Below are 48,725 nucleotides of genomic sequence, written 5' to 3' on the forward strand. Positions count from 1 at the left end.
GGCCGGCCCGGCCGAGCGCGACGCGGCGGTCACCGAGTTGGAGCTCGCCGCGCTGGACGAGGAGCGGGTCCGGATCGCCGACGGCCGGCGGATCTCCGCGCTGGCCGGCACGCCGACCGAGGGCGCGCTGGCCAGCGGCATGGCGATGCGGGTGGACGACGTCGCGGAGATCGCCGGGGTGGCCACCCTGCCGGCCGCCCGCCGTCGCGGCCTGGGCGCCGCCCTGACCGCCACCCTCGCCCGCGAACTGCTCGCCGCCGGCACCGGCCTCGTCTTCCTCTCCGCGGGCAGCGAGGAGATCGCACGGGTCTACCTGCGGGTCGGCTTCCGCCGCATCGGCACCGCCTGCATCGCCGAACCCGCCGCCCTGATCCCCTGAACCGCGCGGACTCCCGCAGCGACGCGGACGGTCAGGCCGGCGGACGCCACTGCGCCGCCGAGGCGGCGGCGCTGGAGAGCAGCCGCGAGTTGATGGTGCCGAGCGCCGCGTCGCGGGCGCGCAGCGCCAACCGGCCCCGGGTCTGGAGCACCGCCGACATGCGCCGGGTCTGACGGACCACCGTCGCCGCCCGGGGACGGCGCACCCGGTCGTACGTCTGCACGGCGTCGGGCAGGCGGGCCTCGCGCAGCAGCGAGGCGAGCGTCGCGGCGTCCTCGAAGGCGAGGCAGGCGCCCTGGCCGAGGTGCGGCGGCATGGCGTGCGCCGCGTCACCGAGCAGCACCACCCCGCCCGGCCCGACTCCGAAGCCGTAGGCGCGGGGCAGCGGGCGCAGCTCGCGGACCTCCTGCTGCACCAGGTCGCTCGGGTCGGTGGCGTCGAGCAGCGCGGCGATCGGCGCCGGCCAGCCGGCGTACCAGCGGCGCAGGAGGGCGAGCTGGGTCTCCGGCGGCTCGGGGCGAGGAGCGCCGGCGGCGGTGGCCACCCAGTAGATGCCACCCCGGCTGGAACCACCCGATGAGCCACGCTCGCCCAACGAGGCGGCCACGAACCGGTAGCCCGCGCCGAGAACCTCGCCGGCGATCGGCTGGTCGGCGGGCAGCCGAGGCGCCCGGTACCAGGGGATGACAGCCCGCCAGGCCGCACAGCCGGAGCTGACCACGCCGGACTCGGGGGCCAGTTGGCGACGGATGACGCTGTCCGTGCCGTCCGCGGCGACCACCAGGTCAGCCTCGATGGTGTGCCGTCCGTCGCTCACACCCGGGCGTTCGCCCGGCTCGACACGAACGTGGCGAACGGTCACCCCGGTACGCAGCTCGACCCGGTCACCGAGGCCGGCGATCAACGCGTCGTGCAGATCCTCCCGGTGCACCACCACCGGCATCCGGTCGGCCGGGGTCGGCCGGGGTTGCACCAGCCAGTGCCCGTCCGGGCGGCGGACCCCACCGTCGGGCAGCGGGGTCGCGATGGCGGCCAGGCCGGCGCCGAGACCGAGGGCCTGCAACGCGCGGACGCCGTTGGGCCAGAGCACCACGGCGGTCGGCTCGGGGCGGACCCGCTCGGCGCGGTCCAGCAGGGTGACCTGCCAACCGGACCGGGCCAGCGCCCCGGCGACCGCGAGGCCTCCGACCCCGGCGCCGACCACCACCGCGCTTCGCATCGGTGCCGCCCCCGCTCAGCTGTCCCGGTCGGCGGGGCGAACGCCGGAGGCGTCGGCCCGGTCCTCGTCGCGCGCCTCGGGCGTGTCATCCACCGGCTCGTCGGCGCGGGCGCGGGCCGCCTCGTCGTCGGTCGCCTCGGCGTCGAGCGGCTCGGTGCCCTCGGGGCGTGCCTCGTCGTCCGCCTCCGGCGGCGCCACGCCGGTGTCCCGCCAGGTGTCGTACTGCTCCTCGCTGACCACCCGGTAACCCTCCGGGGCGGCGGCACGCGCGCTGGTCTGGCCCTCGGAGAGGTCGACCTGGGACACGTCGGAGGTGGTGGGCGGCGTGGGGGTGCCCGCCGGGCCGATCGGGATCAGGTACTCCCGGGGGCCGCGGACCCGCACGAAGTAGATCAACGCGCCGAGGAAGACCAGGGCGGCCGTCCAGACGTTGAGTCGTACGCCGAAGATCTGGTTCGCTTCGTCGGTGCGCATCAGCTCGATCCAGAACCGGCCGGCGGTGTAGCCCATCACGTACAGGGCGAACGCCCGGCCCCGCCCGAGCCGCAACCGCCGGTCCAGGATGAGGACCAGCGCGACCACGCCGAGGTTCCACAGCGCCTCGTAGAGGAACGTCGGGTGGTAGAGGCCGGGTTCGAGGATCGGCTGCCCGGCGTCGTCCCGCAGCGAGTGCCCCGGGTTGTCCGGATCCATCCGGTGGATCTCCAGGCCCCACGGCAGCGTCGTACGACCACCGAACAGCTCGTTGTTGAACCAGTTGCCGACCCGCCCGACGGCCTGGGCCAGCGGCAGCCCGGGCGCGAGCGCGTCGGCCACCACGGTGAACGGGATGCCCAGCTGGCGGGCGGCGATCCACGCGCCGACCGCCCCACCGGCGACGGCGCCCCAGATGCCGAGACCACCCTCCCAGATGGCGAACGCCTTCAACGGTTCGCCACCGGCGCCGAAGTACTTCTCCGGAGAGGTGATCACGTGGTAGATCCGCGCGCCGATGATGCCCGCCGGCACCGCCCAGACGGCGATGTCGAGCACCGCGCCGGGCGCGACGCCGCGCTGACGCAGGCGACGTTCGGTCACCCAGCAGGCCAGCACGATGCCGGCGATGATGCACAGCGCGTACGCCCGGATCGGAACCGGCCCGAGCTGCCACACCGCGGTGCTGGGACTGGGCAGGGCCGCCTGGGGGGACAGCGAGGCGTTGGTCACGGGTGCACACGCTACCGCTGCGCACCCCCGCAGCGGCACCCCGGGCCGCCGCGCGCGGATCCCGATGACTTCTGGTTTGCGCCGCCGTACGCTCTTTGTCCATGGGCGTGCTCACCTGGGCGGTCGCCGCTGTCGTCACCGACGACGCCGGCCGGGTGCTGCTCTGCCGCCAGGGCCGGGGCCAGCGTCGGTACGCGTTGCCCGGCGGCCGGCTGCGCCCGGCGGAGAGCCCGGTGCAGGCGGCGCTGCGCGACATCCGCGCCGAGACGGGCTGGGAGATCGACCTGGTCGACCTGGTGGGCGTCTACCACCTCGACGGCCCGACGACGCACGCACGGGCCGGTCGGGCCGGGCCGCTGCCGGACATCCTGGTGCACGTGTTCCGCGCGCGTGTCACCGAGGGCCGGCCCAGCGCCGACCCGCCGCCGGGCTGCCGGCTGTCCTGGCACGCCCCCGACGCGCTGCCCGAGGCCGTCACCCCACTGACCCGGGCTGCCGTCACCGACGGGCTCGCCAGCCGCTCCGGCGTCCTGCGCCGCGTCTCCCGCGATGAGCGGTCTGGGGCAGGTCAGCCGCCGGAGCAACGCGGCGAGCCGACAGCCGACCCGTCCCTTCTGTCCTGACTCGGCTCTCCCGCCGCACTCAGCCCGGTCCGGACCAGCGGGGGTCGCGAGGCGTTGCTGCCAGCGCCTGGGAGCACATCCGCGAGAAGGCCGTATACCTGTGAGTCATAAAAATGACTCACAGGTATACGGCTCTTCGGCGACAGGTAGGCCCGGCGCTCATGTCGTCCGTTGCACCGGCCGGACGACGTCCACGTCCATGGCCCGAGCGACCGACGCAGGCGAGGCCGTGGCGATGGCAACCCGACGGTCCAGGACCCGGCGGTTCAGGACCCGACGGTTCAGGGACCCGGCGGTTCAGCGGGCGGGGTTGCGGACGCCCTCGGCGAGTTCGGCGCTGAGGGTGCGCAGCGCGGCCAGCCCCTCGGCCTCGGAGGAGGCGTCCAGCACACAACGAACGAGGGCGCTGCCGACGATCACCCCGTCGGCGTACCCGGCGACGGTGCTGGCCTGCGCGCCGGTGCCGACGCCCAGGCCGACACCGACCGGCAGGTCGGTGACCGCGCGGACCCGCGAGACCAACGTCGGGGCGGCGTCGGACGTCTGCGCCCGAGCGCCCGTCACCCCCATCACGGCGGTGGCGTAGACGAAGCCCCGGCAGTTGTCCACGGTCATCGCCACCCGGGCGTCGGTGGACGACGGCGACACCAGGAAGGTGCGGTCCAGGCCGTGCGCGTCCGAGGCGGCCAGCCACTCGGCAGCCTCGTCGGGGATGAGGTCAGGTGTGATCAGGCCGGTGCCGCCGGCGGCGGCGAGGTCGCGGGCGAACACGTCCACGCCGTACCGCTCGATGGGGTTCCAGTAGGTCATCGTGACGACCGGCGCACCTGTCGCCGCGACCGCCTCGATGATGCGCAGCGCGTCGGCCGTACGGACGCCGCCGGCCAGCGCGATGTCGCTGGCCTTCTGGATGACCGGGCCGTCCATCACCGGGTCCGAGTACGGAATCTCGACCTCGATGACGTCGACGCCGGCCTCGACCATTGCCGTCATGGCCGCGATGCTGCCCTCGACGGTCGGGAACCCGGCCGGCATGCAGCCGACCAGCACGGCCCGCCCGTCGGCCCGGGCCTTGTCGAAGGCCACCCCGATGCGGCTCATCTCAGTGCTCCTTGTCGAGGATGCCGAAGTAGTCCCCGGCGGTGTGCACGTCCTTGTCGCCCCGGCCGGAGAGGTTGACCACGATGGTGGGCTCCCGGCCCAGCTCGGCGGCCAGCTTCGGAGCCAGCGTGACGGTGCCGGCGAGGGCGTGCGCGCTCTCGATCGCCGGGATGATCCCCTCGGTGCGGCAGAGCAGCTCGAACGCGGCCATCGCCTCGGCGTCGGTGACGGGCAGGTAGCTGGCCCGGCCGGTGTCGTGCAGCCAGGCGTGCTCGGGCCCGATACCCGGGTAGTCCAGGCCCGCGGAGATCGAGTGCGACTCCAGCGTCTGCCCGTCGGCGTCCTGCAGCACGTACGTGCGGGCGCCGTGCAGCACACCCGCCGACCCGCCGGTGATGCTCGCGGCGTGCCGAGTGGTGGCCACCCCTTCGCCGCCGGCCTCGAAGCCGTAGAGCCGCACGTCCTCGTCGGGAACGAAGGCGTGGAAGATGCCCAGCGCGTTGGAGCCGCCGCCGACGCAGGCGGTGACGGCGTCCGGCAGCGCGCCGGTCAGGTCGAGGCACTGCTGACGGGCCTCGTCGCCGATGCCCCGCACGAAGTCCCGGACCATCGCCGGGAACGGGTGCGGCCCGGCGGCCGTGCCGATCAGGTAGTGGGTCTCGTCGACGTTCGCCACCCAGTCGCGCATGGCCTCGTTCATCGCGTCCTTGAGGGTGCGCGAGCCGGTGGTCACCGGAACGACAGTGGCGCCGAGCATGCGCATCCGGGCCACGTTGAGCGCCTGCCGCTCGGTGTCGACCTCGCCCATGTAGACGACGCACTCCAGGTCGAACAGGGCGGCGGCGGTCGCGGTGGCGACGCCGTGCTGGCCCGCCCCGGTCTCGGCGATCACCCGGGTCTTGCCCATCCGCTTGGTGAGCAGCGCCTGGCCGAGCACGTTGCGGACCTTGTGGGCGCCGGTGTGGTTGAGGTCCTCACGCTTGAGCAGCACCCGCGCGCCGACCTTCGCGGAGAACCGCCGGGCCTCGTAGAGCAGCGACGGCGTGCCCGCGTAATCGCGCAGCAGCGCCCCGAACTCGGCCCGGAAGGACTCGTCCGCGATCGCCGTCCGCCACGCCCCGTCGAGCTCGTCCAGCGCGGCCACCAGGGCCTCGGGCACGAACCGGCCGCCGAAGCGGCCGAAGTGGCCGGCGGAGTCGGGCTGCGAGCCGGCCACCGGGGCCAGCGCATCGGCGCTCATCGGAAATCCTCTCGGTGGGGCGTCACACCGGCGCGGGTCAGCGCACCGGCCGGGGCGTCGCCGGGTGGTTGCCGGCGTTGACCAGTTCGGCCACCGCCTCGCGTGGGCTCTTCTGGGTGACCAGGCCCTCGCCGACGAGGACCGCGTCCGCGCCCGCGGAGGCGTACCGGATCAGGTCGTGCGGGCCGCGGACGCCGGACTCGGCGATCTTGACAACGCTGCTCGGCAGGCCCGGCGCGATCCGCTCGAACACCGACCGATCCACCTGAAGGGTACGCAGGTCACGGGCGTTGACCCCGATCACCTGGGCACCGGCCTCCAGGGCCCGGTCGGCCTCCTCCTCGTCGTGGACCTCGACGAGCGCGGTCATGCCCAGCGACTCGATCCGCTCCAGCAGGCCCATCAGCACGTTCTGCTCAAGGGCGGCCACGATCAGCAGGACCAGGTCGGCGCCGTGCGCGCGCGCCTCGTGCACCTGGTAGCTGGAGACCACGAAGTCCTTGCGCAGCACGGGCACGGTGACCGCGGCCCGCACGGCCGCCAGGTCATCGAGCGACCCGCCGAACCAGCGCCCCTCGGTCAGCACGCTGATCGCCCGCGCCCCGCCCGCCGCGTAGTCGACGGCGAGATCGGCCGGATCGGCGATCTCGGCCAGCCGGCCCTTCGACGGCGAGGAGCGCTTGACCTCGGCGATGACGGCCACGCCGGGCTTACGCAACGCCGCGTACGCGTCCAGCGGTGGCGGCGCCGCAGCGGCCAGCTCACGGATCCGTTCCAACGGAACCTGTTCCTGGCGTCGGGCGACGTCCTCGCGCACGCCAGCCAGGATCTCGTCGAGCACGCTTACGGACGCTGCCTGACCGGCGTCGTCCCCCTCCGCGTGCGCATGCTCAGCAGTCACCAACGGACTCCCCTCTCCGGGTGTCATGGGCCGATGCTAGGGGCAGCCGACCGACGCCGGGAGCCGGGGGTATGGCGCTGCTCACGAAAAGGGCTGCGGCATAATGGCCGACTTGCCGTGAACGGGATGTCACGCAGCGCCACCTCCGGTATCGACCGCCGTCACGCGACGGGAGCCCGGCGGCCCCGGTCGAACCGGGCCGACCCATCGATCATGCCACCGCTTCCGGTCCGCCGCGCGACGACAACGACACCGATCGATGCTGTGAGCAAGCTCAAGGCCGAACGGCCGGTCCCAGGTCGCGAGCATGGCGGGACAGTTGACCGGGCGGTCACCCCGGCGAAACGTCAGCCGGCCAGCATCGTCCTCGGGCAGACTCGATGACGCGCCTGCCCGACCGTCGCCAACTCCTCGTGCGGGGTGACCATGAGCATTGTCGAGTCGAACCCGAGCATCGGACTGACCACCATCTCCCGGACCGTGGCGTCCCTCGCCGTCGGCGTGGTGCACACCCTGGAGCGGGCCGTCGTCGGCGAGGGCCGGATGCGCACCGCGCGCGGCAACGCCTGGGAGGCGGTCTGCGCCGACCGGGCCCGCGCCGACCGACGCGCCGAACTGGACCGCCTGGTGGCCGAACTGACCGCCGCCCGCGCCGCCTCGGCCCGCCCGCAGCGCGAGCGCCAGCCGGTCGGCTGATCAGCCGGCCGTCGGGTCCTCACCCCGGTCCAAGGCGTCCCACGCCTCGGTGGTCCGCCGCCCGGCCATCCGGCCCGGTTCGGCGACCGTCGTGGGCGCACTCTCCGTGACGGTCCGCGTCGGCCGCTCGTACCGGGCGCCCATCGCCGGCCAGACGCCGCCCCGCAGCCCCGTCCACCCGCCGCCCACGGCGGCGAGCAGACCGCCGAGCAGGCACAGCGCCGGCCACTGCCGGCTCACCACGCCGTCGAGATCGGCCACCAGGCCGTAAGCGCCACCGGCGGCCACCGCCAGGCCCAGAACGCCCAGCAGCACCCCCAGCAGGCGCCGCACCCAGCCCCGGGTGGCCAGCACCGCGCCACCGCCGGCCAGCGTGACCAGCGCCAGCGCCGGCAACCACGGCAGCAGGGCAGCACCAGTGCGGGCCTCGCGCACCGGCGGCAGCGGCGCCGGCCGCGCGGTCAGCTCGACCGACCAGCCCCGGGTCGCCGCCCACAGCGCCAGGGCCGCGCCCGCCAGGCAGAGCAGCACGGCGTACGTCAGCTGACGCCGACCCCCCACGCCCCCGCCGCCGGTCTCCCGCCGGCCATCGACGCTCACCGGGCTCGCCTTTCGTTCGCGACTGCGGGGCTCCGCTGCGCTGCACTCCTCGCGCTCACCGGGCTGCCCTCAGCGTCTCCGCCGCGGCGATCGCGGCCAGCACGGCGGCCGCCTTGTCGCGGGTCTCCTGCTCCTCGGCGGCCGGATCCGAATCGGCGACCACCCCCGCGCCGGCCTGCACGTAGGCACGGCCGGAACGGATCAGCGCGGTCCGGATGGCGATCGCCATGTCCAGGTCGCCGCCGAACCCGAAGTAGCCGACCGTGCCGCCGTAGAGACCACGGCGCACCGGCTCCAACTCCTCGATGATCTCCATGGCCCGCACCTTCGGAGCGCCGGAGAGCGTCCCGGCCGGGAAGGTCGCGGCGAGCGCGTCGAACGCGGAACGGTCGTCACGCAGAGTGCCGGTCACTGTGGAGACGATGTGCATCACGTGGCTGTACCGCTCGATGGTCGCGAACTCGGGCACCTGGACGCTGCCCGGCTCACAGACCCGGCCCAGGTCGTTGCGGCCCAGGTCGACGAGCATCACGTGCTCGGAGCGCTCCTTGGGGTCGGCGAGCAGCTCGGCGGCGAGCCCGGCGTCCGCCGTCGCGGTGGCGCCACGCGGCCGGGTGCCGGCGATCGGATGCAGCAGCGCCCGGCGCCGCCCGTCCGCACCGGCGGTGACCTTCAGGTGCGCCTCCGGCGACGAGCCGACGATGTCGAACCCGTCGAAGCGCAGCAGGTACATGTACGGGCTGGGGTTGCTGGTGCGCAGCACCCGGTAGACGTCCAGCGGATCGGCGTGCGTCGCCCGCTCGAAGCGCTGCGACAGCACGATCTGGAAGCACTCGCCGGCCCGGATCGCCTCCTTGGCGGCCTCCACCGCCTTGACGTAGCCACCCTCGGGCGTACGGCAGAGGACCTCGTCGGCAGGTGGACGCTCGACCGTGGAGATCATCGGTGGGATGGGCCGGGACAGCGCCGTGGTCATCGCGTCGAGGCGGCCCACCGCGTGGTGGTACGCGGCGGTGACCTGCGCGTCGCGGCCCGGGGTGTCCAGCGGCGGCAGCACCGCGTTGGCGACCAGGATCGCCGAGCCGTCGTAGTGGTCGAGCACCACCAGGTCGGTGGCGAGCATCATGCCCAGCTCCGGCACGCCCAGATCGTTCTCGGTCAGCTCGGGCAGCCGCTCGAAGCGGCGGACGAGGTCGTAGCCGAGGTAGCCGACCATGCCACCGGTCAGCGGGGGCAGACCGTCGGACGGGTCCCCGAGCGGGCCGGCGAGTGCCGCGACGGTGTCCCGCAGCACCCGCACCGGATCGCCGTCGGTGGGCAGCCCGGCGGGCGGCTGGCCGAGCCAGGTCGCCACCCCGTCCCGCTCGACGAGGGTGGCGCTGCTGCGCACGCCGATGAACGAGTACCGCGACCAGGCCATGCCCGCTGAGCCGACGCCCTGTTCGGCCGACTCGAGCAGGAACGTGCCGGGCCCGCCGGCGAGCTTGCGGTAGACACCCACCGGGGTCTCGGCGTCGGCCAGCAGGCGTCGGGTGACCGGCACGACGCGCCAGCGGGCGGCCACGTCGGTGAAGGTGGCCAGGTCGGGGCTCACCGCGCCGTCGGTCATGTGCCCGCCCCCGTCACCGGCAGCTCGGTGAAGAAGCAGGTCCGGTGCCCGGTGTGGCAGGCCGCGCCGACCTGGTCGACGCTCACCAGCAGCGCGTCGCCGTCGCAGTCCAGCGCTACCGAGCGCACGTACTGGTGGTGGCCGGAGGTGGCGCCCTTGACCCAGTACTCGCGACGGCTGCGCGACCAGTAGGTGGCCCGGCCGGTGGTGAGGGTGCGGTGCAGCGCCTCGTCGTCCATCCAGGCGACCATCAGCACCTCGCCGGAGTCGTGGGCGCGCACCACGGCGGCGACCAGACCGTCGGCGGTGCGGCGCAGCCGGGCCGCGATGGCCGGATCGAGCTGGGACGGACGGACCGGCGCCGACGCCGACGGGCCGCTCGGATCGCTGGGGACGCCGGTCACCGGCGCGTCAGGTACGGGCACAGTTGCCCATTGTCCTGCACGCGGCGCGGGCACCGGCGACGACTCCCGCCGAGGGTTCGGCGGGTGACCCACGGGCCGGGCGAGCTGGGCCACGTAGCGGTCCAACCGGCCGTCGACGAGGGCGTCGGCCAGGTCGGCGCCGGCCGCGTCGGCGATCTCCCCGGCGTACGGGCGGATCAACGGCAGGATCCCGGCGACCAGCCGGACGGCGGCGGCCCAGAGCTGCCCGGTGCCGCCCGGACGCAGCCCGAGGCAGAGCAGCATGTCGTCCCGGTAGCTGGCGGGGGCGACCGGCAGCTCCAGGGCCGCCGCGAACGCCGCCCGCCGGGAGGACACCCGTACCGACGGGTTCGCCGGGCGCAGCACCGACGGGCAGAGCCGGGCGAGGTCCGCCACGGCGAGCCGGACCCCGGGGCGGTCGGCGGCCGCCCGGGCGGCGGCGGCCTTGCCGAGCATGGCGATCAGCTCCTCCAGCCGGGGCGGCTCGGCGGGCTGGCAGAGCACCGGCAGGTCGATCCGGGGCCGCCAGTGCGGGTCGGCCCAGAGCAGCCGGGCCGGCGCGGTGACCGGCAGCCCGAACGCCCAGTCGGCCGGCTCGCCGAGGCGGTGCACCCAGGAGCGGACGTCGCGGGCGGCCACCGAGACGTGGGTGACCCGGCCGGCGGTCTCGGCGAGGTACGCGCGGCGGGCGGCGTACGGGGAGCCGCCGACCAGCACGTCGAGGTCGACGTCGCTGTGCGCGGTGGCGGCCCGTCGGGCGTGACTGCCGCGCAGCAGGATGCCGACGACCGGCCGCTCAGCGGCGTCCCGCAACCGCGCGGCCCAGTCCTCGAGAAATCCGCTGTGCGGTAACGGAGCGTGACCCACGGCGCCATCGTGCCGTACGCCCGATCAGTACGCAATGCCCGTTGCCGGACCTGCTGTCCGGTCCGAAGCCTACTGCCCGTTGTGATGCTGGGCGCGACGGCGGGCGTCGTCTCGAACGCGGGCCGTTGCGCGGACGGAGTTATCTCATCTAGCGTTGAGTTCAACAGACGATGAGTTTTTCGGAGGTGCGTGATGGACGACGCGATAACCGTCCGCGACCTGGTGGTCGACCGGGGCGGGCGGCGGGTGCTGGACGGCATCAGCTGCGCCGTTCCGCGCGGCGCCGTCACCGGGCTGCTGGGCCCCAGCGGCAGCGGCAAGACCACGTTCATGCGCGCGGTGGTCGGCGTGCAGCTGGTCAGCGCGGGCACGGTCACCGTGCTGGGCCAGCCGGCGGGCACCCCGGCACTGCGCAACCGGGTGGGCTACCTCACGCAGGCGCCGAGCGTCTACGCCGACCTGACCGTCCGGGAGAACGCCCGCTACTTCGCGGCCCTCTACGGCCGTGGTCGTGCCGAGGCCGACGAGGCGGTCAGCGCCGTCGGGCTGGCTGAGGCGGCCGGTCAGCTGGTCGCCACCCTCTCCGGTGGTCAGCGCAGCCGCGCCTCGCTGGCCTGCGCCCTGGTCGGCGACCCGGAGCTGGTCATCCTCGACGAACCCACAGTCGGTCAGGACCCGGTGCTGCGGGCCGACCTGTGGGCGCGGTTCCACGCGATGGCCGCCGCCGCCACCACCCTGCTGGTGTCCAGCCACGTGATGGACGAGGCGGCCCGCTGCGACCGGCTGCTGCTGATCCGCCAGGGTCGGCTGATCGCCGACGACAGCCCGGCCGCGATCCGCGCCGCCGCCGGTGTGGACGACCTCGACGAGGCGTTCCTGCGACTGATCAGGGCCGGCGCGGGGGACGCCCCGGCCGGACGGGAGGCATCGTGAACCCGCGGATCCTGGCGGCCACCACCGGCCGCATCCTGCGTCAGCTCCGGCACGACCGGCGCACGATCGCGCTGCTCGTGCTGGTGCCGACCGTCCTGCTCACCCTGGTCTACTTCATGTACGTCGACCAGCCGACCCCGCCGGGGCAGCCCTCGACGTTCGACCGGATCGCGCTGGTGATGCTGGGCATCTTCCCCTTCGTGATCATGTTCCTGGTCACCAGCATCGCGATGCTGCGCGAACGCACCTCCGGCACCCTGGAACGGCTGCTCACCACCCCGCTGGGCAAGCTCGACCTGCTCTTCGGGTACGGCATCGCGTTCGGGCTGGCCGCCGCCGTGCAGGCCGCGGTCGCCGCCGGTGTCGCGTACTGGATCTTCGACCTGCGGACCGTCGGCAGCAGCTCTCTGGTGATCGGGATCGCGGTGCTCGACGCGGTGCTCGGCGTCGCCCTCGGCCTGCTGTGCAGCGCCTTCGCCCGCACCGAGTTCCAGGCAGTACAGTTTCTGCCGGTCGTGGTGATCCCCCAGCTGCTGCTCTGTGGGCTGTTCGTGGCCCGCGACCAGATGGCCGGCTGGCTCCAGGCGCTCAGTGACGCCTTCCCCCTGTCGTACGCCATCGAGGCCTTGCAGGAGGTCGGCGCCAACGCCGAGCCGACCGGCACGATGTGGCGGGACGTGGGCGTGGTGTTCGGCGCGGTGGTGCTGGCGCTGGTGCTCGCGGCGGCGACCCTGCGGCGGCGCACCGGCTGACCGGCCGGCGGCGACCCGCGCCCCGCGGGTTGCCGCCAGCCGTCGGGGCAACCGACGGCGTCAGCTGACGAACGAAGGGCGGCGATGACGCGGCGGACCGGCCGGCGACCCGGCAACCCGGACACCCGGGAGGCGATCCTCGACGCGGCGCGCGCGGCGTTCGCCGAGCGCGGCTTCGACGCCGCCTCGATTCGCGGCATCGCCGCCACCGCCGGGGTGGACCCGGCGCTGGTGCACCACTACTTCGGCAGCAAGGACCAGCTCTTCCTGGCCGCGATGAACTTCCCCGTGGACCCCGGCCAGATGGTGCCGAGGGTGCTCGCGGGCGACCGGGAGGGCGTCGGCGAGCGCCTGGTGCGGACGTTCCTGAGCATCTGGGACTCCCCGGCCGGCAGCGCCGGGGTGGCGCTGCTGCGCTCAGCGGTGAGCAACGAGTGGACCGCGCGGCTGCTGCGGGAGTTCATCACCACGCAGGTGCTGCGCCGGGTGCTCGACCAGCTCGACGTCGACCCGGCCGAACTGCCGCTGCGCGGCTCGCTGGTCGCCACCCAGCTGATCGGGTTGGCGATGATCCGGCACGTGGTACGCATGGAGCCGGTGGCGTCCGCCGACCCGGAAACCCTGGTCGCCGCCATCGGCCCCACCATCCAGCGGTACGTCACCGGAGAGCTGCCGACCTAGGACCGCCCGGCCGGAAGCTCCGGGCGGGCTGGACCGGGTCAGCCCGGTGGGCGGGCGTCGGCCGGGCGACGCAGCGGCGGCAGGAGGCGGCTCAGCTCGTCGGGATCGGCCAACGGGCACGGGAACGCCAGCCGGACGCGCCGCCGTGCGCCGGGGCGCCCGAGGGCCACCACCAAGCCGTACCTGTCGACGCGTACCACGCGCGGCGGCCCGTCCGGGGTCTGCCCGGTCAACCCGAGTTGCCGGCGCAGGTAGTCGGTCACCTGCTCGGCGTCGCGCTCGGCGAGATCGGCCAGCAGCAGCGCCTCGAACGGGTGCACCGGGTCCGGCTCGGCCTCGGCGTACTCCCCCGGGTCGATCCGGTGCACGACGCCGGCCCGCTCCCACCGCACCTCGGCCACCTCGAAGCGGAACAGCCGGAACCGGACGCCCACGTCGAGCAGGTCGCCGGTCGGCTCGACCGCGGCGAAGTCGAGCGCGGCGCGGCGTGCCTCCTCGTCGTGCAGTTCGGCGGCCCAGCCGGAGACCCAGGCCCGCCCGAGCCCGGGGGCGCCGGCGGCGGGTGGCAGGTCGAGGACGTCCAGGACCACTGCGACGTCGACGCCTCCGGCCACCGGCTGCAACGCGGCGCCCAGGTGGCTGGCCACCGGCACCAGCAGCAGCACCCGGCCGTCGGGATCGGTCACGTGCCGGGCGTGGTGCGGGCCCGGCCGGCGGGCCAGGTGGACGAGACCGGGCAGCCGACCGGCGACGAGGGTACGAACGATCTCGGCGGGGCTGGGCCGCATGGCGCGACCTCCTTAAGAGGTTAGGCTTACCTAACCCGGAGCGTAGAGCACCCGTTCCACGGCGTCCAGCAGCCCGGCGCTTCGTTACCGGGTCTGCTCCAACCAGGAGGCGTACAGCAGGCCGTAGACCGAGTCGGAGTCGTGCACCAGCTCGTCGTGCGGGCCCCGCTGCACGATGCGACCCCGGTCCACCACGATCACCTCGTCGGCAGCCTGGGCGGTGGAGAGCCGGTGCGCGATGGCGAGCGTCGTACGACCCCGCGTGACGGCGTCCAGGGTGCGTTGCAGCCGCACCTCGGTCGCCGGGTCCACCGCGCTTGTCGCCTCGTCCAGCACCAGCAGATCCGGATCGGCCACGTACGCCCGGGCCAGCGCGACGAGCTGTCGCTCCCCGACGCTCAACGCCTCGCCACGTTCCCCGACGGGGGTGTCCAGGCCGGCGGGCAGACCGTCCAACCAGTCCGCCAGGCCCAACTCCGTGAACGCGGCGCCGAGCTGCTCGTCGGTCAGCTCCGGCCGGGCGAACCGGACATTGTCCCCCACCGTCGCGTCGAACAGGAACCCGTCCTGCGGCACCATCACCACCCGGGAACGCAGCGAGTCGAACCGCACCTGCGCCAGCGGCACCCCGGACAGCAGCACCGCTCCCGCCGACGGGTCCATCAGGCGGGTGAGCAGCTTCGCGAAGGTCGTCTTGCCGCTGCCCGTCTCACCGACCACCGCCACCCGGCTCTTCGCCGGGATCTCCAGGTCGATGTCGTGCAGCACCGGCGGGCCACCCGGATAGGCGAACCGCACCCCGGCGAACCGGATGTCCAGCGGGCCGGCCGGCAGGTCCCGTCCCTGCTCCCCCGGGTCCGCCACGTCCGGGGCCACGTCGAGCACGTCCAGCACCCGCCGCCAGCCCGCGATCGCGTTCTGCGCCTCGTTGAGCACCTCGGTGGCGATCTGCACCGGCTGGATGAACAGCGTCACCAGGAACAGGAAGGCGGTCAGCTGGCCGATCGACAACGTGCCGTCCACCCCCAACGTCACCCCGAGCACCACCACGCCCGCCAGGGCCAGACCGGCCGCGAGCTCACCTACCGAACTGCCCACGATGCTGATCCGGATCGCCCGCTGCTGCGCCAGGCGCTGATTGTCGATGGCCTCGTCCAAGCGGCGCGCGGTGCGCCCCGCGATGCCGTACGCCCGGATCACCGGCGCCCCCACGACGCTCTCACCGATTGCGCCCAGCAGCGTGCCGGTGCGCTGACGCACCGTCGCGTACGCCGCGCCGAGGCGACGCTGCAACTGGCGGATGACGAGCACCGCCGGCAGGAACGCCACCAGCACCACAAGGGTCAGCTGCCAGGAGTACGCCAGCATGACGGCCGTCGTCACCACCAGCTGACCCAGGTTGACCAGCAGGATCACCCCACCCCACTGGAGGAACTGGGTGATCTGGTCGACGTCGCTCGTCACCCGCGAGACCAGCGACCCACGCCGCTCCGACTGCTGGTGCAGCATCGACAGGTCGTGCACGTGCCGGAACGCCCGCGTCCGCACGTTCGCCAACGCCGTCTCGCTGACCGTGAACAGCCGGCGCATCATCAGGTAGCCGCAGGCCGTGGTCACCACGAGGATCGCCGCGGTGACCGCCACCACCGACCAGACCACGTCGAGGTTCAGACCACCGACGATGCCGCGGTCGATGCCCTGCTGCACCGCGACCGGAACGGCCACCCGGCCCACCATGTAGACCAGGGCCAGGCCCAGGGTGGCGGCCAGGCCGGTGCGCAGCTCCGGGGAGAGCGCCAGCCCCCGCCGCAGGGTCTGCCAGGTCGTCTCCGTCCGCGCGTCCCGCTCGTCGTTAGTCACCGTCGTACTCACCGGGCTGGCCTTTCGTTCGCGACTGCGGGGCTCCGCTGCGCTGCACTCCTCGCGCTCACCGGGCTGGCCTTTCGTTCGCGACTGCGGGGCTCCGCTGCGCTGCACTCCTCGCGCTCACCGGTCCACCTCGATCTCCAGGCCCGACGGCAGCTGCGCCACCTCGTCGTCGTACGCGCGCTCCTGCGCGCGGTCGACCTCCGCCTGCTCGTACGCAGTGACCAGGTCCACGTACCCGGGAACGGTGGCCAGCAGCTCGGTGTGTGTGCCCCGGGCGATCACCCGGCCCTGCTCGGTGTAGACGACCTCGTCGGCGAGGGCGATGGTCGCCCGGCGGTACGCCACCACCAGGATCGACGCGGCCGGCACTCCCGGCTCACCCGCCGACGCCCGCAGACCGGCGAGGATGGCCGCCTCCACGCGGGGGTCGACGGCGCTCGTCGCGTCGTCGAGCACCAGCAGGCGTGGCCGCCCGGCCAGCGCGCGGGCCAGCGTGAGCCGCTGCCGCTGGCCGCCGGAGAGCGAGGTGCCCCGCTCGCCGACCATCGTGTCCAGTCCCTCCGGCAACGCGGCGACGAACCCGTCCGCCTCGGCCAGGCGCAGCGCCGCCCAGACGGCCTCGTCGTCGATGCCCGCCCGGTCCAGGGCGACGTTGGCCCGCACGGTGTCGTCGAAGACGAACGGCACCTGCGCGACCAGCGCGACGGTGCCGGCCAGCGACGCGGCGGTCAGGTCGCGCACGTCCACGCCGTCCAGCTCGACGACGCCGGAGTCCGGGTCGACCAGGCGTACGGCAAGCGACGCGATGGTGGACTTCCCGGCACCGGTCGGCCCGACCAGCGCGACAGTGCGGCCGGCCGGAACGGTGAAGCCGACCTCGCCGAGCACCTGCGCGCCGGGCTCGTGCGCCTCGGCCGGCGGGTAGGAGAAGTGCACGTCGGTGAACGTGAGCGTGGCCGGCCCCGGGGTGGCCGGGTCGAGCACCTTCTGCCCGTACGGCATCTCGCCGGTGGCGTCGAGGACCCGGCGCACCCGGTCCCAGCCGGCGACGCTGCGCGGCAGCTCGGCCAGCACCCAGCCGATGGCCCGCACCGGGAAGGCCAGCACGGTGAAGAGGAACGCGACGCTGACCAGCTCGGTGACGCTTATCGCGCCCTGGCGCAGGCGGAACGCCCCGACCACCAGCACTGCGAGGGTGCCGAGGCTGGGCAGCGTCTCCAGCAGCGGGTCGAAGACACCCCGCAGCCGGCCGACCGAGATCAACGCGTCGCGCAGCTCGCCGGCGCGACCGGCGAACCGGGCCGTCTCCTGCGCCTCGCGGCCCATCGTCTTGACCACCAACGCGCCGTCGAAGCTCTCGTGCGCGATGCCACTGACCTCGGCGCGCAACCGCTGCGCCCGGGCCTGCCGGGGCGCCATCCGACGCGAGTAGACGACGTTGAGCGCGAACAGCGCGGGAAAGACCGCGAGGCCGACCAGGGCGAGGGCCCAGTCGGTGGCGAACAGCGAGACGATCGCGCCGACCAGCATCACCAGCGTGCCCACCGCGAAGGGCAGCGGCGCGATGGGATACCAGGCCGCCTCCACGTCGGAGTTGGCGTTGGACAGCAGCGTGCCGGTGGCGTTGCGGTGGTGCCACGACAGCGGCAGGTCCAGGTAGCGGCGGGTGACCCGGCGGCGGTAGGCGGCCTGGAGCCGGTACTGCATGTAACCGGCGCCGAGCCGGCGACCGAAGATGCCCACCACCCGCAGCACGCTGATCCCGAACAGGGCGACCGCGGCCAGCGCCAGGGTGCCGACGCCCACCTCGCCCCGCGCGATGGCCGGCACCACCACGTCACCGACCACCGCGCCCACCACGTACGCGCTGACGATGACCATCGAGCCGAACAGCACACTGCCGATCACGGCAACCGCGAAGATCCGCGGCTGCTCCCGGATCGCCTGCCGCAGAACCCCCAGCCCCCTGCCGAGCACGTCCCGACTTGTCCTGCTCGCCACGCTCTCCCCCGCCGTAAGCCACAATTATCTCCCTCATCCTTACCGCTGCGAGCCGGCACCGCCGACCCGGACGGGATATGTCGACCGTCACGTACCGGACGTCCGGGCCCGGGGGTGCGATCGGCGGCCGCCGGCGCGCGGCGGCGGGTCCGCGGGCCTACGATCGGGCCATGTCCCGGTACGCCCGAGCCGAGCGCGAGGCGCTGGCCGATCTCTTCCTGGCCCTCGGGCCCGACGCGCCGACGATCAACGAGGGCTGGGCGACCCGCGACCTCGCCGCGCACCTCGTGTTGCGCGAGCGCCGTCCGGACGCGGCCGGCGGGATCCTGCTGCCGCCGCTGCGGGGGCACGCCGAACGGGTCCGCCGACGACTCGCCGCCGGGCCCTACCCCGAGCTGGTGGCGCAGGTGCGCCGGCCGCCGGTGTGGAGCCCGATCAGTAACCCGCTGACCGACGAGCTGGTCAACACGGTGGAGTTCTTCATCCACCACGAGGACGTGCGGCGGGCCGTCCCGGGGTGGCAGCCGCGCGACCTGTCCCACGGTCTGCAGGCCACCCTGTGGAAGCGGGTCGCCCCGCTCGCCCGGCTGTCGCTGCGCCGCTTCCCGGCGGACCTCTACGTGCAGGCGCCCGGTCACGGCGAGGTCTCCGTCGGTCGTGGTGGCGAGCGGCTGCGGTTGGTGGGCGCCCCGGCCGAGCTGACCCTGTTCCTCTCCGGCCGCCAGCGGGTGGCCCGGGTTCAACTGGACGGTTCGGCGACGTCCGCGCAACAGCTCCGCAACGCCAGCCTGGGCATGTGACTTACTGCACTTAATCGGTCACAGGACGGTGGGTAACCGCCTCAGTCCCAGCGATGCGCGCCGATACCTCCTCCCGTACGCTTCAGCGCGCCGTTCCGCGCCGGGGCGGCACGATGTGGGGGCACACGATGCGAAGTTTCGCGATCACGGCGCTACGGGAACCCTCCTTCACGGCGGGGCGCCACAAGTACACGGATCGAGCAGCCAGCGAGAGCGTCGAGTGGGCGCGCGCTCTCGGTCTGGTCAATTCCGGTCATCAAGTTCATCGACTACAACGGGCAGACGCCGCCGGCCTGGCCGGAAGGGCCTGCCCGGAAGGGCCGGCGCAGGGGCTGCGGCTCCTCACCGACCTGATCTCCTGGCTGTTCGTCATGGACGACGCCTGCGACGAGGACGGCCTCGGGGCCGACCCGGGCCGGCTGGCGCCGGTCATCGCCGCGCTGCTCGACGTGCTGGACCGCTGCGGCGACCCGCTCGCGGAACCGCCGCCGGACGCCGGCCCGCTGGGCGCCGCGCTGCACGACCTGTGCCGGCGCACCCGGGCCGAGGGCCGGGCGCCGATGCTGCTGCGGTTCGTCAGTCAGCTGCGCCAGTATCTGCTGGCGCTGCTGTGGGAGGCCACCAACCGGGAACGCCGGCGGGTGCCGGGGCTGACGGAGTACGTCCAACTGCGTCGGCACATCGGCGGCGTACACCCCTGTCTCACCCTTACCGACCTGGCGTCCGAGCAGCCGCCCGGGCCGGCCCGGCGTGCCGATCCGGCACTGAGCGCACTGGACCTGCTGGCGGTGGATCTCGTCTGCTGGTGCAACGACCTCTTCTCGTACGGCAAGGAGAGCCAGGCCGACCCGGACGCGCACAATCTGGTGACGGTCATCGCGCAGGAGGGCGGCCTGGACGAGGCGGACGCGTTGCGGGCGGCCGCGGACCGTTTCAACCGGGGGTTGACGGCGTACCTGGAGGCGGAGGAGACGTTGTTGGCCAGCGGCGTCGAGGCCTTGAACTCGCCGTTGGCGGCGCGGCGCAACTGGGTCCGGGCAACCTACGACTGGTCACTCGTGGCTGCCCGGTACGCCTGATCAGGGGTGGGTCGGCCGGCCGACGGGGAGGCCGGCCGATCACCAGCACTAGCCGATGCCCGGTGCCAGGCAATACTCTTCGGTAACCACTATGACGTGACGACCGTCACGCCACCACCCCCGAAGGCGGCTACAGCGATGGCTCTCGATGTACCGTACCGTTCCATCCCGGACATGTTCCTCAAGCGCGTGGCGGCCACCCCCGACCGACACGCGTTCGCGTCCCCGACCCCTGACGACTCGGGCCCCGACTGGCTGACCTGGGAGCAGGTCGGCCAGCGCGCCAAGGCCGTCGCCGCCGGCCTGCACGCGCTCGGCGTCGGCCAGGAGAATCCCGTCGCCATCCTCGCCAACACCCGGCTCGACTGGGTGGTCGCCGACCTCGGCATCATGTGCGCCGGCGGGGCGACCACCACCGTCTACCCGACCACCGAGCCGGCAGACGCGACATACATCATCGCTGACTCCGCCTCGCGGGTGCTCTTCGCGGAGAACCCGGCGCAGGCCGCCAAGATCGCCGGAGCGGACCTGCCGGCGCTGACCCACGTGGTGCTCTTCGACGGCACCCCGGACCCGAGCGCCGCGGTTCCCCAGCTCACCCTGGCCGCCTTGGAGGAACAGGGCACCCGCGCGCTGGCCGCCGAGCCCGATCTGATCGACATGCTGGTGGCCGGCATCGGCCCGGACCACCTCGCCACGCTGATCTACACCTCCGGCACCACGGGCCAGCCCAAGGGTGTCGAGCTGCTGCACGGCGGCTGGTGCTGGGAGGCCGTGGCGCAGGCCGAGGTGGGCCTGCTGCGCGACGACGACCTGCAGTACCTGTGGCTGCCACTGGCCCACTCGTTCGGCAAGACGCTGCTGTGCGGCGCGATCCACGTCGGCCTGCCCACCTACGTCGACGGCCGGGTGGACAAGCTTGTCGACCTGCTCGGGGTGATCCGGCCGACGCTCATGTGCGGCGCTCCCCGGGTCTTCGAGAAGGTCTACAACAAGGCGGTCACCACGGCCCAGGGCGCCGGCGGCGCGAAGGCGAAGATCTTCGCCTGGGGTGTCCAGGTCGGCAAGGAGAAGGTCGCTCTGGAGCAGGCCGGCAAGCCGGTGCCAGCCGGGTTGAAGCTGCGCTACGGCCTGGCCGAGAAGCTGGTGTTCAGCAAGCTCCAGGCCCGCCTGGGCGGACGGATGCGGGTGCTGGTCTCCGGCGCCGCTCCGCTGAGCCCCGAGATCGCCACTTTCTTCGCCGCCGCCAACCTGCCGATCTCCGAGGGCTACGGCCTCACCGAGACCAGCGCCGGCAACTTCGTGAACCCGCCCTCCGGGCTGCGGATCGGCACGGTCGGGCAGGCGATGGGCGACCTGGAGTGCCGGATCGACACCGACGGCGAGATCCTGGTCCGTGGCCGGCCCGTGATGCGCGGCTACCACAACCTGCCGGAGGAGACCGCCGCCGCGTTCACCGAGGACGGCTTCTTCCGCACGGGTGACATCGGCAGCCTGGACGAGCAGGGCTACCTGCGGATCACCGACCGCAAGAAGGACCTGGTCAAGACCTCGGGCGGCAAGTACATCGCGCCGTCGCACATCGAGGGGATGTTCAAGGCGATCTGCCCGTACACCTCGCAGGCGGTGGTGGTCGGTCAGGCCCGCAACTTCTGCACGATGCTCGTCACGCTGGACCCGGACGCGATCCGGGGCTGGGTGGCCGGCGGCCCGCTGGAGGGCCGCGACTACACCGAGATCGTCGCCTCGCCGGAGGCGCAGGCGATGGTCGAGGAGTACGTCGCCCAGCTCAACGCCAAGCTCAACCGCTGGGAGACGATCAAGAAGGTGGCGATCCTGCCGCGCGACCTGACGATCGAGGACGGCGAGATCACCCCGTCGTTGAAGATCAAGCGGCGTGGCGTGGAGAGCAACTTCGCCGCCGAGATCGACAAGATGTACGCGGGCACGCTCGCCGAGCTCTGAGCCGACCGAGGGTCCCGTGCCCGGCTCCCCGCCGGCGCGGGGCCCTCACAGGTGTTGGCCCCGCCACCTCGTCTGCTCCTCCTCCACGGCGAGCTGCTCCTCCAGCGCCACCTGCCGGACCCTGCGCCGGCGTCGGGTGTCGACGACCGTCTGGGCGCCCACCGCCAGCGCGGCGGCGAGGGCCAACAGGGCCAGCGCGAACAGCTCGGGCAGCGCGCCGGCCACCGGCACCAGCACGAGCAACAGCACGATGCCGCCGATCGTGGGCCAACGCGGGGCGGCGAGCAGCCACCGGCCCAGCACGATGAGCGCGAGCAGGTAGAGCGCGACCCCGCCGTAGAGCGCCAACAGGTCGAACCCCGGCAGCGGAACACCCCAGCTCGGCGTGTGGGGGGCGGCTCCCTCGTGGATGAGCCCCTTGAGGCCGAGCGCGAACAGGATGACGCCGATGATGACCGGCAGGTGCAGGTAGGTGTAGGCGTCCCGGGCCATGGCGGCGCGGGCGTCCGGGTCGCGGGTGCGGTGCAGGGCCTGTTCCATGCCGAGTGCCAACGTGTCGAAGTACGCCCACCACAGCGACGCGGCCACCGCGACGCCGAGCACCGCGGCGATCAGCACCGGCCAGGTGAGCGGCAGGGCGGCGGTGCCACCGGGGGCGAGCCCGAGCGCGATGATCGCCTCGCCGAGGGCGACCAGGACGATCTGGCCGTGCCGCTCCGCCCAGTGCCCGGCGGAGAGCACCGTCCACCCGGTGCCGCGCAACGCCAGCCCGGCCCCGTACTCGACGGCCAGGGCGGTGAGCCAGAGCGCCAGCCGGAACACCCCCTCGGCGGCGCCGTCGAAGAGCCGCTGCGGCACCAGGGCGGCCACGACGATGAGCGACGTGGAGAGCACCACTGGCAGGGCAAGCATCCGCCAGCGTCGACGCACGTCCCGGTTCCGACGGCCGAGCCACAGGAAGATGGACGTCTCGCCGACCCGGACCAGGAAGTAGCCGGCCGCGAAGACCAGCGGGCCGTACAGCCCGCCGGGACGGTCGACGAACGCCTTCGGCAGGCTCAGCGCGAGCACGAAGGCGGCGGCCATGGTGACGAATCCGACCAGCGGGACGATGCCCTGGTCGGTGCGGATCAGGTTGCCCAGTACGGCGAAGCCCGACCAGCACCACCAGAGCAGCGCCAGCACCACCAGGCACTGGACCAGGCCGCGGACGGTCCGGTCGGCGGCGGTGGCGGTGGTGACGTTCAGGAAGGCGAAGACGAAGATCAGGTCGTAGAAGAGTTCGAGGCGGGTGGCCCGGGAGCCGGGTGCGCTCCGTTGCACCCCGCGTGTCCGCCCGCCCTCGCCCACCAGGGGATTGTGGCAGTCGCGGCCGGGTCGAAGACGCGTTCTGAGCAGACGGGCGCTGGCGGCGCGCGCTCTGCCGTGCGGGGCTCAGGCGATGACTGACGGCTCCCGCCATCGCTGCCGGCCGGTCCGGTCCAGGTCGTAGCGGACCGTGGCGATCCGCTCCACGGCCTCCACCAGGTCGGCGGCCGGCAGGGTGAACGGCAGCCGCAGGAAGCGTTCCAGGGTGCCGTCCAGACCGAACCGGGGGCCGGGCGCGAGCCGGACGCCGACCTCCTCGGCGGCGCGGGCGAGCGCGCTGGAGACCGGGCCGTCCAGCTCGGCCCAGAGGGTGACGCCGCCGCGTGGCACGGTCACCCGCCAGTCCGGAAGTCGGTGGGCCAGCGCGGCCAGCAACGCGTCGCGCTGGGCGGTGAGCTGGGCCCGGCGGTCGGCGACGATGGCCGCCGCGTCGTTGAGCAGGTGCACCGCTACCAACTGGTCGAGCACCGGGCTGGACATGTCCACGCCGACCCGGACGGCCGCCAGCCGCTGCACCTGCGGCGCGGAGGCGCGTACCCAGCCGATGCGCAGGCCACCCCAGTACGGCTTGCTCATCCCCCCGATGCTCACCACCCGGGAGTGCCTGTCGAACGTGGCCGTGGGCGGGGGCAGCTCGGTGCCGTCGAGCGGCAGGTCCACGAAGGACTCGTCGACGATCAGGTCGGTGCCGACGGCGTGGGCCGCGGCGACCACCTGCTCGCGCAGCGCCGACGGCATCAGGTGCCCGGTCGGGTTCTGGAACTCCGGAATCAGGTAGGCCAGCTTGGGCCGGGTCTGCCGCAGGCTGCCCAGCAGCAGGTCGGGCTCCCAGCCACCGGAGTCGGCGGACAGCCCGTGCGTCGTGATCCGGGCCCGGCGGCTGGCCAGCGCGGCGAGCGCGTTGGGATAGGTCGGGGATTCGACGAGCACACTTCCGCCGGGTGCCAGGGCGAGGCGCAGCACCAGGTCCAGGGCGTGCTGGGTGCCACTGGTGACCATGATCTGGTCGGCCGAGGTAGGCAGCCCCCGCGCGGTGTAGCCGGCGGCCACCGCGTCGCGCAGCTCGCCGATCCCGGTCGGGTGGTAGCCGGCCCCGCCCAGGTAGCGGGGCAGATCCTCGGCGGCGGCCCGCGCGGCGGCGAGCAGCTGCGGCGGGGCCGCCAGCGCGGCGACGCCGAGGTCGATCATCTCCCGGTCGTCCAGCGGGGTCCACAGCCCGGTGCTGGCGACCCGGTGGTTGCCGGGCAGCATCGTCCAGCTGCCGGCACCCCGGCGGCTGGCCAGGTGGCCGGTCTCGCGCAGCTCCCGGTAGGCGGCGGTGACAGTGGTGCGGCTGATCCGCAGCGCCTCGGCCAGCTCGCGTTCGGCCGGGAGGCGCACGCCCAGCGGGAGCCGGGCGTCGGCGAGCAGACCGCGCACCGCGCCGGCCAGGGCGGCGTAGTCGGGACTGCGACGACGGCCCGGCAGGGCGTGCCACTGCCCCAGCAACCGGGCCAATTGGACGCCTCGCACCTGAGCTGTCATGGCCACTCCTCGGATATTGGCTTCTTCAGCCGGGAGGATTGGCCCCTAGGGTGGCATGCATGGCACTGATTGGCAATCTGCGGCAGCGGCCGGTGCGACGGCTCAGCCAGCTCTACGCCGGGCTCGTCCTCTACGGGGTCAGCATGGCCCTGATGATCCGCTCCGACCTGGGCCTCGACCCGTGGGACGTCTTCCACCAGGGGCTGTCCGAGCTGACCGGGCTCTCCTTCGGCACGGTCACCATCGGTGTCGGCGCCCTGGTGCTGCTGCTGTGGATCCCGCTGCGCCAGCGACCCGGCCTCGGCACCGTCAGCAACGTGGTGGTGATCGGCCTGGTGGTGGACGCGACCCTGGCCCTGCTGCCCACCGGTGGCCCCCTCGGCGTCCGGATCGCTCTGCTGGTCACCGGGATCGTCGCCAACGGCGCGGCCACCGCGCTCTACCTCGGCGCCCAGTTGGGTCCGGGTCCACGCGACGGGCTGATGACCGGCTACGTGGCCCGCCGGCCCGGGCGCTCGATCCGCCTGGTGCGCACGGTCATCGAGGTCACCGTGCTCGCGCTGGGCTGGCTGCTCGGCGGCACGGTAGGCCCGGGCACCATCGCGTACGCGCTGGCCATCGGCCCCCTCGCGCAGTTCTTCATCCCGCTCGTCGCGGTGCCCGCGCTGGACGCGACCGCTGGCGACCGGCCGGGCGCCACCGCGGGTGACCCGCCGGGCGCCGCTCCCGCCCCGGCCGGCTGACCGCTCACCTACCGTTCACGGGCCGGCACTCCGCGATGGTGCGAGCGGGCTCGTTGGAGGGTGGGTGTTCCCTTCCGGGACGCTCGCCGTCATCATCTCTGCATGGGGGAGAACGGTTGGCGCTGGAGCGACGCCTGGATATTCGTGTCGTTGGTGATCGCGAGCGGGGCCGGGCGACACCGACGGTCCGCGACCAGTCGGCGGCCGGAGGGCGTACGCCTGACCGACGTGCTGTCCACCGCCGATCACCTGAACCAGGCGATTCCACAGCGACACGAGGTGGAGGCCGCGGTGCAGCGGCTGGTCGGGGCGGGCCTGGTGACCGTCGCCGACGGCTGGTTCCGCATCACCACCGAGGGTGAGCAGCTCTGGCGTACCCGGCCGCGCGCCGGGGTGGCGACCATGGTGGACACCGTGCAGGGCGTGCTGAGCCGCCGGCACGCGCCGGGCCGCGCCGACTGGATCCTGGACGAGGCCGAGCACGCGGCGGCCGTGCAGGAGTACGCGGTCCGGTCGATCCCCACCCCCCGCCGCTCACCCGAGGGCCAGTCCGGCGGGCACTGAGCCTCAGCGCACGGGGTGACCGCTGCGCCGCAGGGCGTCCTTGACCTCGCCCACCGTCAGCTCGCCGAAGTGAAAGACGCTGGCGGCGAGCACCGCGTCGGCGCCGGCCCCGATCGCCGGTGGGAAGTGCGCCACCTCGCCAGCCCCACCGCTGGCGACGACCGGCACGTCCACCACGGCCCGGACCGCGCCGATCAGCTCCAGGTCGAAGCCCGCCTTGGTGCCGTCGGCGTCCATCGAGTTGAGCAGGATCTCCCCCGCGCCCAGCTCGGCCACCTGCCGCGCCCAGCGCACCGCGTCGAGGCCGGTGCCGCGCCGGCCACCGTGGGTGGTGACCTCGAACCCGCTGGGCGTGCCACCGGCCGGGGCGCGGCGGACGTCGAGGGAGAGCACGAGCACCTGCCGGCCGAACCGGTCGGCGATCTCGGCGATCAGCTCCGGCCGCGCGATGGCGGCGGTGTTCACGCCGACCTTGTCCGCGCCCGCGCGCAGCAACGTGTCGACGTCGCCGACCTGCCGGACCCCGCCCCCGACCGTCAGCGGGATGAAGACCGTCTCGGCGGTGCGGCGCACCACGTCGAGCATCGTCCCCCGGTCGCTGGAGGACGCGGTGACGTCGAGGAAGGTCAGCTCGTCGGCGCCGGCCCGGTCGTACGCGGCGGCCAGCTCCACCGGGTCGCCGGCGTCCCGCAGGTCGACGAAGTTGACCCCTTTGACCACGCGCCCGGCGTCCACGTCGAGGCAGGGGATCACGCGTACCGCCACCGTCATGCCGCCACCCTATCTTCCGCGCGTGGCACGGCGGCCGACCCGACCGGGCCGACCGCCGTACGCGATGTGCGGGTGCTCACACCCGGACGAGCATCTTGCCCAGGTTCTCGCCGCGCAGCAGGCCGAGGAACGCCGCCGGGGCGTTCTCGATGCCGTCGACGACCGTCTCGTCGTAGGAGAGCGTGCCCTCGCGCAGCCAGCCCGCGACGTCGTTGACGAACGCCTTCCGCAGGTGGTTGTGGTCGTTGACCAGGAAGCCGCGCAGGGTGAGCCGCTTGCCGATGACCAGCGACAGGTTGCGGGGCGCGGCGGGCGGCTCGGTGTCGTTGTACTGCGCGATCATGCCGCAGATGGCGGCACGGCCGTGCAGGTTCATGGCCGAGATCGCCGCCTCCAGGTGGTCGCCGCCGACGTTGTCGAAGTAGACGTCGACGCCGTCCGGGGCGGCGGCCCGCAGCGAGTCGCGGACCGGCCCGTCGTGGTAGTCGAACGCGGCGTCGAAGCCCAGCGCCCGCAGCCGCTCGACCTTGGCGGCCGAGCCGGCGCTGCCGATGACGCGGCCGGCGCCCTTGAGCTTGGCGATCTGGCCCACCAGGCTGCCGACCGAGCCGGCCGCGGCCGAGACGAAGACCGTCTCGCCGGGCTTCATCGCGGCGACCTCCAGCAGACCGGCGTACGCGGTCAGCCCGGGCATGCCGAGCACGCTGAGGTAGGCGCTGGCCGGGGCGAGGGTCGGGTCGACCCGGCGCGCGCTGCTGGCGTCGAGCAGCGCGTACTCCCGCCAGCCCAGCCCGTGCAGCACTGTGTCGCCGACCGCGAGGTCGGCCGACTCGCTGGCCACCACCTCGCCGATCGCGGCCCCGTCGAGCGGGGCGTCGAGGGCGTACGGCGGCACGTACGACTTGACGTCGTTCATCCGTCCCCGCATGTACGGGTCGACGGACATGAACTGGTTGCGGACCACGATCTGGCCCGGTCCGGGCGTCGGGACGTCGGTCTCGACGAGCCGGAAGGTGTCCTCGGTGGGCCAGCCCTCGGGGCGGCTGGCCAGGTGGATCTCACGGTTGCTGGTCATGGGTGGTCGTCCTCTCGTCCGCGGGTGGGGTCCGGGTCCGCGACGTCAGGCGGCCAGGGTCTCGCGGACGGTCAGCGCGACGTCGATGTTGCCGCGGGTCGCGTTGGAGTACGGGCAGACCTGGTGGGCCTGCTCGACGATCTGCTCGGCGGCGTCGCGGGCGACGGCGGGCAGGTCGACGACGAGCTGCACGGTGAGCCCGAAGCCACCGCTGCCGTTCGGGCCGATGCCCACCTCGGCGGCGACGACGGAGCCGGTCACGTCGGCCTTGGCGCGGCGGGCCACCAGGCGCAGGGCGCTGTGGAAACAGGCCGCGTAGCCGGCGGCGAAGAGCTGCTCGGGGTTGGCGGCGCCACCCGCGCCACCCATCTCCTTCGGCACCGCCAGGTCGAGCGCGAGAGTGCCGTCGGAGGTCTCGACGTGGCCGTCCCGGCCGTCGCCGGTGGCGGTCGCGGACGCGGTGTAGAGAACCTGCATGAGAGTCACTGCTCCTTCTGTCGGTGGATGGTCTCGGTGACCCGGGTGAGCGTGTCGCGCAGGGCGACGAGCTCGGCGATGCCCAGCCCGGTGGCCTGCGCGATCCGCAGCGGAACGTCGCAGAGCTGCTCCCGCAGCGCCCGGCCCTGCTCGGTCAGGCCCACCTCGACCCGCCGTTCGTCGCGCGCCGACCGCCGCCGCACCACCAGGCCCGCCCCCTGAAGCCGCTTGAGCAGCGGGGAGAGCGTGCCGGAGTCCAGCCGCAGCTCGGCGCCCAGCTCGGACACCGTGGGCGCGTCGTCGGGGCGTTCCCAGAGCACCAGCAGCACCAGGTACTGCGGGTAGGTCAGCCCGAACTCGTCGAGGATCGGCCGGTACACGTCGGTGAGGGCGCGCGACGCGGCGTAGAGCGCGAAGCACACCTGCCGGCGCAGCACCAGGTCATCAGTCACCACTGAACCGTAGCCCGCAATTAAGTTGTGCACAACTTATCGGGCCGGAAGGCGGCCGTGACGAGGACCACCGGCGACTCAGCGGTCGCCGACGAACGCCTCCAACTCCACCTCGACCAGATGCTCCGGATCGAGCAGACCCGCCACCACCACAAGCGTCGCCACCGGACGGACCGCCCCGAAGACCGCATTGTGCGCCCGACCCACCTCGTCGGCGTGCAGCCGGTCCGTCACGTACATCCGGGTCCGGACGACGTCACCCGGCTGCACGCCCACCTCGGCGAGCGCCGCCAACCCGATCCGCAACGCCTGCGCCGTCTGCGCGGCGGCGTCCCCGACGTGCACGACCCGACCGTCGACAGTGGACGTGCAGCCAGCCGTCCAGGCCAGGTCACCGGCCCGGACCACCCGGGAATAGCCGTAGCTCTGCTCCCACGGCCCTCCCGAACCCAGCCGGGTGACAGTCACGCCTCGGCCAACGTGCGCAGCGCCTCGGCCACCGTGAACGCGCCCGCGTACAGCGCCTTGCCGGCGATCACGCCCTCCACGCCCAGCGGCTCCAGCGTGGCCAGCGCCCGCAGGTCGTCCAGGGTGGACACGCCACCCGAGGCGATCACCGGCCGGTCGGTACGCGCGCACACCTCGCGCAGCAGATCCAGGTTCGGCCCGCGCATCGTGCCGTCCTTGGTGATGTCGGTGACCACGTACCGCGTGGCGCCCGCCTTGTCCAGGCGCTCCAGCACCTCGTACAGGTCACCGCCGTCCCGGGTCCACCCCCGCGCGGACAGGGTCTGACCGCGTACGTCCAGCCCGATGGCGACCCGGTCGCCGTACTCCCCGACGACCCGGTCGCACCACACCGGGTCCTCCAGCGCGGCGGTGCCGATGTTCACCCTGCTCGCCCCGGTGCCCAACGCCGCCCGCAGCGACTCGTCGTCCCGGATGCCGCCGGACAACTCCACCTGCACGTCCAGCTGGCGCACCACCTCGGCCAGCAGGTGCGCGTTGGTGCCCCGGCCGAACGCCGCGTCCAGGTCGACCAGGTGGATCCACTCGGCGCCGTCGCGCTGCCACGCCAGCGCCGCGTCCAACGGGTCGCCGTAGACGCTCTCGCTGCCGGCGGCGCCCTGCACGAGCCGGACAGCCCGGCCGTCGGCGACATCCACGGCGGGTAACAGGGTGAGGCTCAACGTCATCTCCTCGATCAGGTACGGCGGTCCAGGGCGATCACCACGATCGCCGGCAGTACGAGCAGCAACAGCACGATCAGCGCGACACGCAACGCCACATCGTCGACGAACGTCCAGATCAGAATCATCGCCGCCACGGTGAGCAGCACGATCGCCGCCCGCTCACCCCGCGTGTGCCGAGCCAGCCGGCCCGTGCGGCCCCGCCGCAACTGCGGCGTCAACCGGCGGACGACGGCGCGGCGGCGCTGTCGACGCGCCACCCGGCGCTGCCGGGCCGCCCGCTCCCGCGCCAGTTCAGCCTCACGTTCGGCCCGCCGACGGGCCCGCTCCCGGCTCACCGCGACGCCCGCCGGCCGGACACCGGACGGTGCCGGCGCTCAGTCACCGGCGGGCAGAGTGGCGGCCAGTTGCGCAGCAACGCGGCACCGGTCTCGGCGGACTTCTCCGGGGGAACTGCGCCGCCGACAGCGGCCCACGCTCCACCGCGGCCACGAAGTCGGTGTCGTGGTGCGTCGTCGTCACCACGGCCCCCGCCGCCGCCAACGCCGCCGGGTCACCCATCGCGTACGAGTGCACGAAGTAGAACCGGCTCTCCGGCGGCAACCCGGCGAACAGCACCGACCCCCGCGGCGCGCGGACCGTGTTCCAACCCATGTGCGGCAGGCGGTGCGCGGCCAACCGGGTCACCCCACCGGGCAGCAACCCCAGGCCCTTCGTCACCACCCCGTGCTCCTCGCCGTGCTCGAAGAGCACCTGCATGCCCACGCAGATGCCGAGCACCGGCCGGCCCGCGGCCACCCGCTCCGCGATCACCGGCCCCGCGCCGAGCGCCTCGATACCCGCCATGCACGCCGCGTAGGCGCCCACACCCGGCACCACCAGACCGTCCGCGGCGGCCGCCGCGGCGAGGTCGTCGGTCACCCGGACGGACGCACCCGCGGCGGCCAGCGCCCGCTCCGCCGAGCGCAGGTTGCCCGAGCCGTAGTCGAGCACCACCACGTCGGCGGTCACGACCCCGACTCCGGGATCAGCCGGAGCACCCCGGCGGCCGTGGCCAGCAGCGCGAGCAGCGCGGTGATCACCACGGCGGCCCTCGGCGCACCCTGCCGGTGCAGCGACCACGCGCCACCCACCAGCACACCGGCCAGGATCAGCAGCAACGTCGGCAACGCGGCACCCATCAGAACCACTTTCCATTCGCGACTGCGGGGCTCCGCTGCGCTGCACTCCTCGCGCTCATCAGAGCCACCTTCCATTCGCGACTGCGGGGCTCCGCTGCGCTGCACTCCTCGCGCTCATCAGAGCGCCCCCTTCGTGCTCGGGATCGCGCCCGCCGCCCGCGGGTCGATCGCGGTGGCCTCGCGCAGCGCCCGGGACACCGCCTTGAACTGGGCCTCCACCACGTGGTGCGCGTCCGGGTGCCCACCCGGACGGGCCGCGCGCAGCACGTCGACGTGCAGGGTGATCCGGGCCGCCTGGCCGAACGACTCCCAGATGTGCCGGGTCATGCTGGTCGGGTACACCGGCCCGATGTACGGCGCGAGGACCGGCTCGTCGTGCACCACGTACGGCCGCCCGGACAGGTCCACCGCAGCCCGGACCAGCACCTCGTCCATCGGGACGGTCGCCGAGCCGTACCGCCGGATGCCGGCCTTGTCGCCCAGCGCCTGGTCGAACGCGGCGCCCAGCGCGAGCGCGGTGTCCTCCATCGTGTGGTGCGCGTCGATCTCCAGGTCACCCACGGTGCGCACGGTCAGGTCGTAGCCGCCGTGGCGGGCGATCTGGTTCAGCATGTGGTCGTAGAAGCCCACGCCGGTGCTGATCTCGGCCGTGCCGGTGCCGTCGAGGTCGATCTCGACGAGAACCTTGGTCTCCTTGGTGATCCGCTCCACCCGGGCGGTCCGGCTCATTGCATACCTTTCGGTCGCGACTGCGGGGCTCGCAAGCTCACTGCTCGCGCTCCCATCGCACGGTCTCCATTGCGGCTAGGAAGGCGTCGGTCTCGTCGGGGGTGCCGGCGGTCACCCGCAGCCAGCCGGGCAGGCCGACGTCGCGGACCAGCACCCCCTGCGCCAGCAGGGCCTGCCAGGCGGCAGCCTGGTCGCCGCCCGTCTCGAACAGCACGAAGTTGGCGTCGCTGTCGGCCACCCGCAGGCCCCGTTCGCGCAGCGTCGCGACGATCCGGTCCCGCTGGACCATGATCGCGCTCACCGTACCCAGCAGGGCGTCGCGGTGGGCCAGCGCCGCGCGGGCGGCGGCCTGGGTGAGCACGGACAGGTGGTACGGCAGACGGACCAGCTGCACCGCCCGCACCACCGCCGGGTCGGCGGCCAGGTAGCCCAGCCGGCCACCGGCGAAGCCGAACGCCTTGCTCATCGTGCGGGTGACCACGAGCCGCGGGTGGCCGGGCAGCACCGCGAGGGCGCTGACCGTGCCCGGCCTGGCGAACTCGGCGTACGCCTCGTCGACGATCACCATGCCGGGCGCGACGTCGAGCACCGCGGCGACCACCGCCGGGTCCAGCGCCGTGCCGGTGGGGTTGTTCGGCGAGCAGAGGAAGACCACGTCGGGCCGGTGCTCGCGGACCTGCGCCACCGCCTCGTCGGCGGTCAGCCCGAAGTCGACGCCGCGCTGGGCGGGCACCCACCGGGTGCCGGTGCCCAGGGCCAGCAGCGGGTGCATCGAGTACGCCGGCACGAAACCCAGCGCGGTGCGCCCCGGCCCACCGAACGCCTGCAACAACTGCTGCTGGATCTCGTTCGAGCCGTTGGCCGCCCAGACGTGCTCGACGGTCAGGCCGTGCCCGAGATATTCGGCCAGGTCGGCGCGCAGCGCCACCGCGTCCCGGTCCGGATAGCGGTTCAGGTCGCGCAACTCGGCGGCGAGCGCCTTGCCGATCGCGTCGACGACCGGCTCCGGCACCGGGTAGGAGTTCTCGTTGGTGTTGAGCCGCACCGCCACGTCGAGCTGCGGCGCCCCGTACGGCGACAGCCCGCGCAGGTCGTCGCGGATCGGCAGATCATCGAGGGAGGTCACGCCACCCCTCCCGGGAAGCGGGCCTGCACGGCCTGGCCGTGCGCCGGCAGGTCCTCCACGTTGGCCAGGGCGACCACGTGCGGGGCTACCTCGCGCAGCGCGGCCTCGGTGTACTCGATCAGGTGCACGCCGCGCAGGAACGACTGCACCGACAGCCCGGACGAGTGCCGGGCGCAGCCGCCGGTGGGCAGCACGTGGTTGGAGCCGGCGCAGTAGTCGCCGAGCGACACCGGCGACCACGCGCCCACGAAGATCGCTCCGGCGTTGCGCACCCGCAGCGCCCACTCCCGGGCGTCGACCGTCTGGATCTCCAAGTGCTCGGCCGCGTACGCGTCGACCACCCGCAGCCCCGCCTCGAGGTCGTCGACCAGGACCACGCCGCTCTGCTCACCGGTCAGCGCCGTGGTCACCCGCTCGGCGTGCTTGGTGGCGGGCACCTGCCGGGCCAGCTCCGTCTCGACCGCCTCGACCAACGCCAACGACGGGGTGACCAGCACGCTCGCGGCGAGCGGGTCGTGCTCGGCCTGACTGATCAGGTCGGCGGCGACGTGCGCCGGGTCGGCGCTGTCGTCGGCCAGGATCGCGATCTCGGTCGGGCCCGCCTCGGCGTCGATGCCGACGACACCCCGCAGCAGCCGCTTGGCGGCGGTCACCCAGATGTTGCCCGGGCCGGTGACCAGGTCGACGGGCTCGCACCGCAGCGCGCCCGTCGGGTCGACGGCGGACCCGTACGCCAGCATCGCCACCGCCTGGGCGCCGCCCACGGCGTAGACCTCGTCGACGCCGAGCAGCGCGCACGCGGCCAGCACCCGGGGGTCGGGCAGGCCGCCGTTGTCCTTCTGCGGCGGGCTGACCACCACCAGCGAGCGCACCCCGGCCGCCTGGGCCGGCACCACGTTCATCACCACCGTCGACGGGTACATCGCCAGGCCGCCGGGCACGTAGAGGCCCACCCGGTCGACGGGCAGCCACCGCTCGGTGACCGTGCCACCGGGCACCACCCGGGTCGTGTGGTCGGTGCGCCGCTGGTCGTCGTGCACCCTGCGGGCGCGGGCGATCGACTCCAGCAGGGCGGCCCGCACGGCCGGGTCGAGCACACCCTCGGCCTCGGCGATCGCCTCCACCGGCACCCGCAGCACCTCCGGTGAGATGCCGTCGAACCGCTCACTGGCCTCCCGGATCGCCGGGTACCCATGCTCCCGGACCGCCTCGACGAGCGGCTTGATCCGCTCGACGGCCACCGACACGTCGAGCTGGGCACGGGGCAGCAGGCGGCGCGGGTCCACGAGACCGTCGCGCAGGTCGATCCGATTCAGCACCCTTGCGAGTCTAGGCGGCCCGACCGGAGCTCACCCCAGCCGCCCGCTCGGCGGGACGGTGAGCCGGGCCACGCCGGCGCGGGGGCGATTGGTTAGGCTCGACCACGTGACCGCACGGCTGCCGGTGTTCCCGCTCGCAACGGTGCTCTTTCCCGGGTTGGTGCTGCCGCTGCACATCTTCGAGGAGCGCTACCGGGCCCTGGTCCGGCACCTGGTCGACCTGCCCGAGGGCGCGTCCCGGGAGTTCGGGGTGGTGGCCATCCAGGCCGGCTGGGAGGTCGCGCCCGCCGGGCCCGGCGCCCGCGCGGGCACCGGCGTCGGCGACGTCACCCTGCACGAGGTGGGCTGCACCGCCGAGTTGCGCCAGGTCACCGAGCTGGCCGACGGCGGTTTCGACATCGTCACCGTCGGGCGCCGCCGATTCCGGATCGCCGACGTCGACGACGCGTCCGCGCCCTACCTGACCGCCGACGTCGAGTGGCTGCCCGAGGCCTCCGGGCCGGACGAGGTGGCCGACCTGCTGGCGGCCCGGGTGATCGCGGTGTTCCGGCAGTACCTGGGGCTGATCCGCCCCGACCCGGAGGAGATCTCCGAGCAGTTGCCGGAGGACCCGACGGTGCTGTCGCACCTGGTGGCGGCCACCGCCGCGCTGACCGTCGACGACCGGCAGCGGCTGCTCGCGATCGACGACACCGCCGCCCGGCTCCGCGCCGAGCTGCGACTGCTCAACCGCGAGGCGGCTCTGCTGCGCCAGGTGCGGGCGGTTCCGGTGCCGCTGTCGGAGCTGGCGTCCCCACCGACGCCCAACTGAGGGCCGCCGGGTCCGGCTCCGGCCGCAGGCCCGGCCAGCGCGACCAACCGGCCAGCAGGGTGTACGTGACAGCGGCGCCGAACGCCGGCAGCAGCAGGTTGCCGTGCGGCACCGGCAGCGCGCCGAAGAGCCAGTCGATTCCGCCGGCGCGCAGGTCTGCGGGTTTGGTGAACGCCTGCCCGGCCGGGGCGCTGTCCAGCAGCCGGTCGAAGGTCGCCAGCCCGACCCGACGCCCCACCTGCCAGGCCACCGGGGCGGCGGCCAGCGTGCCCAGCAGCACGCCGAGCAGCCCGACGGGGCCGCGTTGGCGGCGCAGCAGGAACCACACGGCCAGCGCCGCGAGCACCCCGAAGGCCAGCCCGAGCAGGCTGAACCAGCCGTCCGCGGCGATCGGCTGCTCCGGCTGGGGCTCGGCGTAGATCGCGCCCTCGGCGGTCTTGAGCACCGGGGTGTCCGGCGCGAGCACGGCCCAGAGCAGCCCGAGCGGCCCGCCCAGCACGGCCAGGGCGAGCACGACCCCGAGCACCGCCGCCACGGTCCGCAACGGGCGGCGCGGCTCGTCGGGGATCAGCTCCGGTCCGCTCTGGTACGCCGTCAGGGTGGGACCCTCGCCGGGGTCGTACCCGGGCGGCGGCACGGCTGGTGGCGGCACGGCCGACCCGCTGTCGGCGGGCGCCGCACCCGACGGTGCGGGTGGGGCGGGCCGGTCGGCGTCGTCGACGTGCCGCTCAGGGTCGGGGTTGTCCGGGCTCACCCGATGATCCTCTCAGGCCCCGGGACGGGCCGGGGCGCCGGTGGCGGCGAACCAACTCACCGGGCGAACGGCTCCGCCATGGCCGCGGCGGCGCGCAGCCACGCCTGCCGGGTCTCCGGCTGGAGCTGGTGGTACTCGATCGACGAACCGGTCTCCAACGCCGGGTCGTACGGCACGACGGCCACCGCGCGGGTACGCGTCGCGAAGTGCCGTTCCAGGTCGTCCTGCAACGGCGAGCGGCCGGGAGTGGGGCAGGAGATGAGGGTGACCGCGTTGTCGGCCAGCTCGCCCATGCCCTCCTCGTGCAGCAGGTCGAGCATCCAGTCGGCACTGAACGCCGCGTCCTCCCGGGGCACGGTGGTCACCACCAGTTGGTCGGCGGCCTGCATCACCGTGCGCCAGTTGGCGCTCTCCACGTTGTTGCCGGTGTCCACGCAGACCACGTCGTGCGTACGACGCAGCAGTTCGAGGACCCGCTTGACGGTGAACTGGTCGAGTCGCTGGGCGAAGCGCGGGCTCTCCTCGCCGGCCAGCACGTCGTACGAGCCGTCGGAGGCGTGCCGCAGGTAGTCGTCCAGCCGCTCCAGCAGGGTCGCGCCCTCCAGGATCTCGATCTGGGCCAGGTCACCGATCAGGTGGCGGATGGTGCGCGCGTGGCGGGCACTCCCGGCGCGGAGCCCCAGGGTGCCGCGCAGCTCGTTGTCGTCCCAGGCCAGCACGCCCCGCCCCCGGACGCTGCCGACGGTGGCGGCGGCGAGCACCGTGGCGGTGGTCTTGTGCACGCCGCCCTTGGGGTTGGCGAACGCGAACACGCGGGGTGTGCCCAGGTCGCGGCGGAGCACGCCGGTGGCGCGTTCGGACTCCTGGTCGACGCCCTGCGGTCGCCACTCGATCCGGGCGGGGTAGCCGCGCTCGGCGATGGCCGAGCCCGGTGGCGGGGTGACCGGCGGGGCGGGCGGCGGGGTGACCGGTGGCGCGACCGGCGGTGGCGCGACCGCCGCGACCGGCGGGGTCACCTGCGGCGCGGGTGTCGGGTAGCCGGTCTCCGGCTGGTAACCGGTCTCCAGCAGCGCGTACCGCGACTCCCCCGCCGGGTTGCCCGGCCGGTAACCGTTGTCCAGGAGGGCGTAGCGCGACTCCGGCTCGGCCCGGCGCGGCGGCGGCTCGGGCTCGGCCTGGTAACCCGGCTCGGCCTGGTAACCCGGCTCGGCGCGGTACGTCGGGTCGGCCCGGTAGCCGGGGTCGGCGCGGTATGTCGGCTCGGCCCGGTAACCCGGCTCCGACCGGTACACCGGCTCCGCCCGGTAGTCCGGCTCGGCCCGGTACGCCGGCTCCGCCCGATACTCCGGCTCGGCCCGGTACGCGGGCTCCGCCCGGTAGTCCGGCTCCGACCGGTAGGCGGGCTCGGCACGGTAGTCCGGCTCGGCACGGTACGCGGGCTCGGCCCGGTAGTCCGGCTCCGACCGGTAGCCCGGCTCGGCGCGGTAGGCGGGATCGACCCGGTAGGTCGCCTCGGCCCGGTAACCGGGCTCCTGGCCGTACGACAGATCGGCCGGATGCCCGATGGCCGACGCCCGCCCCGAGTAGCCGTTGGGGGCCGCGCGCCGCGGGAGGGGATCCGGCGGCGCCTCGTCGGCCCGGCGCTCGGGCTCGGGCTGCTCAGCGGCCCGGCCGCCCAGCCGGGCGCGGTCCAGCAACGCCCGCCATCTCGGCGCTGGTTCGGCCGGCCGGCCCCAGCCGGTCTCACTGCCCTCCACGGCCCGCCCTCCCAGCGCCATCGATCTCTGTCTGACAGGCTACGAACCAAACCCTATTCGGACCACACCTGAGCACGCACACCACCCGGCGCAGATCACGACGGGGAGGGCGGCAGCAGTCCGGCGTCGGGCGCGTCCGGGGAGGTGGTGACACCCGGCGGGGCCACCTCGGTGGGTTCGGCCGAGGGCGACTCGGGTGACGGAATCGTTACGAGCGGTGCGGGTTCCGACGATTCGCCCATCGGCACCGGCGGCCTCGGCGTGCTCGACGGCGACGCGCCACTCGCCAGCGGCGTCGGCTCCGGGCTCGGGCCGGTGTCGGCAGGCGGGCGGACCACGTCGCGCTGCTCGGGCAGCGGCGGCGTGAAGACCGTACGGTCGAGTCGGTACACCTCGGGCGCCGGATCGACGGCCCGCACGTCCGGGCGGGCGGCCACGCCCCGCAGCACCTCCGGCGCCGCGCGCACCACCGCCGCGTAGACGCAGGCGCAGCCGCCGCGGTACGCCGCCGCCTCGGCGCTCGCCACGTCCGCCCCGGTGACGTACTGCTGGCGCAGCTCGCGCTCGGCGGCGCTGTCGCCGCGCACCCCGGCGGCCCTGGCCCGGTAGTCGGCGGCCTCGCCCTCCTTGCGGGCGGCCACCTGCGCCATCTGAGCGACCACGTCGTCCGGCACCCGCAGGGCCGGCATCCGGACGATCTCGGTCTGGCGGCCGGGCAGCGGCACCCGGCCGAAGACCGTCGACACCGACACGTCACCGAGCACCGCGGCCAGCCGCTGCGGCGGCAGGTACGCGTCGAGCACGACCAGGGCGTACGTCCCGTCACCGGTGGCCGGGGCCGTCGGGCTCAGCGCGGCCAGGTCGGCCGCGGCCGAGCGCAGGTAGCCGGGAACCCAGTCGCCGTCGGCCACCCCGACGCGGGTCACCTCGCCCACCGTCCGGTCGCCCACCGGAGCGTCGTCGGCGGCCCACACGGCGGTGCCCAGCACGGCCGCCGCGGAGAGCACTGCGGCCCAGGTGAGCACCCCGGACCGCCCCGGCCGGTCACCGAGGCGGGCCACCGCCCGGGTCAGCGGCGGCAGCAGCCGTTGGTCCAGCTGCCGCAGCAGGTCGCCGGCGCGCACAGGCGGGATCCCCTCGTCGGATCGATGTCGGGTGGTCGCCGCTCAGTCACGCAGGATCTCAAGCGCACGTTCCAGATCGTCAGGGTAGTCGCTGACGAACCGGACCTCGTCCCCCGAACGGGGGTGCAAAAAGCTCAGTTCGCGGGCGTGCAGCCACTGTCGGGCCAGGCCGAGACGGGCCGAGAGGGTGGGATCGGCGCCGTAGGTGAGGTCACCGACACAGGGGTGCCGCAGCGTCGAGAAGTGCACCCGGATCTGGTGCGTCCGGCCGGTCTCCAACCGCACGTCGACCAGGCTGGCCGCCGGGAACGCCTCAAGCGTGTCGTAGTGGGTGATGCTCGGCTTGCCACCGGACACCACCGCCCAGCGGTAGTCGTGGGTGGGGTGCCTGTCGATCGGCGCGTCCACGGTGCCCCGCAGCGGGTCCAGGTGCCCCTGCACCACCGCGTGGTAGCCCTTGTCCACCTCGCGGTACTTGAAGGCCCGCTTCAACGCCGTGTACGCCTGCTCGCTCTTGGCCACCACCATGATCCCCGTGGTGCCCACGTCGAGACGGTGCACCACGCCCTGCCGCTCGGCGGCGCCGCTGGTGGAGATGCGGTGCCCAATCGCGGCGAGCGCACCGATCACCGTCGGGCCGGTCCACCCCGGGCTGGGATGCGCGGCCACGCCCACCGGCTTGTCCACCACCACGATGTCGTCGTCGGCGTACACGACGCGCAGGCCGGGCACCGCCTGCGGCACCACGGTCGGTGGGGCGACCGGGGCGGGCAGGGTGACGTCCAGCCAGGAGCCGGCCTTGACCTTGTGGGAGTTGGGCCGGGCGGCGCCGTCGACGAGGGCGTCGCCCGCGTCGACCAGGGCGGCGGCTGCGGTACGGGAGAGGCCGAACAGCCGGGACACCGCCTGGTCCAGGCGCATGCCGTCCAGGCCGTCGGGCACGGGCAGCGAACGGTGGTCGCCACCGGCGGCGAACGTGGAGGTCATGCCCGCTCCCTCTGCTCGGCGTCGGCGGAGGCGCCCGCGTCGGCGGAGGCGTCGTCCCGGCCGGCCCGCCGGCCGTCACGCTGACGACCGGTCAGCTCCAGCAGCACGGCCAGCAGCACACCGCAGACCAGCGAGCTGTCGGCCAGGTTGAACACCGGGAAGTACTCGCCGTACGGCCCGAAGACGCTGATCATGTCGACCACGTGGCCGTGGAACGGGGCGGGCGCCCGGAAGATCCGGTCCATGAGGTTGCCCAGCGCCCCACCGAGCACCAGGCCGAGGGAGATCGCCCACGGCAGGGACCGCAGTCGCAGCGCCATCCAGACGATCCAGCCGACCACGCCGATGGTGATCAGCGGGAACACCCAGGTGTAGTTCGCACCGATGCTCCACGCGGCGCCGCTGTTGCGGGTCAGGCTCAGGTAGACCAGCCCACCCAGCACCCGGACCGGCTCGCGGTCGCTGAGCGCGGCGAGCGCGAGGTGCTTGGTCACCAGGTCGGCCACCAGGGCCACCAGGGCCACCCCGGCGAGGATCGCGACAGCCCGGGGCCGGGGCTTGCCGCCGCCCGGGTCGGTACGGCCAGGTTCGGCGGGCGGTGCTGCGGTCATGCGCTCCCCATCGAGGTGTCTCGGCGGTGATCGCTCACCGTCTCATCGCAGACGGGGACCGGGCCTCAGCGCCGCTCCTCCAACTGCTTGCACGTCACACACAGGGTGGCCGACGGGAAGGCGGCGAGGCGCTCGACCGGGATCGGGTTGCCGCACCGCTCGCACCAGCCGTAACCACCCTCGTCGAGGCGCTCCAGGGCGCGCTCGACCTGCGTGATCCGTTCCAGAATGCTGTTGGCGAGAGAGATCTCCTGCTCCCGCTCGAACGTCTTGGTGCCGGTGTCGGCCTGGTCGTCCCCGGCCGAGTCCGTCAACCGATCGCGCTGCAGCTCGGTGATCTCGCTCAGCGTCTGATCGTACTCGGCGCGCAGCTCGTCCCGCCGCGCCGCCAGCGCCGCCCGGATCTTCTCGGTCTCCGCCGCGCTGCGGGTGGCCTTGGCCACCGGCTTGCGGCCGGCGGTCCTGGTGTCGGCTGGCTTCGCCATGGGTCGCTCCTCGGCCGCGGCGCCGCTCGGTCGCGGCACCTGGTCAGGGGCGCCGACAAAGGCGTCCCCAAGTACGAAAAGGGGCGCACGGCGACGATGGCCGCGCACTCCGGAGGTTGGCAAGAATACGGAACGTACAGGCGTCCGACAACGTGGCGCACCGTCGCACCGCTCAACAGCCCCGAGCCCTGCCTAACTGGGGCAAAGGGAACGCTAGCAGATCAACCGACCGCCTCATCCCCGTACTCGCCAAACCATCGGGCCAGCCGACCCCGTCGGCTGACGGCCCGCAGCCGCCGTTCGGCGGCGTCGCGCACCCCACCGGTGGCGACGATCAGCAGGCTGTCGCCGGTTTTCAGCCGGGTGTCCGGACCGGGCACGAAGCCCACCCCGTCGCGCAGCACCAGAGTCACCGAAGCGCCCAGCGGCAACCGCAGCTCGTCGACGTGCACGCCGGCCAGCCGCGAGCCCGGAGGCACCTCCAGTTGGAGCAGATCGGCCCGCATCCGCTCCAGTGGCGCGGTCTCCACGTGGATCTCGGTGGCCTCGGCCGGCGCGGTGGTCCCCAGCCGGCGGGCGAACGGACCGAGCGTGCTGGTCTGCACCAGCGTGAAGATCACCACCAGCACGAAGACCGCGTCGAAGAGGCGCTCCGCGCCCGGCACCCGCTCCGAGAGCGGGATGGTGGCCAACACGATCGGCACCGCCCCGCGCAGCCCGGCCCAGGACAGGAACGCCTGCTCCCGCAGGCCGACCCGGAACGGCGCCGCCGAGACGGCCACCGACAACGGCCGGGCCAGCAGCACCAGCGCCAGACCGGCCACCACCGCCGGCAGCACCGCCGCATCCAACCGGCCCGGCGAGGCCAGCAACCCGAGCAGCACGAACAGCCCGATCTGGGCGACCCACGCCAGCCCGTCGGCGAAGCCCAGGATCGCCTGCCGGTGCGACAGCCGGGCGTTGCCCAGCAGCACCCCGGCCACGTAGACGGCGAGGAAGCCCGAGGCGTGCAGAACGGCGCCTGCGGCGTACGCCAGGACGGTGATCCCCACCGCCGCGATCGGGTACAGCCCCGCGGACGGCAGCGCGGCCCGGCGCAGCGCCCACGTGCCGGCGACGCCCGCACCCACGCCCACCGCCGCGCCGACGCCCAGCTCGTAGCAGACCAGACCGACCTCGTACCACCACGGATGCGACCAGCCGGAGTGCGACAGCAGCACCACCAGCAGCACCACCGGGGCGTCGTTCATGCCCGACTCGGCCTCCAGTGTGGCCACCAGCCGCGGCGGCAGCCGCAGCCGTCGCAGGGTGGCGAACACCGCCGCCGCGTCGGTGGAGGAGAGCACCGCGCCGTAGAGCAACGCCAGCCGCCAGTCCAGACCCAGCAACAGGTGTACGGCGACGCCGACCACCACGATGCTGACGACCACGCCGACCGTGGAGAGCGCGGAGGCCAACCCGAGGACCGGACGCAGGGCGCTCCACCGGGCGGTCAGGCCACCCTCGGCGATGATCACGATGAGCGCGCAGAAGCCGAGGGTCCGGGTCAGATCGACGTCGTCGAAGCGGATACCCAACCCGCCCTCGCCGATGGCCACGCCGAGCGCCAGGTAGAACAGCAGGCTGGGCACCCCGAGGCGGCTGGAGAGCCGGACGGCGCCGACCGCCACCAACAGCACGGCCGCGCCGAGCAGCAGCGCGATGTCCAGCCCGGGCGTCACGGTTGCCGAGCCCGGGCGGTCCTCACCCTGCGGATCCGTCGCGCAGTCGGTGCAGCACGTCGGTCAGCTCGGGGCCGGGCCGGTCGACGAGGAACAGCTTGTCCCGGCTGGTCGCGCCGGTGCGCAGCGACACCGTGGCCGCCCGGACGCCCAACGCGTCGGCGAGGGCCCGGCGGGCAGCCTCGGTCGCCCGACCGTCCACCGCCGGGGCGTGGACCGCGATCACCAGGGCGGGACCGTACGCGCCGTCGAAGCGGCCGCCGACGGCGTTGCGGGAGGCGCCAGGCTTCACCCGTACCGCCACGGTGAGCGCGTCCTGCGGGGGCACCGACACCGCTCTCAGATCGGCCGGACGTCGGTGAGCAGGGCGGTGGCCGGCGCGCACGCCCCGCACGGCGTGAAGCCGAGCTCGACGGCCTCGGCGACCGGGAGGGACTCGGGCACCCGCCCGGCCAGGCGCGGGCACCCGGCCAGGTGGTAGCGGGGTCGCCCGTCGACAACCACGACGGGGTCGGGCAGCCGGGAGACCCGGGCCGCCTCGGCAGGGGTGATCGGCTGCTCGGCCGGCTCGTCGGCCAGCGCGTCGACCGACGTCGTGCCGGAGAGGTACGCCTCGTCGCCGCGCGCCACGAAGGGCGATGCCGGGCTGACGGGCGAGGAGCGTGACCCGTCGGCCGGGGTCACGAACGACGCCTCGGGCTCGAACGGCGCGGCCTCGTCATACGGCGAGGCCGCGTCGAAGGGCGGGGCCACGTCATACGGCGACGCCGCGTCGAAGGGCGGGACCGCCTCGAGGTCGGACGGCGGCTCGGGTGGTTGCCGCCACCCGGTGCCGCCGTTGCCGACCGTCGGAGGTACATGCTGGACCGGCACATCCGGCTCGGCCAGCGGCGGACCGTACGCGACACCCGGCTCGGCCTGGCTGGCCCTGCGGAATGTCGCGCGGTCCCGCGGACCGGCCCGACCGGGATCCGCCGTCGCGCGGTTGGCGGCTGCCTGGCGGGCGCCCACCACCAACGCGACGGCGGCCAGCAGACTGGCCGCGATGGAAATGGTCAACAGAACGCTGGAGCCACCGGCCAGACCGAACACCAGCAGCACCACAGCGACGAGGATGAGCAGAAGACTCGCGACTATCACGGCTCACCCCCGCCGCGTCGTACCGTCCAGGCAGGGCCGGCGACCGTCACCATCTGCGGACAGCGATCGCCGGCCGGTGCTCAGCGTCCGGCTTCGAGGGCGCCGGAGCGCCCGCCGCCGTACGAACCGGCGAGACCTGCCGCCGCCAGCCCATTGCCGCCGGCGACCCGGCCTGCCTCGGAGCGGGTCATCTCGGCTTCGAGGCCCTGGCCGCGACCGTCGAGGTCCCGCAGCTGGCTCTCCAGGTAGGCCTTGAGCCGGGTGCGGTACTCGCGCTCGAACTGCTTGAGCTCCTCGATGTGCTTCTGCAGGGCCGTGCGCTTGGCGTCCAGGCCGCCCATGGCCTCCTGGTGCCGCTGGCGGGCGTCCCGCTCCAGGGCGTCGGCCTTCGCGCGAGCCTCGCGGGTCACCTCCTCGGCCTTGCTCCGAGCCTCGGACAGGAGCTGGTCGGCCTCGCGGCGCGCGTCCGACACGTGGTCGTCGGCGGTGCGCTGGGCCATCATCAGCACGCGCAGGGCCTGCTGCTCACCGTCACCGGTGACGCCGCCGGCCGGGCCGCCGGTCGCGCGGACCTGCTCCAGCTCGGCCTGCATGGCGCGGGCGGCCTGCTCGGCAGCGGACTTGTCGCGCTGCACCCGGTCCAGCTGGGCCTTGACGTCGTTGAGCTCCGCCGCCAGTCGGGCGTCGCCGCCGGGGCCGGCGGGGGCGCCGCCACGACCGCCGCGCTCCACCTGGGCGCGCAGCTCGTTGTTCTCCTCGATGAGACGGGCGAGCTCGCGCTCGACCTCATCCAGGAAGGCGTCGACCTCCTCCTCGTCATACCCCCGCTTGCCGATCGGCGGTTTCTTGAAGGCGACGTTGTGGACGTCGGCCGGGGTCAGCGGCATCGAAACTCCTCGGGTCAGTTGCGGCCGCGAAAGCGCGTCGGTCATCAGGCAGATGCCCTGATCGACGGCCCTAACACGAACTCCATCAGCACGAACAGGATAACCAGGAGCACAAGGGAGGCCAGGTCGATGCTCACGGTACCAATTCGCAGCGGAGGGATCACACGCCTCAACGCGTTGAGAGGGGGATCAGTGACGCTCCACACGGATTCCAGTCCTGCCGATGCGCCGCGTCCCGGCTGCCACCGCCGGCCGTACTGAAGGACGGCGCTCAACACGAACCGGGACAGAAGAAGAAGCAGGAAGACATAAAGGACCAGGTACAGCACTTGCAGTAAGATCGACAACACGGTCAGCGACGTCCCTCGGGTCGGGCGGGGTCAACTCAGGCTGAAAAAACCGCCCTCAGCGATCTTGGCCTTGTCCTCCGCGGTGACCTGGACATTGGCCGGTGAGAGCAGGAACACCCGATTGGTCACGCGCTCGATCGTACCGCGCAGCCCGAACGCCAGACCGGCCGCGAAGTCAACCAGACGGCGGGCGTCCGCCTCATCCATCTCGGTGAGATTGATGATCACTGGTACGCCGTCGCGGAAGTGCTCACCGATGGTGCGCGCCTCGCGGTACGTGGTCGGGTGCAGCGTGGTGATCTGATACCGCTGCTCCTCCTCGGGCACGGCCACGCGCTCCCGCGTCACGGCCTGCGGCGCGAGGGCCAGATTGTCGCGCGTGTGGTACGTCACCGCGCCCGACGTCTCACCGGCCGAGGACCGCGTGATCGACCGTACGCTGGACCGCTCGGCCCGCTCCGGACGCTCACCGTCACCGCGGTCGGACTCGCCGCCGCGCCCGGTGGACCGCTCGGAGAGCCGACCCCGCTCGCTGGCGCGCGGCCGGGGAGCCGGTGGCTCCTCGGCGTCGTCGTCGTCCTCGTCGGCGAACTCCTCGGCGTACCGGCTCTGCCGGTAACGCGACTCGCGGTAGCCACCCTTGTCGTAGCCACCGTCGTCGTAGGCCCGCTCGTCGTCTTCCTCGACGAGACCGAGCCAGACCCCCGCCTTGCGCAGTGCACCCATCCCGCGCCCTTCCGTCCGCCGTGCGGCACTCGCCCCCGTGCCATGTCGCCCGTCGCGAGTGGACAACCATGCCCATCGGACCGGAACGGCAATCCCCCTGGCGCGCGATTCGCGTCGCGCGTCACGACCCCCACAAGGATCCGCCGCCCTGAAACAACACTGATGTAATTTGCCTGTCTCGCGGTCAGGCTACCGCAGCGTGGGACGCATTCCGAGCAACGCGCTACCGACGCGGACATGTGTCGCGCCGTATCGGATCGCGATTTCCAGGTCGCCGCTCATTCCCGCCGACAACGCTGTCGCTCCCGGATGGAGCGTCCGAAACGCCTCGGCCACCTCGGCCAGTCGGGCGAAGGCCCGCTCCGGTGGCCAACCCAGCGGCGCCACCGCCATCAGACCGGCCAACCGCAGCGCGGGGGCGTCGGCCACCGCTGCGGCGACCGCCTCCAGCCCCACGCCCTCGTCGGCCGAGTCGGGCAACGCGCCGCCGCGCGCCGGGTCGCCGTCGATGCTCACCTGCACCAGGGCGTCCAGCGGCCGTTCCCGCTCCGCCGCCGCGTTACCCAGCGCGCGGGCCAGCCGCACACTGTCCACCGAGTGCACGACGTCGGCGTAGCGCACGACCGAGCGGGCCTTGTTGCGCTGCAACTGCCCGATGAAGTGCCAGCGGGGGCGTACGTCGGCCGCAGCCACCTCGGCGGCCTTGCCGGCCGCCTCCTGGTCGCGGTTCTCCCCCATGTCGGTCACCCCGAGCCCGGCCAACGCCAGCACGTCACCGGCCGGGTACGTCTTGGTCACGGCGATCATCGTGACGTCGGCGGGATCCCGGCCCGCGCCCGCGCAGGCGTCGGCGATCCGGGCCCGCACCTGGACCAGGCCCGCCGCGAGTTCGGCGCGGCGGTCCGGTCGTACCGTGGCTGAGCTGTCGGTCATCGGCGGCGCTCAGGAACCGTTCTTGAGAAAGTCGGGCACGTCCACGTCGTCGAAGAGCACCCGGCGCGGCGACTGGGCCGGAGCCGGCAGGGTGGCCGGCGGCGGCACCGGGGTGCTCTGCGGCGCCGGCTGGTTGGTGTTGGTCTTGCGGGTCGGCTCGGCCGCCTTGTACGCCGGCGTGCCACCGTCGAAGCCCGCCGCGATGACCGTCACCCGCACCTCGTCACCGAGCGCGTCGTCGATCACCGCGCCGAAAATGATGTTGGCGTCCGGGTGGGCCGCGTCGGTGACCAGCTGGGCCGCGTCGTTGATCTCGAACAGGCCCAGGTCGGAGCCACCGGCGATGGAGAGCAGCACGCCGCGCGCGCCGTCCATGCTCTGCTCCAGCAGCGGGCTGGAGATGGCCGCCTCGGCCGCCTCGACCGCGCGGTTCTCCCCGCGGGCGCTGCCGATGCCCATCAACGCGCTGCCGGCGCCGCTCATGACGCTCTTGACGTCGGCGAAGTCCAGGTTGATCAGACCCGGGGTGGTGATCAGGTCGGTGATGCCCTGCACACCGGAGAGCAGCACCTGGTCGGCCGTGCGGAAGGCGTCCATCATGCTGATGTTGCGGTCACCCAGGGCCAGCAGCCGGTCGTTCGGGATGACGATCAGCGTGTCGCACTGGTTGCGCAGCTCGTCTATCCCCGTCTCGGCCTGCACCTGGCGGCGCTTGCCCTCGAAGGAGAACGGGCGGGTCACCACGCCGATGGTCAACGCGCCGAGCTTGCGGGCGATGTTGGCCACCACCGGCGCCCCGCCGGTGCCGGTGCCGCCACCCTCGCCGCAGGTCACGAAGACCATGTCGGCGCCCTTGAGCACCTCCTCGATCTCGTCGCGGTGGTCCTCGGCGGCGTTCTTGCCGACGTCCGGGTTGGCCCCGGCGCCCAGGCCACGGGTCAGCTCCCGGCCGACGTCGAGCTTGACGTCGGCGTCACTCATCAGCAGCGCCTGGGCATCGGTGTTGATCGCGATGAACTCGACGCCCTTGAGCCCAACCTCGATCATCCGGTTGACGGCGTTGACGCCGCCGCCCCCGATGCCGACGACCTTGATGACCGCCAGGTAGTTGTGCGGAGGTGTCATCTCCGGTCCTTTCCTTCGAGATTGGCTTCGGCCGACCGGGTACGGCGTGGCCAGACCAGCGGCCGACGACAGCTGTCACCAGCGAGAGTCAGGGCTGAACCCTCACCCTCTACTAGAGGCTTACAGTTATGTCAACCACTGAACCTCTTCGGGGCAACGTAAGCGCCACCACGCGATGAGCCAAGGACCCGACCGGCGTGTCGCCGCCGGAGCGCGACTCGTCACGTCCGGAGCACGCTCACCGGTCAGCGGAAGGTCACCACGTCCGGCGCGCTCACGTCGATGCGGTCGCTGTCCTCGTCGAGCAGCGCCGTGGCCACCCGCGCCTTGTCCGTACCCCGCGTGGCGTCGCCCCAGACCACCGTGCGGTCCCCGCGCAGCAGCAGGCTGATCCGGGCCAGGCCCTCCACCCTCAGGTCCACCAGCTCGGCCCGCAGCTGCGGGGTCAGCGCCCCGAGCACCTCCAGCGCGGCCCGGGTGTCCGGGTCGTCGGCGGCGGGCCTGCTCACCCGCACCAGCGGCAGCCCGGCGGGGCGGCGGCCCACCGTCTGGAACGCCACGCCGCTGCGGTCGACAAGTGCGAACGCGTCCGCCTGCGGCACCACCGCCACCGCCGTCCGCTCCGTCACCCGGACCACCAGGGTGCCCGGCCAGTCCCGCGACACCGTGGCCCGCTCGACCGGCGCCAACGCCCCGACCCGACGCGCGGCGGCCGCCAGATCCACCCGGGCCAGCGGCACCCCGTCGGGCACCCCCACCGCGTCGCGCACCTGCACGTCCGTGACCAGCTTGGCGCCCTCCACCGTCACCGTGCGGACCCCGAACAGCCCGGTGCCGAGGACCGTCCAGGCGACCAGCCCGAGCAGGGCCAGCACCCCGGCGGCCACCGCCCACGGCAACGCCGCCCGCATCCGACGCTGCCGGGCCCGGGCCATGAAGCGGCGGGTCGACGCCGGCACCGCATCACTGCCGGCGCGGACCAACTGCCAACGCCGGACCGGACCGCGCCGTGGGGCGCCACCGTCGGCGCCGCCGGTGCGCCCGCGGGCGGGGCCGGGGCG

Annotated in this window: 51 protein-coding genes and 2 pseudogenes; 12 read left to right on the forward strand and 41 right to left on the reverse strand. The window is 73.6% G+C overall.

The annotated features are described in order from the left end of the window. A partial coding sequence (locus tag B0E54_RS23090) for a GNAT family N-acetyltransferase (RefSeq protein WP_234587995.1) occupies positions 1–379 on the forward strand: 379 nt, incomplete at its 5' end. Between the two features lie 31 nt (positions 380–410). Here the strand turns inward: B0E54_RS23090 and B0E54_RS23095 are convergent. Together B0E54_RS23095 and lgt are read right to left on the reverse strand one after the other, a co-directional pair. Continuing rightward, positions 411–1,598 carry an FAD-dependent monooxygenase gene (locus tag B0E54_RS23095; protein ID WP_234587996.1) on the reverse strand — a complete coding sequence of 396 codons (1,188 nt, stop codon included), beginning with the start codon at positions 1,596–1,598 and terminating at the stop codon, positions 411–413. A 15-nt stretch (positions 1,599–1,613) separates the two neighbouring features. Then, positions 1,614–2,804, reverse strand: a complete 1,191-nt coding sequence (gene lgt / locus B0E54_RS23100) for a prolipoprotein diacylglyceryl transferase (RefSeq protein ID WP_234587997.1) — start codon at positions 2,802–2,804, stop codon at positions 1,614–1,616. A gap of 101 nt (positions 2,805–2,905) precedes the next feature. Here lgt and B0E54_RS23105 point away from each other — a divergent pair, with 101 nt between their 5' ends. After that, a complete protein-coding gene (locus tag B0E54_RS23105; protein ID WP_234587998.1) occupies positions 2,906–3,427 on the forward strand; it encodes an NUDIX hydrolase in 522 nt (173 codons plus the stop codon). A 297-nt stretch (positions 3,428–3,724) separates the two neighbouring features. Here B0E54_RS23105 and trpA read toward each other — a convergent pair whose 3' ends face one another. The 3 genes from trpA to trpC are packed head-to-tail and all read right to left on the reverse strand — an operon-like array spanning position 3,725 to position 6,609. Further along, positions 3,725–4,528, reverse strand: coding sequence for a tryptophan synthase subunit alpha (gene trpA, locus B0E54_RS23110; protein WP_234587999.1), 804 nt, complete (start codon positions 4,526–4,528; stop codon positions 3,725–3,727). A 1-nt stretch (position 4,529) separates the two neighbouring features. After that, positions 4,530–5,768 (reverse strand): tryptophan synthase subunit beta, encoded by a 1,239-nt coding sequence (trpB, locus tag B0E54_RS23115; RefSeq protein WP_234588000.1) that lies wholly within the window; start codon positions 5,766–5,768, stop codon positions 4,530–4,532. Positions 5,769–5,805: 37 nt separating this feature from the next. Then, positions 5,806–6,609: an indole-3-glycerol phosphate synthase TrpC gene (trpC, locus tag B0E54_RS23120; RefSeq protein ID WP_039906616.1), complete on the reverse strand. Its 804-nt coding sequence runs from the start codon at positions 6,607–6,609 to the stop codon at positions 5,806–5,808. Positions 6,610–7,095: 486 nt separating this feature from the next. Here trpC and B0E54_RS23125 point away from each other — a divergent pair, with 486 nt between their 5' ends. Then, positions 7,096–7,365, forward strand: a complete 270-nt coding sequence (locus B0E54_RS23125) for a hypothetical protein (protein WP_234588001.1) — start codon at positions 7,096–7,098, stop codon at positions 7,363–7,365. Here B0E54_RS23125 and B0E54_RS23130 read toward each other — a convergent pair whose 3' ends face one another. The 4 genes and pseudogenes from B0E54_RS23130 to B0E54_RS32520 all read right to left on the reverse strand — a co-directional run. Continuing rightward, positions 7,366–7,965 carry a Trp biosynthesis-associated membrane protein gene (locus tag B0E54_RS23130; RefSeq protein ID WP_234588002.1) on the reverse strand — a complete coding sequence of 200 codons (600 nt, stop codon included), beginning with the start codon at positions 7,963–7,965 and terminating at the stop codon, positions 7,366–7,368. A gap of 55 nt (positions 7,966–8,020) precedes the next feature. Further along, entirely contained in the window at positions 8,021–9,574 is a 1,554-nt protein-coding gene (locus B0E54_RS23135) for an anthranilate synthase component I (protein ID WP_234588003.1), read from the reverse strand. Further along, positions 9,571–9,999, reverse strand: a complete 429-nt coding sequence (gene hisI, locus B0E54_RS23140; RefSeq protein ID WP_234588054.1) for a phosphoribosyl-AMP cyclohydrolase — start codon at positions 9,997–9,999, stop codon at positions 9,571–9,573. Before hisI ends, B0E54_RS23135 begins: the two co-directional genes overlap by 4 nt. A 180-nt stretch (positions 10,000–10,179) precedes the next feature. After that, a pseudogene (locus B0E54_RS32520) lies at positions 10,180–10,866 on the reverse strand (phosphoribosyl-AMP cyclohydrolase); the annotation flags it as partial. Between the two features lie 192 nt (positions 10,867–11,058). Between B0E54_RS32520 and B0E54_RS23150 the strand changes: the two are divergent. The 3 genes from B0E54_RS23150 to B0E54_RS23160 all read left to right on the forward strand — a co-directional run bounded on the left by B0E54_RS23150 (position 11,059) and on the right by B0E54_RS23160 (position 13,232). After that, entirely contained in the window at positions 11,059–11,799 is a 741-nt protein-coding gene (locus tag B0E54_RS23150; protein WP_234588004.1) for an ABC transporter ATP-binding protein, read from the forward strand. Next, positions 11,796–12,551: an ABC transporter permease gene (locus B0E54_RS23155; protein WP_234588005.1), complete on the forward strand. Its 756-nt coding sequence runs from the start codon at positions 11,796–11,798 to the stop codon at positions 12,549–12,551. The genes B0E54_RS23150 and B0E54_RS23155 overlap by 4 nt, the downstream gene beginning before the upstream one ends. 84 nt (positions 12,552–12,635) lie before the next feature. Beyond that, positions 12,636–13,232 (forward strand): TetR family transcriptional regulator, encoded by a 597-nt coding sequence (locus B0E54_RS23160; protein WP_234588007.1) that lies wholly within the window; start codon positions 12,636–12,638, stop codon positions 13,230–13,232. A 38-nt stretch (positions 13,233–13,270) separates the two neighbouring features. Here B0E54_RS23160 and B0E54_RS23165 read toward each other — a convergent pair whose 3' ends face one another. The 3 genes from B0E54_RS23165 to B0E54_RS23175 all read right to left on the reverse strand — a co-directional run bounded on the left by B0E54_RS23165 (position 13,271) and on the right by B0E54_RS23175 (position 17,890). Then, positions 13,271–14,020: a DUF2470 domain-containing protein gene (locus tag B0E54_RS23165; RefSeq protein ID WP_234588010.1), complete on the reverse strand. Its 750-nt coding sequence runs from the start codon at positions 14,018–14,020 to the stop codon at positions 13,271–13,273. 84 nt (positions 14,021–14,104) lie between these two features. Further along, positions 14,105–15,892 carry an ABC transporter ATP-binding protein gene (locus B0E54_RS23170; RefSeq protein ID WP_374109307.1) on the reverse strand — a complete coding sequence of 596 codons (1,788 nt, stop codon included), beginning with the start codon at positions 15,890–15,892 and terminating at the stop codon, positions 14,105–14,107. A 114-nt stretch (positions 15,893–16,006) separates the two neighbouring features. After that, on the reverse strand, positions 16,007–17,890 hold the full coding sequence (locus B0E54_RS23175) for an ABC transporter ATP-binding protein (RefSeq protein ID WP_234588012.1): 1,884 nt from the start codon (positions 17,888–17,890) through the stop codon (positions 16,007–16,009). Positions 17,891–18,060: 170 nt separating this feature from the next. On the opposite strand from B0E54_RS23175, the gene B0E54_RS23180 reads away from it, so the two are divergent. From B0E54_RS23180 to B0E54_RS23190, 3 genes are all read left to right on the forward strand, one after another. Beyond that, a complete protein-coding gene (locus B0E54_RS23180) occupies positions 18,061–18,690 on the forward strand; it encodes a TIGR03085 family metal-binding protein (RefSeq protein WP_234588014.1) in 630 nt (209 codons plus the stop codon). A 128-nt stretch (positions 18,691–18,818) separates the two neighbouring features. After that, complete coding sequence (locus B0E54_RS23185; protein WP_234588015.1) at positions 18,819–19,769, forward strand: terpene synthase; 951 nt, start codon at positions 18,819–18,821, stop codon at positions 19,767–19,769. A 138-nt stretch (positions 19,770–19,907) separates the two neighbouring features. Continuing rightward, positions 19,908–21,734 (forward strand): long-chain fatty acid--CoA ligase, encoded by a 1,827-nt coding sequence (locus tag B0E54_RS23190; protein ID WP_234588016.1) that lies wholly within the window; start codon positions 19,908–19,910, stop codon positions 21,732–21,734. 45 nt (positions 21,735–21,779) lie between these two features. Here the strand turns inward: B0E54_RS23190 and B0E54_RS23195 are convergent, their stop codons facing one another. Further along, positions 21,780–23,057, reverse strand: a complete 1,278-nt coding sequence (locus B0E54_RS23195) for a low temperature requirement protein A (RefSeq protein WP_234588017.1) — start codon at positions 23,055–23,057, stop codon at positions 21,780–21,782. Positions 23,058–23,168: 111 nt separating this feature from the next. Continuing rightward, positions 23,169–24,626, reverse strand: a complete 1,458-nt coding sequence (locus B0E54_RS23200) for a PLP-dependent aminotransferase family protein (protein WP_234588018.1) — start codon at positions 24,624–24,626, stop codon at positions 23,169–23,171. Between the two features lie 59 nt (positions 24,627–24,685). Between B0E54_RS23200 and B0E54_RS23205 the strand changes: the two genes are divergently transcribed. Both B0E54_RS23205 and B0E54_RS23210 read left to right on the forward strand, forming a co-directional pair. Continuing rightward, the gene (locus B0E54_RS23205) at positions 24,686–25,369 is read left to right on the forward strand and encodes a YitT family protein (protein WP_234588019.1); all 684 of its coding nucleotides are present in this window, start codon (positions 24,686–24,688) and stop codon (positions 25,367–25,369) included. A gap of 102 nt (positions 25,370–25,471) precedes the next feature. Next, positions 25,472–25,933: a hypothetical protein gene (locus B0E54_RS23210; protein WP_234588020.1), complete on the forward strand. Its 462-nt coding sequence runs from the start codon at positions 25,472–25,474 to the stop codon at positions 25,931–25,933. Positions 25,934–25,936: 3 nt separating this feature from the next. On the opposite strand, the gene hisF is transcribed toward B0E54_RS23210, so the two are convergent. The 12 genes and pseudogenes from hisF to hisD form a co-directional block, all read right to left on the reverse strand. Further along, positions 25,937–26,704, reverse strand: a complete 768-nt coding sequence (hisF, locus tag B0E54_RS23215) for an imidazole glycerol phosphate synthase subunit HisF (protein WP_234588021.1) — start codon at positions 26,702–26,704, stop codon at positions 25,937–25,939. 76 nt (positions 26,705–26,780) lie between these two features. Beyond that, positions 26,781–27,779, reverse strand: a complete 999-nt coding sequence (locus B0E54_RS23220) for an NADP-dependent oxidoreductase (RefSeq protein WP_234588023.1) — start codon at positions 27,777–27,779, stop codon at positions 26,781–26,783. A gap of 45 nt (positions 27,780–27,824) precedes the next feature. Further along, positions 27,825–28,256, reverse strand: a complete 432-nt coding sequence (locus B0E54_RS23225; RefSeq protein WP_255787514.1) for an organic hydroperoxide resistance protein — start codon at positions 28,254–28,256, stop codon at positions 27,825–27,827. Positions 28,257–28,261: 5 nt separating this feature from the next. Beyond that, complete coding sequence (locus B0E54_RS23230) at positions 28,262–28,708, reverse strand: MarR family transcriptional regulator (protein ID WP_234588025.1); 447 nt, start codon at positions 28,706–28,708, stop codon at positions 28,262–28,264. 78 nt (positions 28,709–28,786) lie between these two features. Then, complete coding sequence (locus tag B0E54_RS23235; protein ID WP_234588026.1) at positions 28,787–29,176, reverse strand: RidA family protein; 390 nt, start codon at positions 29,174–29,176, stop codon at positions 28,787–28,789. After that, the gene (priA, locus tag B0E54_RS23240) at positions 29,173–29,898 is read right to left on the reverse strand and encodes a bifunctional 1-(5-phosphoribosyl)-5-((5-phosphoribosylamino)methylideneamino)imidazole-4-carboxamide isomerase/phosphoribosylanthranilate isomerase PriA (protein ID WP_234588027.1); all 726 of its coding nucleotides are present in this window, start codon (positions 29,896–29,898) and stop codon (positions 29,173–29,175) included. The genes B0E54_RS23235 and priA overlap by 4 nt, the downstream gene beginning before the upstream one ends. A 14-nt stretch (positions 29,899–29,912) precedes the next feature. Further along, the gene (locus B0E54_RS23245; RefSeq protein WP_234588028.1) at positions 29,913–30,236 is read right to left on the reverse strand and encodes a hypothetical protein; all 324 of its coding nucleotides are present in this window, start codon (positions 30,234–30,236) and stop codon (positions 29,913–29,915) included. A 39-nt stretch (positions 30,237–30,275) separates the two neighbouring features. Next, positions 30,276–30,909, reverse strand: a pseudogene (gene hisH / locus B0E54_RS23250) (imidazole glycerol phosphate synthase subunit HisH). After that, positions 30,906–31,079, reverse strand: coding sequence for a hypothetical protein (locus B0E54_RS23255; protein WP_234588029.1), 174 nt, complete (start codon positions 31,077–31,079; stop codon positions 30,906–30,908). The pseudogene hisH and the gene B0E54_RS23255 overlap by 4 nt, the downstream one beginning before the upstream one ends. 117 nt (positions 31,080–31,196) lie before the next feature. Beyond that, complete coding sequence (hisB, locus tag B0E54_RS23260) at positions 31,197–31,808, reverse strand: imidazoleglycerol-phosphate dehydratase HisB (protein WP_234588030.1); 612 nt, start codon at positions 31,806–31,808, stop codon at positions 31,197–31,199. Between the two features lie 37 nt (positions 31,809–31,845). Next, entirely contained in the window at positions 31,846–32,934 is a 1,089-nt protein-coding gene (locus B0E54_RS23265) for a histidinol-phosphate transaminase (protein ID WP_234588031.1), read from the reverse strand. Continuing rightward, positions 32,931–34,253 (reverse strand): histidinol dehydrogenase, encoded by a 1,323-nt coding sequence (hisD, locus tag B0E54_RS23270; protein WP_234588032.1) that lies wholly within the window; start codon positions 34,251–34,253, stop codon positions 32,931–32,933. Before hisD ends, B0E54_RS23265 begins: the two co-directional genes overlap by 4 nt. 106 nt (positions 34,254–34,359) lie before the next feature. Here hisD and B0E54_RS23275 point away from each other — a divergent pair, with 106 nt between their 5' ends. Beyond that, entirely contained in the window at positions 34,360–35,064 is a 705-nt protein-coding gene (locus B0E54_RS23275) for an LON peptidase substrate-binding domain-containing protein (protein WP_234588034.1), read from the forward strand. Here B0E54_RS23275 and B0E54_RS23280 read toward each other — a convergent pair. The 15 genes from B0E54_RS23280 to B0E54_RS23350 form a co-directional block, all read right to left on the reverse strand. Beyond that, a complete protein-coding gene (locus tag B0E54_RS23280) occupies positions 34,979–35,818 on the reverse strand; it encodes a DUF2567 domain-containing protein (protein ID WP_234588037.1) in 840 nt (279 codons plus the stop codon). The two genes, B0E54_RS23275 and B0E54_RS23280, sit on opposite strands and share 86 nt — an antisense overlap. Before the next feature lie 56 nt (positions 35,819–35,874). Then, a complete protein-coding gene (locus B0E54_RS23285; RefSeq protein WP_234588039.1) occupies positions 35,875–37,575 on the reverse strand; it encodes an AAA family ATPase in 1,701 nt (566 codons plus the stop codon). 95 nt (positions 37,576–37,670) lie between these two features. Then, positions 37,671–38,699 carry a hypothetical protein gene (locus B0E54_RS23290; RefSeq protein ID WP_234588041.1) on the reverse strand — a complete coding sequence of 343 codons (1,029 nt, stop codon included), beginning with the start codon at positions 38,697–38,699 and terminating at the stop codon, positions 37,671–37,673. A gap of 42 nt (positions 38,700–38,741) precedes the next feature. Next, a complete protein-coding gene (locus tag B0E54_RS23295) occupies positions 38,742–39,686 on the reverse strand; it encodes an RluA family pseudouridine synthase (RefSeq protein WP_234588042.1) in 945 nt (314 codons plus the stop codon). After that, positions 39,683–40,297 carry a signal peptidase II gene (gene lspA, locus B0E54_RS23300; protein WP_234588043.1) on the reverse strand — a complete coding sequence of 205 codons (615 nt, stop codon included), beginning with the start codon at positions 40,295–40,297 and terminating at the stop codon, positions 39,683–39,685. Before lspA ends, B0E54_RS23295 begins: the two co-directional genes overlap by 4 nt. 65 nt (positions 40,298–40,362) lie before the next feature. After that, positions 40,363–40,782 (reverse strand): TraR/DksA C4-type zinc finger protein, encoded by a 420-nt coding sequence (locus B0E54_RS23305; RefSeq protein ID WP_007463005.1) that lies wholly within the window; start codon positions 40,780–40,782, stop codon positions 40,363–40,365. Positions 40,783–41,003: 221 nt separating this feature from the next. Next, complete coding sequence (locus B0E54_RS23310; protein WP_234588044.1) at positions 41,004–42,503, reverse strand: potassium/proton antiporter; 1,500 nt, start codon at positions 42,501–42,503, stop codon at positions 41,004–41,006. 22 nt (positions 42,504–42,525) lie between these two features. Then, positions 42,526–42,837 (reverse strand): DUF167 domain-containing protein, encoded by a 312-nt coding sequence (locus B0E54_RS23315; protein ID WP_234588045.1) that lies wholly within the window; start codon positions 42,835–42,837, stop codon positions 42,526–42,528. Between the two features lie 5 nt (positions 42,838–42,842). After that, positions 42,843–43,643 carry a hypothetical protein gene (locus tag B0E54_RS23320; RefSeq protein WP_234588046.1) on the reverse strand — a complete coding sequence of 267 codons (801 nt, stop codon included), beginning with the start codon at positions 43,641–43,643 and terminating at the stop codon, positions 42,843–42,845. A gap of 80 nt (positions 43,644–43,723) precedes the next feature. Next, positions 43,724–44,530, reverse strand: a complete 807-nt coding sequence (locus B0E54_RS23325) for a DivIVA domain-containing protein (RefSeq protein ID WP_007463015.1) — start codon at positions 44,528–44,530, stop codon at positions 43,724–43,726. Positions 44,531–44,574: 44 nt separating this feature from the next. Next, positions 44,575–44,880, reverse strand: coding sequence for a YggT family protein (locus B0E54_RS23330; RefSeq protein ID WP_088949372.1), 306 nt, complete (start codon positions 44,878–44,880; stop codon positions 44,575–44,577). A 30-nt stretch (positions 44,881–44,910) separates the two neighbouring features. Then, positions 44,911–45,606: a cell division protein SepF gene (locus B0E54_RS23335; RefSeq protein ID WP_234588047.1), complete on the reverse strand. Its 696-nt coding sequence runs from the start codon at positions 45,604–45,606 to the stop codon at positions 44,911–44,913. A 189-nt stretch (positions 45,607–45,795) separates the two neighbouring features. Continuing rightward, the gene (locus tag B0E54_RS23340) at positions 45,796–46,539 is read right to left on the reverse strand and encodes a YggS family pyridoxal phosphate-dependent enzyme (protein ID WP_234588048.1); all 744 of its coding nucleotides are present in this window, start codon (positions 46,537–46,539) and stop codon (positions 45,796–45,798) included. A 9-nt stretch (positions 46,540–46,548) separates the two neighbouring features. Further along, positions 46,549–47,664, reverse strand: coding sequence for a cell division protein FtsZ (gene ftsZ, locus B0E54_RS23345; RefSeq protein ID WP_234588050.1), 1,116 nt, complete (start codon positions 47,662–47,664; stop codon positions 46,549–46,551). Between the two features lie 245 nt (positions 47,665–47,909). Beyond that, positions 47,910–48,725, reverse strand: an 816-nt coding sequence (locus B0E54_RS23350) for a cell division protein FtsQ/DivIB (protein ID WP_234588053.1), incomplete at its 5' end; no start/stop codon positions are given.

The organism is Micromonospora sp. MH99 (assembly GCF_021442385.1).
Taxonomy (GTDB): Bacteria; Actinomycetota; Actinomycetes; order Mycobacteriales; family Micromonosporaceae; genus Micromonospora.

What these genes read in the sequence shown, in the direction of transcription:
- B0E54_RS23095 (WP_234587996.1), bottom strand. Translation starts at nt 1,598, where the DNA reads ATGCGAAGCGCGGTGGTGGTCGGCGCCGGGGTCGGAGGCCTCGCGGTC.
- B0E54_RS23105 (WP_234587998.1), top strand. Translation starts at nt 2,906, where the DNA reads ATGGGCGTGCTCACCTGGGCGGTCGCCGCTGTCGTCACCGACGACGCC.
- trpA (WP_234587999.1), bottom strand. Translation starts at nt 4,528, where the DNA reads ATGAGCCGCATCGGGGTGGCCTTCGACAAGGCCCGGGCCGACGGGCGG.
- trpB (WP_234588000.1), bottom strand. Translation starts at nt 5,768, where the DNA reads ATGAGCGCCGATGCGCTGGCCCCGGTGGCCGGCTCGCAGCCCGACTCC.
- B0E54_RS23125 (WP_234588001.1), top strand. Translation starts at nt 7,096, where the DNA reads ATGAGCATTGTCGAGTCGAACCCGAGCATCGGACTGACCACCATCTCC.
- B0E54_RS23135 (WP_234588003.1), bottom strand. Translation starts at nt 9,574, where the DNA reads ATGACCGACGGCGCGGTGAGCCCCGACCTGGCCACCTTCACCGACGTG.
- B0E54_RS23150 (WP_234588004.1), top strand. Translation starts at nt 11,059, where the DNA reads ATGGACGACGCGATAACCGTCCGCGACCTGGTGGTCGACCGGGGCGGG.
- B0E54_RS23160 (WP_234588007.1), top strand. Translation starts at nt 12,636, where the DNA reads ATGACGCGGCGGACCGGCCGGCGACCCGGCAACCCGGACACCCGGGAG.
- B0E54_RS23165 (WP_234588010.1), bottom strand. Translation starts at nt 14,020, where the DNA reads ATGCGGCCCAGCCCCGCCGAGATCGTTCGTACCCTCGTCGCCGGTCGG.
- B0E54_RS23180 (WP_234588014.1), top strand. Translation starts at nt 18,061, where the DNA reads ATGTCCCGGTACGCCCGAGCCGAGCGCGAGGCGCTGGCCGATCTCTTC.
- B0E54_RS23185 (WP_234588015.1), top strand. Translation starts at nt 18,819, where the DNA reads ATGCGAAGTTTCGCGATCACGGCGCTACGGGAACCCTCCTTCACGGCG.
- B0E54_RS23190 (WP_234588016.1), top strand. Translation starts at nt 19,908, where the DNA reads ATGGCTCTCGATGTACCGTACCGTTCCATCCCGGACATGTTCCTCAAG.
- B0E54_RS23200 (WP_234588018.1), bottom strand. Translation starts at nt 24,626, where the DNA reads ATGACAGCTCAGGTGCGAGGCGTCCAATTGGCCCGGTTGCTGGGGCAG.
- B0E54_RS23205 (WP_234588019.1), top strand. Translation starts at nt 24,686, where the DNA reads ATGGCACTGATTGGCAATCTGCGGCAGCGGCCGGTGCGACGGCTCAGC.
- B0E54_RS23210 (WP_234588020.1), top strand. Translation starts at nt 25,472, where the DNA reads ATGGGGGAGAACGGTTGGCGCTGGAGCGACGCCTGGATATTCGTGTCG.
- hisF (WP_234588021.1), bottom strand. Translation starts at nt 26,704, where the DNA reads ATGACGGTGGCGGTACGCGTGATCCCCTGCCTCGACGTGGACGCCGGG.
- B0E54_RS23220 (WP_234588023.1), bottom strand. Translation starts at nt 27,779, where the DNA reads ATGACCAGCAACCGTGAGATCCACCTGGCCAGCCGCCCCGAGGGCTGG.
- B0E54_RS23225 (WP_255787514.1), bottom strand. Translation starts at nt 28,256, where the DNA reads ATGCAGGTTCTCTACACCGCGTCCGCGACCGCCACCGGCGACGGCCGG.
- B0E54_RS23255 (WP_234588029.1), bottom strand. Translation starts at nt 31,079, where the DNA reads ATGGGTGCCGCGTTGCCGACGTTGCTGCTGATCCTGGCCGGTGTGCTG.
- hisB (WP_234588030.1), bottom strand. Translation starts at nt 31,808, where the DNA reads ATGAGCCGGACCGCCCGGGTGGAGCGGATCACCAAGGAGACCAAGGTT.
- B0E54_RS23295 (WP_234588042.1), bottom strand. Translation starts at nt 39,686, where the DNA reads ATGACCTCCACGTTCGCCGCCGGTGGCGACCACCGTTCGCTGCCCGTG.
- lspA (WP_234588043.1), bottom strand. Translation starts at nt 40,297, where the DNA reads ATGACCGCAGCACCGCCCGCCGAACCTGGCCGTACCGACCCGGGCGGC.
- B0E54_RS23305 (WP_007463005.1), bottom strand. Translation starts at nt 40,782, where the DNA reads ATGGCGAAGCCAGCCGACACCAGGACCGCCGGCCGCAAGCCGGTGGCC.
- B0E54_RS23325 (WP_007463015.1), bottom strand. Translation starts at nt 44,530, where the DNA reads ATGCCGCTGACCCCGGCCGACGTCCACAACGTCGCCTTCAAGAAACCG.
- B0E54_RS23335 (WP_234588047.1), bottom strand. Translation starts at nt 45,606, where the DNA reads ATGGGTGCACTGCGCAAGGCGGGGGTCTGGCTCGGTCTCGTCGAGGAA.
- B0E54_RS23340 (WP_234588048.1), bottom strand. Translation starts at nt 46,539, where the DNA reads ATGACCGACAGCTCAGCCACGGTACGACCGGACCGCCGCGCCGAACTC.
- ftsZ (WP_234588050.1), bottom strand. Translation starts at nt 47,664, where the DNA reads ATGACACCTCCGCACAACTACCTGGCGGTCATCAAGGTCGTCGGCATC.